Source organism: Azohydromonas caseinilytica, from assembly GCF_012927045.1.
Taxonomy (GTDB): domain Bacteria; phylum Pseudomonadota; class Gammaproteobacteria; order Burkholderiales; family Burkholderiaceae_C; genus Azohydromonas; species Azohydromonas caseinilytica.
Genome location: NZ_JABBFW010000005.1, coordinates 222,742 through 278,211 on the forward strand (window position 1 = coordinate 222,742; position 55,470 = coordinate 278,211).

The following is a 55,470-nucleotide window of genomic DNA, read 5'->3' on the forward strand; positions in this document are numbered from 1 at the left end:
CTGAAGCTGCCGGCCCTGGTGGGCTACCTGGCGGCGGGCATCCTCATCGGGCCCTTCACGCCGGGCTACGTGGCCGACGTGGCGCTGGCGGCGGAGCTGGCCGAGATCGGCGTGATGCTGCTGATGTTCGGCGTCGGGCTGCACTTCTCGCTGGACGACCTGATGGCCGTGCGCCGCATCGCCGTGCCCGGCGCGGCGCTGCAGATCGCCGTGGCCACCGTGCTGGGCGCGGCCGTGGCCCTGGCCTGGGGCTGGACGCTGGGCGCGGCGCTGGTGTTCGGGCTGGCGCTGTCGGTGGCCTCCACCGTGGTGCTGCTCAAGGCGCTGGAGGCGCGCGGGATTCTGGAGAGCGTCAATGGCCGCATCGCCGTGGGCTGGCTGGTGGTGGAAGACCTGGTGATGGTGCTGGTGCTGGTGCTGCTGCCGGCCATGGCGCCGCTGCTGGGCGGCAGCACGGACGCGGGCGCTGCTCACGGCGCCACCCACGGCGGCGAGGGGCTGGGGCTGACGCTGGTGCGCACGCTGCTGGCGGTGGGCGCCTTCGTGGGGCTGATGCTGGTGGTGGGCCGGCGCTTCTTCCCGTGGCTGATGTGGCAGGTGGCGCGCACGGGCTCGCGCGAGCTGTTCACGCTCAGCGTCATCGCCGCGGCGCTGGGCATCGCCTTCGGCGCGGCCAAGCTCTTCGGCGTGAGCTTCGCGCTGGGCGCCTTCTTCGCCGGCATGGTGCTGCGCGAGTCGGCGCTGAGCCACCGCGCCGCGCACGAGAGCCTGCCGCTGCGCGACGCCTTCTCGGTGCTGTTCTTCGTCTCGGTGGGGATGCTGTTCGACCCGATGGTGGTGCTGCAGCAGCCGCTGCAGGTGCTGGCGGTGGTAGCCATCATCGTCCTGGGCAAGTCGCTGGCGGCCGCGGCGCTGGTGCTGCTGCTGCGCTATCCGCTGGGCACGGCGCTGACGGTGTCGGCCAGCCTGGCGCAGATCGGCGAGTTCTCCTTCATCCTGGCCGGGCTGGGCGTGCAGCTCAAGCTGCTGCCCGGCGAGGGCCAGAGCCTGATCCTGGCCGGCGCGCTGATCTCCATCGCGCTCAATCCGCTGGTGTTCTCGGCCATCGAGCCGGTGCTGCGCATGCTGCGACGGCGCCCGGGCCTGATGCGCAAGCTGGAGCGCCCCGACGACCCGCTGTCGGAGCTGCCCATGGACACCGCCCACCACTACCTGGAGCAGCAGGTGGTGCTGGTGGGCCATGGCCGCACCGGGCGCCACATCGCGCGGGCGCTGCGCGAGGCCGGCGTGCCCTGCGTGGTGGCGGACCAGAACCGCGAGACCGTGGAGCGGCTGCGCGCCCAGGGGCTGCCGGCGGTGTGCGGCGACGCCGCCGAGGAGGGCACGCTGATCCAGGCCCACATCGCCCGCGCGCGCATGCTCGTCATCGCCGTGCCCGAGGCCGTGGACGTGCTGCCCATGGTGGAGATCGCGCGGCTGCTCAATCCGGACATCGAGATCGTGCTGCGCGGCCGCGGCGAGGAGGACGCGGCCCTCATGCAGCGCGAGCGGGCCGCGGCGGTGTTCACGGCCGAGGGCACGCTGGCCCAGGCCATGAGCGGCCACGTGCTGCAGCGGCTGAGCCAGGCGCATTGAGCCGCCTGCGGGCAGGCCGGGTCCGCCGCATCCCGTCCCTCGGGCCTCGATGTGCCGAAGTACCGGCGCAGGGTCAGCAAGCACACGCCGCTGGTGTCGAGAACTTTTACAGTCCGTGGCGAGACTTTCAGGCGGGCACACCTAAGTGCTTGTCAGCCAAGGTTTCGCGCCTCGTGGCATACCCCTTGCATAAGGGGGATCGCGCACCGAAGCGCTGTGAATACCTCTTTCCAGGGATTGATCATGAAGAAGATTTCCGCTCTGTTCCTCAGCGCTTTGCTGGGCGCGGGTGCCCAGGCTGCCACGGTGAGCTCCAGCGCTGCCGCCGACCTCACCGCCACTGATTTCGGCGTCAACTCCGTGCGCAACACGGGCGTGGCCCCCCTGAGCGTCAGCCTCGACCGCTTCGACCGCCACCTCGGCGAGCTGCAGAGCGTGCTGCTGACGGTGTCGGCCAACGTCCTGACCGACCTGCTGGTGAAGAACACCGGCACGAGCGGCAAGTCCGTGGGCAAGGTCTCGCTGGGCGTGGACATCTTCTTCACCAGCAGCCTGGGCGTGGTGAACACCAGGATCAACGGCACCGACACGGACCCGGTGGCGGACCTCTCGCTGGAAACGCCCAAGCGCAACTTCAGCCTGAACCCCAACCAGTCGCTCGCGTTCACGAACCAGACGGCCAGCGACTTCCTGACCTTCGAGTTCACCGACAGGGCCTCGCTGGACGCCTTCACCAGCCTGAACCCGGCGGCCTTCAACATCGCCTGCTCCACGCTGTCGATGACCAACGTGTCGTACACGGGCGGCAACGCCGAAGCCAGCCAGAGCACCAAGGCCGCCTGCGGCGCCGACGTGGTCTACACCTACGACGACACCAAGGCGCTGCCCCCGAGCCCGAACCCCACCCCCGAGCCGGCCTCGCTGGCCCTGGTGGGCCTGGGCCTGATCGGCGTGGCCGCCTCGCGCAAGAAGTCGCGCAAGGCCTGAAGGCGGCCTGACTGTGAATGCCGGCCGGCGCGCCGGCATGCCATGTGAGGAAGCCGGGCCCGCCCCGGCTTCTCGCTTTTCAGCGCGGCGTCACTGCAGCGGATAGCGCGCCAGCCGCGGCGCGTCGAGGATGCGGATGTCGCGCTTGTCCACCTCGATCAAGCGCGCGGTTTCCAGCTCGCCCAGCACGCGCGAGAAGTATTCGGGCGTGATCGACAGCCGCGAGGCGATGGTGGCCTTGCTCACCGGCAGCGACACCGTGGCCGGCGCGTCCGGCTCGCCGTCGCTGCTCTGCTCGCGCAGCAGGTAGCCGATGACGCGCTGCGTGCCGCTGTGCAGCGCGTAGGCCTCCACGTCGTTGATGAGCCCGTGCAGCCGCCGCGACATGCCCGCGAGCATGCGCAGCGCAAAGCGCGGCTCGTGCGCGATTTCGCCGAACAGCGCCTCCTTGCGCACGCCCAGCAGCAGCGAGTCCAGCAGCGCCGTGGCGTTGATGACGCAGGGCCGCTCGCCGAACACCAGCGCCTCGCCGAAGCTGTTGCCCGGCCCGACCAGCTCGACCACCTTCTCCTGCCCCGAGGGCGCGATGGCGTGCAGCTTCACCTGCCCCGTGACCACGACGTGGAAGGCCTCGCAGGGGTCGCCGCAGCGGTAGACGGCCTCGCCGCGCACGAAGCGCCGCAGCTGGCAGCCCTCGGCCAGGCGCTGCAGCTCGGCGGGCTGCAGGTCGTTGAACAGCGGCAGCACCGAGAGGTAGCGCGGGATGTCGAACTGGCGCAGGTCCATGGGCAGGTTTCCTTGCTGTTCTGCTTGTTGAGGCGGCGGATTGTGGGCGGGCGCCCAGGCCCGATGCTTGATGTCAGTCAAGACTGGATGCTCCACGCGGCGCGCGCAGGCGCCGCGCCGGCACGTCCGCACACCGGAGTTCCCTGTCGCCGCCGGTCGCACCGGCCCGCCCCCGGCCGCGCCGGGTCAGCGCGTCAGCGTCGCGTACACCTGCGCCAGCCGGCCCACCAGCTCGGTGGCGCGGTGCACCTGGGCATAGCCCCGGGTGCCGAAGAGCAGCGGCAGGTAGTCGTGGCCCTGGGCGTCGATGCTCACGCAGAAGGGCACCAGCCCGGCCGCGCGTGCGGCCTGCACCGCGTGGCGCGTGTCCTCCAGGCCGTAGCGGCCCTCGTACTGGTCCAGGTCGTTGGGCTTGCCGTCGGTGAGCAGCAGCAACAGGCGCTGGCGCTCGCCGCGCGCCTGCAGCCGCTGCGTGGCCAGCCGGATCGCCGCGCCCATGCGCGTGTAGTAGCCGGGCTTGACCAGGCCCACGCGCGCGCGCGGGAGCGGGCCCCAGGGCTCGTCGAAGCCTTTGAGGTGCTGGATGCGCACATGCTGGCGCCGCACCGAGCTGAAGCCCAGCATCTCGAACGCGTCGCCGCCGGCGGCCAGCGCCTCGCCGAACACGAACAGCGCGTCGCGGATGACGTCGATGACGCGCGCGTCGTTGCTGGCGTAGGCGTCGGTGGACAGCGACAGGTCCGCCAGCAGCAGCGTGGCCAGGCTGCGCTCGGCCTTGACGCGGCGCAGGTGCACGGCCGGCGCCTCGCTGCGCGGGCCGGCATCGGACTGCAGCCGCACCCAGGCGTCCAGGTCCAGCTCCTCGCCCGCCACCTCGCCGCGCTGCCAGCGCGGCGCCGCGCGCAGCAGCTCCAGGCGCCGGCGCACGCGCCGCGCCGTGGCTTTCAACGCCGGCGACGGCACGAAGCTCTCCCCGGGCCGGGCCACATAGGTCTGCACCGCGCAGTGGGCGGGCCGCAGCACGCCGGCCTGGTAATCCCATTCGGGCAACTTCAGGCCCGGCCCCAGCGGCAGGTCGTCGGCGCTGGCGCTGGGCAGGTCCAGGTCGAATTTCACTCGCGCCGCCAGCGTCTGGCCGTCGGGGGCGACGCTGAGCTGCTCCATGTCGTTGGCGGCGTCCAGCGCGTTGCCGTCGTCGCTGTCGTCGTCGCCGCGATTGACCTTCACGTGCTCGCTCCACGACAGCAGTGCCTCGGCGCGGAACACCATCAGCAGCGGATTGCCGTCGCGCTCGTCGGCCGTGCGCCGGGCGGCGCGGCGTTTTCCATCCTGCACGCCGGGCGGGCGCCGGGCGCCGGCCTCGGCCGGGGCGTCGGGGCGGCCGGGCACCGGGGCGGCGGCGGCAGCGTGCTCAATCCACAGCCACAGCGGCGCCACCTCGTCGGGGCGCACTTCCACGGCCGGCAGCGCCACGTCGGCATCCTCCCGCAGCGAGGCGCGCAGCGCCGCCTGCACCGCGGCCTCGGCCTCGGCGGCACGGCCCTTGAGGCGTTCCACCCTGGGCCGCTGCGCCAGGTGCGCCGCCACCAGCCGCGCATGGCGCTCGCGCAGGCCCGGGAAGCGCCGCAGCGCCAGCCGGCCCGCGGCCAGGTTGCGGGCGATCCAGCCGGTATCGGTGCCCTCGGCGGGCAGCGTGTCCATGCCGGCCGACAGCGCCGCCAGCCACAGGTACAGGGCGCGGTTGAGTTCCGCATCGGGGAACACGGCGATGCTGGGCGGCAGCGCCAGCACCTCGGCTTCCAGCCGCGGCAGCGCGGCGCGCTCCCCGCTGCCGGCGATGCGCTGCAGCCAGCCGCGCGGCCCGCCGCTGCGGCGCTCGGTGGCCGGGGCGATGCGGATCGCCGCAGCGCCGCCCGCGCCGCGGAACAGCATGCCGATGGCGCGCTGCACCTGCGGCAGCGCCACGGCGGCCTCGGGATGCGAGCGGTCGGCCGCGCGCGTCACGGCGCGGTGCCACCACTGGCCGATGAGTTCTTCCATCAGACAACTCCCACGGTGCCTGGCGCACCGTTGCATGGGCCATGCAAGCGACAGGGCGTCATGGCCGCGCCTCCGGCCCCTGCTCCTCCCGCCCTTGCCTGCGCGTCTCCCGCTCCGCCGCCACTCCCTGCTCCCAGCCCAGCAGCGGGGCCTTGTCCTGCGGCTTCTGCGAGATGTCGCACTCCGTCAGGCAGCGCCCGCACTGCACGCAGGAAAACATCATTCGCTTGATGTTGCGGGGGTGCAGGCGCATCGGGCAGGCGTTGTCGCAGGCGCTGCCCGACGGGGACTTCACGGTCTCGCAATCGCGGCAGTCGCGCGCGCGCTCGCGGCTGAAGGCCACCACCATGCCGCGCGGATTGGCCATCCACGCCAGGCTCTGGAACAGCCCCACCGCGCAGCCGAAGCGGCAGAACAGGTGCCGCGCGAAGGCGAACTCGGCCGTGAACACCGCCGTGCCGATCACCAGGAAGCGCGCCTGGTTGGCCGTGAGCTCGCCGCGCAGCAGGTTGCCCCAGATCTGCGCCGGCGGCAGCAGGTAGCTCAGCAGCGTGATGGCCCACGTGAAACCCAGGATCAGGCACGACAGCGCGAACAGCGGCCACCAGCGCTTCCGCGCCGGGCGGTCCGAGCGCGGCGTGGCATGGCGGTCCCAGAAGCTGAACCTGGCGCAGGCGCGGTGCAGCAGGTCGTTGAGCAGTTCCACCGCCGAGAAGTGCGGGCACAGCCAGCCGCAGTACAGCCGGCCCCAGCGCCAGGCCACGGCCAGGAAGCCCGCCACCAGCAGCAGCGCCGGCAAAAAGGCGCGCAGCAGGAAGTTCAGCGCCACCTGCGGCGCCGTGATCTGCCCGGCGGTGAAGGCATCGATGCCCAGCGACCAGCGCATGCCCAGCACCCAGAGCTGGGTTTCGTTCAGGTCGAAGCGCAGCAGGTTCAGCGCCGGCGCCAGCAGGAACAGCACGAAGAAGCCGGCCTGCGCCCAGTGCCGGCGCCGCTGCAGCGGCGGCATGGCTGCCGGGGCCGGGCGGCGCACCGTCATGCGCCGGCGCGGTGCCGCGGGAGCGGCAGCGGGAGCCGGCGTCGCGGCGGCGTCCGCGCAGCCGCAGCCGCCCTCCCCGCAGCTCCCGGCCGCCTGCGCCGCTTCGGCGCCGCGGTCACGGCCGGGCGATGGACCCTCGAAAGCCATGGCTGGTCCTGCCGGCGGGTCAGCCGCCGATGACGGCGCGGGTCAGCTCGCCCAGCGCGGCGGCCGTCTCGGCGTCGTCGGTGAGCGCGTCCACGATCGCGGCCTGGCAGGCGGCCTGCAGCGGCAGCCCGGCGCGCACCAGGCGCGCCGCCACCACCAGCAGCCGGGTGCTGACGGTCTCCTCCAGGTCGTGGTCGGTGAGCCGGCGCAGCGCCTGCGCCAGCCGCACCAGCGTGGCGGCCAGCGCGGCGTCCGCCCCGGCCTCGGCCTCGACGATGCGCTGCTCCACCTCGGGGGCCGGGTAGCCGAAGCTCAGCGCCACGAAGCGCTGGCGCGTGCTGGGCTTGAGGCTCTTGAGCAGGTTCTGGTAGCCGGGGTTGTAGCTGATGACCAGCATGAAGCCCGGCGCCGCCGGCAGCAGCTCGCCGGTGCGCTCGATGGGCAGCACGCGGCGGTCGTCGGCCAGCGGGTGCAGCACCACGGTGGTGTCCTTGCGCGCCTCCACCACCTCGTCGAGGTAGCAGATGGCGCCGCTGCGCACGGCGCGGGTGAGCGGGCCGTCGCACCAGACGGTGTCGCCGTCGGCGATGAGATGGCGGCCCACGAGGTCGGCGGCGCTCAAGTCGTCGTGGCAGCTCACGGTGACGAGCGGGCGGCCCAGCCGCGCGGCCATGTGCTCGACGAAGCGCGTCTTGCCGCAGCCCGTGGGGCCCTTGATCAGCAGCGGCAGCCGCTCGCGGTAGGCGTGCTCGAACAGCGCGCACTCGGCGGCCTGCGCCATGTAGAAGGGCACGGCGGCGATTTTCAGTGCGGAGGCGAATTCCATGTCACGTTCTCACTGGTCAACTTCCTGGAAGTTCCGCGACCTCAAGGAACCGTTCGCCCTGAGGTATCGAAGGGCGAATCCGTCAGGCTGCGATGGCAGCCGCACAGCAGGGGCCGTCCGTCCTTCGATACCTCAGGACGAACGGAATGCTTCACTGACAAGCCAAGCCAGGACTCAGGCGCGCTGCGCCGGCTGGGCCTTGAGGGCACCGCCGCCGTGGTGGGCGGCCAGCTCCTCGGCCGAGGCGCCGACGAAGAAGCTGCACAGGTACATCAGCAGCCCGGCGAGGAACATCACGCCGCCGGCCAGGCGCACCCAGTAGAAGGTGGCGAGCTGGTCCTGCGTGGCCATGAAGGACATGGCGCCGGTCTCGGGCAGGCGCTGCAGCCACACCTGCAGGATGCCCGCGCCGGTGAGGGCCAGCACCATCACGCCCATGCCGATGCTCATGGTCCAGAAGCTCTTCTTCTCCAGCGCCTGGGCCTTGAGCGAGTTGGCCTCGCGGCCGCGCAGGATCGGCATGGCGTAGCTGATCATGGTGATCACGACCAGCACGTAGGCGCCGTAGAAGGCCAGGTGGCCGTGCGCCGCCGTGACCTGCGTGCCGTGGGTGTAGTAGTTCACCGGCGACAGCGTGTGGATGAAGCCCCACAGGCCCGCGCCCAGGAAGCCCATCACCGAGGTGCCCAGCGCCCACAGCACCGCCGCCTGGTTGGGATGCTCGCGGCGGCGGCGCTGCACCATGTTGAAGGCGAAGACGGCCATCATGAAGAAGGGGATGGGCTCCATGGCCGAGAACACGCTGCCGATGAGCTTCCAGTAGCCGGGCAGGCCGATGAAGTAGAAGTGGTGGCCGGTGCCCAGGATGCCCGTCATCAGCGCGAAGGCGATGATCAGGTACAGCCACTTGTCGATGACCTCGCGGTCCACGCCCGTGGTCTTGACCAGCACGAAGGCCAGCAGCGCGCCCAGGATCAGCTCCCACACGCCTTCCACCCACAGGTGCACGACGAACCACCAGTACATCTTGTCGCGCACGAGGTTGTGCGGGTTGACGAAGCTGAACAGGAACAGCAGCGCCAGCCCCCACAGGCCCATCATCAGCACCAGGCCGATGCTGGTCTTGCGGCCCTTGAGCATGGTCATGCTCAGGTTGAGCAGGAAACCCAGTGCCACCACCACGATGCCCAGCTTGGTGGGCAGCGGCTGCTCCAGGAACTCGCGCCCCATGGTCTGCAGCAGCTCGTTGCCGGTGACTTCGGCGAGCTTGGCATAGGGCACGGCCAGGTAGCCCACGATGGTGAGCGCGCCGGCGACGAGGAAGATCCAGAACAGCGCCACCGCCAGCTTGGGGCTCCACAGCTCGGTCTCGGTCTCCTCGGGCACGAGGTAGTAGGCCGAGCCCATGAAGCCGAACAGCAGCCACACGATCAGCAGGTTCGTGTGGACCATGCGGGCCTGGTTGAAGGGGATGTAGGGGAAGAGGAAGTCGCCGATGAGGTACTGCAGGCCCAGCCCCAGGCCGAACAGGATCTGGCCGGTGAACAGCGCCAGCGCCGCGATGAAGTAGAGCCGGGCGACGGCCTGCGACTTGTACTTGAGTGTGGTGGGTCTCATGGTCTCATCCCTCGATGTTGGGCGGCCACTTCTCGGTGTTGATCTGGCCGGTCCACTTCAGGAACTCCACCAGGTCATCGAGCTGCTGCTCGCTCAGGTTGAACTGCGGCATCTGGCGCCGGCCCGGCGCGCCGCTGGGCTGCGCCTTGATCCAGGCCTTGATGAACTCGCCGCCGCGGCGCTGGTGCACGTTGCCCAGCTCGGGGGCAAAGTACGCGCCCTCGCCCAGCAGGGTGTGGCAGCCGATGCAGTTGCGCGTCTCCCAGACGGCCTTGCCGCGCGCCACGGCGGGCGTGATCTCGGCGGCGTTGGAGCGCTGCGGGATCTGGCGCTCGGCATCCAGGATCAGGCCGGTGAACAGCAGCGCGAAGAACACGCTGCCGCCCCAGAAAATGTTGCGGGCCTTCTGCTTGGTGAACCCGCCGCGGGTCTGGCTCATGAGGGAGCCCTCCTCGGTCAACACGATGGGGCTTAGCCTAGGGATGCACTCGGATACCTTCCTTGAACCGGTTCAAGAAACGCGGCGCCGCCTGCGCAGCGGGCGTGAACTTGACGCGACTCAAGCCGCCATCCGCGCCGAAAGCGCCGCGGGCAACAAAAAACCCGCCTCGCGGCGGGTTGTTTTCAGGGGCCGCCGAAGCGGCCCGCCGGGGAGGAGACGGCGTCAGCGCCGGCCGATGAGCATGCCCACCAGGAAGCCGACGCCGGCGGCCACGGCGATGGAGCGCCAGGGCTTGTCGTGCACGAAGTCGTCGGCGGCCTGGCCGGCGGCGCGGGTCTTGTTGACGGCGTTGGCCTGCAGGTCGCGCAGGTCATGGCGGGCTTCGCGCAGCCGCTCGCGCAACTGGGCGGCGCTGGCGCTGGCGCTGGCGGCGCTGGAGCGCATGAGCGCCTCGGCATCGGCCACGATGGCCTTCAGATCGCTCTTGAGCTGGTCCATGCCCGGGTTGTTGGCCGCGGGCGTCGTGGTGGTGGGCGTGCTCATGTCGTTCATCGTGCGGTCCTCCGTGTGTGAAAGGGCTGGGATCGGGCTCTTACCTTAGCCCCTGCCCCGCTCCAGCGGCAAGCGCCGGCGCGCGCCAGGGGTGCAAGGGAAACCCGTGGGGCGGACGGCGGGCCGTCCCTCCTTCCCAGGCAGACCCGCGCCGGGGCCCCGGAGTTCCCTGCCCGCGCGCCCCGCGCCCGGCTCAGGCCGGCACGGCGCTGGCGTCCCGTGCCGTCAGGGACGACAACGCGGCCACCGCGGGCGTGAGCAGCCGCTCCACGAGCTCGCGCACGCTGCGGATCTGCTCGCCGAAGGGCAGCGCACCGGCGCCGCGGAAGAACAGCCCCTTCTTGACCTCGCCGCGCAGCGCGGCGGCGAGCTGGTGGTCGATGCAGAACTGGCCCCAGCCCTGCAGCCCGTCGCGCAGCCCGCACTGCGCCAGGCAGTCGAAGACCTTGGTGCAGCGCGACTTGGGATGCGCCACCGCCTGCAGCTTCTCCTCGGCCTTGAGATAGGTCTTGAGCCAGGGCGTGGCCACGGCGCGCGCGGGCAGCCCCGCCACGCTGGTGAACTCGACCATGTCCTCGTTGCGCGCCTGGGCCAGCACGCGCTTGAACTCGGGGTGCGCGTCGCACTCGGCGGTGACGGCGAAGGGCGTGCCCAGCTGCACGCCGGCCGCGCCCAGCGCCTGCAGCCGCGCGATGTCCTCGAAGCTGCGGATGCCGCCGGCGGCAATGACGGGAATCTCGCGCTCGATGCCGGCCTTCTTCAGGAACTCCAGCACCGCGGGAATGACGTTCTCGAAATCGAAACGCGGGTCGCCCAGGTCGGCGATGCGCGCCGCGCCCAGGTGCCCGCCGGCTAGGCGCGGGTGCTCGATGACGATGGCATCGGGCAGCCGCTTCTTGCGCTCCCACTTCTTGATGACCAGCTGCACGCCGCGCGCGTCCGACAGGATCGGCACCAGCAGCGCATTGGGGTGGTCCTGCGCCAGGTCGGGCAGGTCCAGCGGCAGGCCCGCGCCCACCACCACGGCATCGATGCCGGCCTCCAGCGCGCGCTTGACGCTGGCGGCGTACGCGGCCACCGCGCGCATGACGTTGATGGCGATGAGCCCGCGACCCTGCGACAGCGCGCGCGCGGCCTTGATCTCGCGTTCCAGCGCCTCCAGGTTGGCCGCGTCGATGAGCGCCTTGCCCTCGGCCTCGTGGCCGGCGCGCGCGGCGGCGCCCTCGGTGCGCTCCATCAGGTCCGGATGGTGGCGGCGCAGGTCCACCGAGCTGATGGTGCCCACCCCGCCCAGCGCGGCCACGCTGCCCGCGAGCCGGTGCGCCGACACCCCCACGCCCATGCCACCCTGCACGATGGGCAGCAGCGAACGGCCGCCCAGCCGCAGCGCCCGCAGGCGGCTTTGCTCCAGGACGGGCGCGAGGACGGGGTCGATGTGCGGATTCATGGGAACAGGCGAGAACAGACAGGCTGCGCACCTTACGCAGCCCACCCGGGCGCCTCCTTGATCCTTGTCATGCCGCACCGCGATGGCGCGCGCCGTTGTTGTGACGAAGTGATGCCCCCGCTGGCAGTGGTGGATTTGGGGTGACGTGGCTTGCAGCGCCGCGCGGGCGTGGCGATGCTGCGGCCATGGCCCTCGAACACGCATCCCCGCTGCAGCCCATCCGGCTGCATCCCGACGGCACCCTGCCGCCCGACGCCGTGAGCGTCAGCCTCATCAAGAGCGCGGAGCTGCAGTTGCTGCGCGTGGTGCTGCGCGCCGGCGGCGTGCTGCCGGCGCACTGGGTGGCCGGCGAGTGCACCATCCAGTGCCTCACCGGCCGCGCGCAACTGGTGACACCGGACAAGAACATCCCGCTGGAGAGCGGCGACGTGGTGCTGGTGCCCAAGCAGCACCCGCACGAGCTGCGCTCGCCCGACGGCGACAGCGCGCTGCTGGTGACGATTCGGTTGGGGACGTGACGCGGGGGCGGAGTCGGCTCGCAGGGGCTTCAAATTCGCCACCTGAAAGGCTGACATGCCGCGCTCCCCTCGCCCGCGAAGCGGGAGAGGGGAAATGCAAGGCCGGCACGGCGGCGCGCCAGCGGGCGCGCCGTCCGGGCTGCTGCCTCAATGCAACACCAGCACCGGCAGCTTGCTGCGCGACATCACCGCCTTGGTGTGCGAACCGAACAGCAGCTCGCCGAAGGCGCCGCGGCCGTGGGTGACCATGACGATCATGTCGCAGCCCTGCTCATGCGCGGCGTCGGCGATGGCCGCGTCGATGTTGTTGTTGCGGGTGTAATGACCCTTGAATTCCACCCCGGCCTCGCGCGCCCGGGCCTCGAAGCGGCCCAGCAGCTTGCGGGCATGCTCGGCCGTCATCTCCTCGTGCGCCGTGGCGGCGCGCTGGTAGCGGTCGGGATGGGTGCCGATGGAGCTGGGCAGCGCCACGGCGGGCTCGGCGATGAAACCGGTGATCTCCGCACCCAGCTGCCTGGCCAGGCGGATGCTCTCTTCCATGGCCCGGCCCGAAAGCTCAGTGCCGTCCACGGGCACCAGCAGGCGTTGATACATGCGCTTCTCCTCTGTACTGCAACTGCCCGACCACTCTAGGCCGCGCGGCGCCTTGTCAGGTTTGAGCAAGCTCAAGCGCACGAGGGCCAGGCGGCGCCGATCTCGTTGAACAGCACATCCTCCTCGACCGGCACGTCCTTGAAGGGTCCGGTGCCGCTGTGCTCCGAGCGCGAGGCCGGCACGAAGCCGCCGCGCCGCACGTCGAAGACGTGGATCTCTCCGTCCTCGATCACGTAGTGCCAGCCGTGCAGCGTGAGCTGCCGCGCCTCGACGCGCCGGCGCACCATCGGGTACTCCATCAGCCGCTCCAGCTGCAGCACCACGGCGCGCTGCTCGGTGCGGCGCAACGCCTCGGGCGTGGGCACCACCGGCAGCGCCGCCTCGCGCGCCAGGTCCAGCCAGACCTGGAGGTTCTTCGCCTCGGACGACACCTCGCCGTACAGCGCCTTCATCGCGCCGCAATGGCTGTGGCCGCACACCACGATGCGCTGCACGTCGAGCTGCAGCACCGCGAACTCGATGGCCGCGGCCGTGCCGTGGTAACCGGCGGAGCCGTCATAGGGCGGCACCAGCGCACCCACGTTGCGCACCAGGAACAGCTCGCCAGGCTCCGCGCCCGTGAGCAGGTACGGCACCAGCCGCGAGTCCGAGCAGCCGATGAAGAGCGTGGTCGGATGCTGCCCCTGGTCCACCAGCCTCTTGAAATGCTGCTCGTACTGGGGGAAAGCGTCGTCATGGAAGCGGCGCAGCCGCTGCAGCAGGTCGTCAGGCATCGGAGTTCAGGCGCGGCTCACTGCACCAGCGGCGTGTCCACGGTTTCGAGATCAACCGCCTCCAGCGCCGCCGTGCCGGCCAGCACGCGCAGGTACTGCCGCAGCGCCGTGATCCAGGCCTGCTGCTGCAGCGACTGCACCACCGCATTGCGCACCTGCTTGTAGGGCAGCGCCTCGCCGCCCTCGCGCGCCAGCACCTCCACCACGTGCAGGCCGTGGCGGCTGTGCACCAGGCGCGGCAGCACGCCCACTTCCGGGTGGCCGAAGATTTCGCGCCCGAACTCGGGCGCCACCTCCGCCGCCGTCACCACGCCCAGCTCGCCGCCCTGGGCGCCGCTGGGGCAGTTGGACAGCTCGGCCGCGGCGCGGGCGAAGGCGCCATCGGCCACCTCCGCGCAGCGCAGCTCCAGCAGCAGCGCCTCGGCGCGCTTGCGCAGGGCATTGATGTCCACGCCCGGCGTGACGGCGAACAGCACGTGCCGCAGCGCCACCCGCTCCTGCGCGCCGAAGCGCGCCGGGTGCGCGGCGTGATGGCGCCGCAGCGCCGCCTCGTCCGCTTCGGGCAAGCGCAGCTCCAGCGCCAGCAGCTCCTCGATGGCCTGCGAGGCCGCGGCGCTCATGCTGCCGTCGAGCTGCGCCTGGTCGTTGGCATCCAGCAGCCCGGCCAGCTGCGCCGCCTGGCGCAGCAGCTCGCCGCAGGCGCGCTGGCGCAGTTCGAGCTCGTCGGGACGCCGCCCCGGCGCATGCAGCGCCACGCCGTTGACGCGCGCCACCGGCTGGTCCGGATCGGCCACCGGCGCGCTCATCACCGGAAAGTCCTCGTGTTGAAGGGCCTTCTGGCCGCCGCAACCGCAGCCGCCATGGCCGCCACCGCATCCGCTCATGGCTCAGCCCCTCCCATGCGAAGGCTTCACCGCCACCGGCGCGGCACCGCCCTGCACCTGCACTGCGGGCCGGCCCACGGTCTCTTCCAGCGTGCGCCGCGGCGCCAGGTGACCGGCGGGCAGGTTCAGGCGGCGGCTGCGCACCACCTGGTACGGGCGCAGCACATAGGCCACCGAGGCCAGGCCGCTCCACACATGCACCAGGCGCGTGAACGGGAAGACCAGGAACAGCGTCATGCCCAGGACCATGTGCAGCTTGAACACCCAGCCCACCGCGGCCAGCTCCGCGCCATCGACGCGCAAGGTCACCACGCGCTGCGCCCAGTCGGAGAGCACCAGCATCACGCTGCCGTCCAGGTGCTGGGCCGACAGCGGGATCGTGGCCAGCCCCAGCGCCAGCTGCACCCACAGCAGCGCCAGCAACAGGATGTCGCTGGGCTTGGAGGTGGCGCGAATGCGCGGGTCCGACAGGCGGCGGTTCAGCAGGATGGTCACGCCGAAGAAGGCCAGCGTGCCGGCGACGCCGCCGCTGACCATGGCCATCACCTGCTTGGAACCCGCGCCGATGAAGTGCTCGTACACCGCGTGCGGCGTGAGCATGCCCACCGTGTGGCCCACCAGCAGGAACAGCACGCCGATGTGGAACAGGTTGCTGCCCACGCGCAGGCTGCCGCCGCGCAGCAGCTGGGACGAATCGCTCTTCCAGGTGTACTGGTCGCGGTCGAAGCGGATCAGGCTGCCGACGAAGAAGACGGCCAGGCAGATGTAGGGATAGAGGCCGAAGAAGAAGTGGTCCAGGGCTTTCATGCTCGCGCTCCTTGGTTGGAAGCCGCGTGGGCGTTGGTCTTGCGCACGATGTGGATGGGCTGCGGCTGGCCGGGCGCGGCCTGGCCGCGGGTGCTGCAGCCGTCGAAGGCGGGCGGCTCGGCCCACGCTTCATCCAGGGGCTCGTCAGCCTCCACCTTCACCGCCTGCGGCTTCTCGCCGGCCAGCTCCAGCACGGCGGCGACGACGCAGGCATAAGGGCTGCCGCGCTTGAGCAGCGCGCTGAAGACGGCGTTGAGGATGTGCGCCATCTCGCCCAGGAACTCCCGCCCCACCGCCGGCGGCTGCGTGGAGACGAACTCCAGCACCACGGGCAGGTGGTCCGGCAGCTCCTGGTCGCCCAGGTGCAGGCCCGCCTGCGCATAGGTCTGGATCAGGTCGATCATGGCCGGGCCGCGCTCGCGCGAGTCGCCGTGCACATGCTCGAACAGGTGCAGCGAGGTGGCGCGGCCCCGGTCGAAGGTCTCGACGTACTGAGCCTCGACCTCGTAGGGATCGGCCGCGTGCAGCACCTTCATCAGCTGTCGCACTTCGGCGCGGCGCGGCGCGGGCAGCGCCGCCTCGTCGTCCAGCGCCTGCGCCAGCTCGGGCAGCGCCGCGCGCAGCCCGGCGCCGGGATAGCCCAGCAGCGCCGCCAGCACGCGCGCCGTGAGCCGGTGGCTCTTCACCTTGTTGAACATCGCATGCTCCTTCAGACGGTGGCCTGGATGGGAATCGTGCGGCGCTTCTTGGCGCCGAACAGGCTGGTTTCGCCCGCACCGTCCGAGCAGCCGTTGCCGAAGCTGAAACCGCAGCCGCCGCGCACGTCGAAGGCGTTCTCGGCGTACTCGCGGTGCGTGGTCGGGATGACGAAGCGGTCCTCGTAGTTGGCGATGGCCATCACCTGGTACATCGCCTCGACCTCGGCCTGGTTCAGTCCCACCTGCTCCAGCGCCCTCAGGTTCTCGCGGCCCTCCACGTGCTTGTCGCGCTGGTAGGCGCGCATGGCCAGCATGCGTTCCAGCGCGCGCACCACGGGCTTCTCATCGCCGGCGGTGAGCAGGTTGGCGAGGTACTGCACCGGAATGCGCATCTGCTGCACGTCGGGGATCTCGCCGTTGACGCCCAGGTGCCCGGCCTGCGCGGCCGAGGTGATGGGCGACAGCGGCGGCACGTACCAGACCATGGGCAGCGTGCGGTACTCCGGGTGCAGCGGCAGCGCCACCTTCCACTCCACCGCCATCTTGTAGACGGGGCTGCGGCGCGCGGCCTCCAGCCAGGCCTCGGGGATGCCGTCGGCCCGCGCCTGCTCGATCACGCGCGGATCGTGGGGGTCCAGGAAGATGTCGAGCTGCGCCTGGTACAGGTCCTTGTCGCGCTCCACGCTGGCGGCCTGCTCGATGCGGTCGGCGTCATAGAGCAGCACGCCCAGGTAGCGGATGCGGCCCACGCAGGTCTCGGAGCACACGGTGGGCTGGCCGGCCTCGATGCGCGGATAGCAGAAGATGCACTTCTCCGCCTTGCCCGTCTCCCAGTTGTAGTAGATCTTCTTGTAGGGACAGCCCGAGACGCACATGCGCCAGCCGCGGCACTTGTCCTGGTCGATGAGGACGATGCCGTCCTCCTCGCGCTTGTAGATCGAGCCCGAGGGGCAGGAGGCCACGCACGCCGGATTGAGACAGTGCTCGCACAGGCGCGGCAGGTACATCATGAAGGTGTTCTCGAACTGGCCGACGATCTCCTTCTGCGCGGCCTCGAAGGTCGCGAGGTTCGCGTCCTTGCTGCGCTTGGAGAACTCGCCGCCCAGGATCTCCTCCCAGTTCGGGCCCCACTCGATCTTCTGCATGCGCTGGCCCGTGATCAGGCTGCGCGGGCGCGCGGTGGGCGCGGCCTTGCTCTCCGGCGCGGACTGCAGGTGGTCGTAGTCGAAGGTGAAGGGCTCGTAGTAGTCGTCGATCTGCGGCAGGTTCGGGTTCGCGAAGATGCGCATCAGCAGCTTCCACTTGCCGCCCTGGCGCGGCTCGATCGAGCCGTCGGCGTTGCGAATCCAGCCGCCGTTCCACTTGTCCTGGTTCTCCCACTCCTTGGGGTAGCCGATGCCGGGCTTGGTCTCGACGTTGTTGAACCAGGCGTACTCCAGGCCCTTGCGGTTGGTCCAGACGTTCTTGCAGGTGACGGAACAGGTGTGGCAGCCGATGCACTTGTCCAGGTTGAGCACCATGCCGATCTGTGCACGTACTTTCATGTCGTACTCCGTGTCTTTTCGCGTGCGGGTCAGGCGTGTGCGGCCGCAACCGGCTCGTCATCCAGCCAATCGACCTTGGCCATCTTGCGCACCACCACGAACTCGTCGCGGTTGGTGCCGATGGTTCCGTAGTAGTTGAAGCCGTAGCTGTACTGGGCGTAGCCGCCGATCATGTGCGTGGGCTTGGTGACGATGCGCGTCACCGAGTTGTGGATGCCCCCGCGCGTGCCGGAGATCTCCGAGCCCGGCGTGTTGATGATCTTTTCCTGCGCGTGGTACATCAGGACCATGCCCTCGTTCACGCGCTGGCTCACCACCGCGCGCGCCGCGATCGCGCCATTGCTGTTGAAGAGCTCGACCCAGTCGTTGTCCACGATGCCGGCCTTCTTCGCGTCCGTCTCGCTCAGCCAGATGACGGGGCCGCCGCGATTGAGCGTCAGCATCATCAGGTTGTCGCTGTAGGTGGAGTGGATGCCCCACTTCTGGTGCGGCGTGATGAAGTTGAGCGCGATCTCCTTGTGCCCGTTGGGCATGCGGCCCATCACCGGGCTCACGGCCTTGAGGTCCACCGGCGGGCGGTAGGCCACGAAGCCCTCGCCGAAGGCGCGCATCCAGTCGTGGTCCTGGTAGAACTGCTGGCGCCCGGTCAGCGTGCGCCAGGGGATCAGCTCGTGCACGTTGGTGTAGCCGGCGTTGTAGGAAACCTTCTCGCTCTCCAGGCCCGACCACGTCGGCGAGCTGATGATCTTGCGCGGCTGCGACTGGATGTCACGGAACCGGATTTTTTCATCTTCGCGGTGCAGCGCGAGATGGGTGTGATCGAGCCCCGTCTGCTTGCCCAAGGCGTCCCAGGCCTTCACCGCCACATGGCCGTTGGTTTCCGGGGCCAGCATCAGCACGACTTCCGCCGCGTCGATGTCGGACTCGATCTTCGCCATCCCCTGGGTCACGCCCTCCTCGTGCACGCGGCCGTTGAGCTCACGCAGCGCGGCCACTTCGTCCTTGGTGTCCCAGCCGATGCCCTTGCCGCCGTTGCCCACCTTCTCCAGCAAGGGGCCCAGCGCCGTGAAGCGTTTGAAGGTGTTGGGATAGTCGCGCTCGACCACGGCGATGGACGGCGCGGTCTTGCCGGGAATGAGCTCGCACTCGCCCTTCTTCCAGTCCTTCACGCCGAAGGGCTGCGCCAGTTCGGCGGCGGTGTCGTGCATCAGCGGCGTGAGCACGACCTCCTTCTCCACGCCCAGGTGGCCGACGCAGACCTCGCTGAACTTCTTGGCGAAGCCCTTGTAGATCTCCCAGTCCGACTTCGCCTGCCACGCCGGGTCCACCGCGGTGGACAGCGGGTGGATGAAGGGGTGCATGTCGGAGGTGTTGAGGTCGTTCTTCTCGTACCAGGTGGCCGTGGGCAGCACGATGTCCGAGTAGAGACACGTGGTGCTCATGCGGAAGTCCAGCGTCACCACCAGGTCCAGCTTGCCTTCGGGCGCCTGCGCATGCCACTTCACCTCGGCAGGTTTCGCTTCATCGGCGCCCAGGTCCTTGCCCTGCACGCCGTGCGTGGTGCCCAGCAGGTGCTTGAGGAAATACTCGTGGCCCTTGCCGGAGGAGCCCAGGATGTTGGAGCGCCACACGAACATGTTGCGTGGCCAGTTGTCCGGGTGGTCCGGGTCCTCGCAGCTCATCTTGAGCGCGCCGCTCTGCAGGCCCTGCACCACGTAGTCCTTGAGCTCCATGCCGCGCCGGGCGGCCTCGGCGGCCAGCGTCAGCGGGTTGGTCTGCAGCTGCGGGGCCGAGGGCAGCCAGCCCATGCGCTCGGCACGCACGTTGTAGTCGATGAGGCTGCCGCCGAACCTGGCCTTGTCGGCCAGCGGCGAGAGGATTTCCTCCACGCCCAGGCGCTCGTAGCGCCACTGGTCGGTGTGCGCGTAGAAGAAGCTGGTGCTGTTCATCTGGCGCGGCGGGCGCAGCCAGTCCAGCGCGAAGGCCAGCGCCGTCCAGCCGGTCTGCGGACGCAGCTTCTCCTGGCCCACGTAGTGCGCCCAGCCGCCGCCGCTCTGGCCGATGCAGCCGCACAGCATGAGCATGTTGATCACGCCGCGATAGTTCATGTCGGCGTGGTACCAGTGGTTCATGGCCGCGCCGATGATGATCATCGACTTGCCCTGCGTCTTGTCCGCGGTGTCGGCGAACTGGCGCGCCACGGTGATGGCCTGCTCGCGCGGCACGCCGGTGATCTTTTCCTGCCACGCCGGGGTGTACGGGTGGTCGTCGTCGAAGCTGCGGGCCGCGTTCTCGCCCGGCAGGCCGCGCGCCACGCCGTAGTTCGCCACCAGCAGGTCGAAGACCGTGGCGACGAGGGCGCTGCGCTGCTCGCCGTCCTTGCCCAGCTTGATGCGCTGCACCGGCACCACGCGGCGGATCACGTCGCCGGACTGCGGGTTGGCGTTGAAGTGCGGCGTGTCGATGCCGCCGAAGTACGGGAAGGCGACGGTGGCGGTCTCGGCCTCCAGGCCATCGACCGCTTCACCCTCCAGCGCGCTGAGCTTCAACTTGACCGGCTGGCCGTGGCGGGCCTCCTTGGCCTCCAGGTTCCACTGGCCCTGGGCCTTGCCCCAGCGGAAGCCGATGGAGCCGTTGGGCAGCACGACCTTGCCGGACTCGTCGATGGCGACGGTCTTCCACTCCGGGTTGTCAGCCTGGCCCAGCTGGCCGTTGAAGTCGCTGGCACGCAGGTAGTGCGCGGGCACCAGCGCCGTGGAGCCGTCAGGCAGGGTCTGCGGTTCCAGTTGCACCAGCAACGGCAGGTCGGTGTAGCGGCGCGCGTAGTCGTCGAAGTACGCACTGCGCTTGTCGAAGTAGAACTCCTTGAGGATGACGTGACCCATGGCCATGGCCAGGGCGGCGTCGGTGCCCTGCTTGGGGTGCATCCACAGGTCGGCGAGCTTGGCGACCTCGGAGTAGTCGGGCGTGACCGCCACGGTCTTGGCGCCCTTGTAGCGGACCTCGGTGAAGAAGTGCGCGTCGGGGGTGCGCGTCTGGGGCACGTTGGAGCCCCAGGCGATGATGAAGTTGGCGTTGTACCAATCGGCCGACTCGGGCACGTCGGTCTGCTCGCCCCAGGTCTGCGGGCTGGCCGGCGGCAGGTCGCAGTACCAGTCGTAGAAGCTCATGCACACGCCGCCGATGAGCGAGAGGTAGCGCGAGCCCGCGGCGTAGCTGACCATGGACATGGCCGGGATCGGCGAGAAGCCGATGATGCGGTCCGGGCCGTGCTTCTTGGCGGTGTAGACGTTGGCCGCGGCGATGATCTCGTTGACCTCGTCCCAGGTGCTGCGCACCATGCCGCCCAGGCCGCGCTGCTGCTGCCATTCGCGCCGGGCGTCGGCGTTCTCGACGATGCTGGCCCAGGCGTCCACCGGGCTCTTGGCCACGGCGCGCGCCGCGCGCCAGTGCTTGAGCAGCCGGCCGCGCACCATGGGGTACTTCACGCGATTCGCGGAATACAGGTACCAGCTGTAGGAGGCGCCGCGGGCGCAGCCGCGGGGCTCGTGATTGGGCAGGTCCGGGCGCGTGCGCGGGTAGTCGGTCTGCTGGGTTTCCCAGGTGACGATGCCGCCCTTGACGTAGATCTTCCACGAGCAGGAGCCCGTGCAGTTGGTGCCGTGGGTGGAGCGCACGATCTTGTCGTGCTGCCAGCGCGCGCGGTAGGCGTCTTCCCAGGTGCGGTCCTCGCCGGTGGTGACGCCGTGGCCGTCGGAGAAGCCCTCCTTCGGCTGCGAGAAGTGGGTGAGTCGATCGAGGAAGTGGCTCATGCTCGTTGCTCGGTAATGCTGGGGGGATGCGGTGCTCGGTCAGCGCGGGGCCGCGCTCAGCAGGGCATCTCGGCGCGCTTGCGGGCGTAGAACCACCAGGTGATGGCCACGCACAGCGCGTAGAAGGCGATGAAGCAGTACAGCGCCGCCTCGGGCCCGCCGGTGAGCGAGATCGAGGTGCCGTAGCTCTTGGGGATGAAGAAACCGCCGTAGGCCCCGATGGCGCCGGTGAAGCCCAGCGTGGCGGCGCCCTCGGTGTTGCCTTCCCGGGTGGCGCGGGCCACGGCGGTGGCGTCGTTGCGGTCCACGCCGCGCAGCGCCTGGCTCAGGAAGATCACCGGGATCATGCGGAAGGTGGAACCGTTGCCGATGCCCGTGGTCATGAACAGCACCAGGAACATCGCGAAGAAGCCGGTGAAGTTGCCGCCCGCACCGTTCACGGGCAGGAAGTGCAGCACGCCCAGCACGGCCAGCGCCATCACGGCGAAGTTCCAGAAGGTCACGCGTGCGCCGCCGAGCTTGTCGGCCAGCCAGCCGCCGACGGGGCGGATCAGCGCGCCCAGCAGCGGGCCCATCCAGGCGTAGGCCAGCGGATTGACACCGGGGAACTGGCTCTTGATCAGCAGCGGGAAACCGGCGGCGTAGCCGATGAAGGAGCCGAAGCAGCCCAGGTACAGGATGCACATCAGCCAGTTGTGCTTGCGGCGGAAGATCGCGGCCTGCGCGGCGAAGGAGGCCTTGGCATCGGCGATGTCGTTCATGCCGAACCAGGCCGCCAGCGCGGCCAGCGCGATGAACGGCACCCAGATGAACGCGGCGTTCTGTGCCCACACCGCGGAGGCGGTGCCGTTCTTCATGATCTGCTGCGCCTCGCCGCCGATGGCGCCGAACAGGCCCATGACAATGACCAGCGGCGACAGGAACTGCACCACCGACACGCCCAGGTTGCCCAGGCCGGCGTTGACGCCCAGCGCCGCGCCCTTCTTTTCCTTCGGGAAGAAGAAGCTGATGTTGGCCATGCTGGAGCTGAAGTTGCCTCCGCCCAGGCCGCACAGCAGCGCCAGCGTCAGCATGGTCGGGTAGCCGGTGCTGTTGTCCTGCACCGCGAAGCCGATGCCCAGCGCCGGGATCAGCAGCGAGGCGGTGGACAGCGCCGTCCAGCGCCGCCCGCCGAAGACCGGGACCATGAAGGAGTAGAAGATGCGCAGCGTCGCGCCCGACAGCGCCGGCGCCGCGGCCAGCCAGAACAGCTGATTGGTGGAGTACTGGAAGCCCAGCGCCGGCAGGCTCACCGCCACCACGCTCCAGACCTGCCAGATGGCGAAGGCCAGGAACAGCGCGGGCACCGACAGCCACAGGTTGCGCCGTGCAACGGCCTCGCCCTCGCGGGCCCAGAAGCCCTTGTCCTCGGGCAGCCAGTGCAGCAGGGTGCGGCCTTGCCGTGCGCCTAAGGCAACGGCGGTGCTTGAGGTTGAAGTCATCGTGTTCTCCACAGGAAACGGGAGAGAAGAAAGGGGCGCCGCGCGGGATGGGTGGATTGCCGGAGGAGGCGGTGCGCGGCGCCCTGGAACTTGTGGGTGGTCAGGCCGCGGCCTCGCCCATGACGGGCTGGCGGCGGACCTCGGTGAAGTACATCCAGACCAGCGAGACCCAGACCACGCCGTAGAGCAGCATGAAGGCGCTGGAGCGGATGCCGGTGAGGTCCATCAGCGCGCCGAACAGGATGGGCAGGATGAAGCCGCCCAGGCCGCCGGCGAGGCCGACGATGCCGCTGATGGCGCCGATGTTCTTGGGGTAGTCGTTGCTGATGTACTTGAAGACGCTGGCCTTGCCGAAGGCCCAGGCCACGCCCAGGATCGCCATCAGCCCCGTGAAGGCGTAGACGTTGAGGCCGAGGTGGAAGGTCCTGACGCCATTGACGGTCTGGATGCTGAAGTCGGTCTGCGGGTAGGACAGCAGGAACAGGCAGATCCAGCTCACCCACATCACCCACCACGTCACGCTGTGGGCGCCGTACTTGTCGGAGAGCCAGCCGCCGATGGCGCGCAGCACGCCGCCGGGCAGCGAGAAGCAGGCCGCCAGCAGCGCCGCGACGCGGATGTCCAGCCCGTACTCGCCCACGTAGTACTGCACCATCCACAACGACAGCGCCACGTAGCCGCCGAACACGATGCTGTAGTACTGGCAATACTTGAGCACCTTGGGGTCCTTGAGCGCCTTGAGCTGGTCCGCGAAGGTGACGTTGCTCGGCACCACGTGCGACGGGTCGGTGTGGCTGAACATCCAGAACAGCACCACCGTGCCGAGCATCACCGCGGCGTAGACCTGCGGGACCATGGTCCAGCCGGCGGCCACGAGGATGACCGGGGCGAGGAACTTGTTGACGGCCGCGCCCGAGTTGCCGGCGCCGTAGACGCCCATGGCAAAGCCCTGGCGGTTCTTGGGAAACCAGCGCGCGACGTAGGGCGTGCCCACCGAGAAGGCGCCGCCGGCCAGCCCCACGAACAGGCCGATGACGATGAAGTGCCAGAACTGCGTCGCGAAGGCCATCAGGAAGATGGCGGGCACCGTGAGCGCCATGAGCAGGGTCATGACGATGCGGCCGCCGAAGCGGTCGGTCCAAATGCCCAGCGGCACGCGCACCAGCGAGCCGGTGAGCACGGGCGTGGCGGTGAGCAGGCCGAACTCGGTGGCGCTCAGGCCCAGCGTCTTCTTCAGCGGGATGCCGATGACGCCGAACATCATCCACACCATGAAGCACACCGTGAACGCGAGCGTGCTGACCACCAGCACCGACAGCGCCTGACGCTGGCGGGTGGCGGCGGCACGCGGCGCCGCGATGGTGGCTGTCCCGGGAATGGCCATGGAGTTCCCCTGCTGTTTGCTCTATGGCCGCGACTTTGGGGTTTACCCGGGATTCAGCCCATTCTTCTGTCGGTCAGGTGCCGGTGTCGGAAAGGACGATGTAAAAGTAGCCCGATGGAGGATGACGGCTGACAAGCGACATCGTTCTGAAGAACTAGCGACGGCAACGCTCACAGCAGACGCTCTTCAACTGCACTTCACTTCAGCTATCTCTTCACCACGATCTTCCAGATATGAAAATATTTTTGTCCTACGCGTCGGAAGATCGGGAAAAGGCTGAAGAAGTTCAACTCGCGCTCCTTGCGCATGGCCACGACGTCTTTTTTGACAAAGAAAGCCTACCTCCAGGGGGAGACTATCAAACAAGAATTGATCTCGCCGTCAAAAGCGCCGACATCTTCATTTTTCTAATAAGCCCGGAATCAACATCCCCAGGCAGCTTTGCACTCACAGAACTCAAGTACGCAAAAACAAAATGGCGACACCCAAAGGAAAGAGTTATACCAGTCCTGCTCAAGGACACGTCCTGGTCGGCGATCCCACCCTACCTCAAATCCGTTACAGTCCTTGAGCCAGAAGGGAGCGTTGCCGCCGAAGTGGCGCAGGCAGTAAACGCTCTTGATCAAACGATCACCCAAAGCAACTGGAGGAATCACACATTTAACCAAGATAAACCACAAAACAATAGCCTCTCAAGCAGGCGCAAGGTAAAGTTTTGGGGCATTGCAATATTTTTACTGACGGCAGCAGTCAGCGCCGCACTGCTCTCACAACAACTATTCGCACCACGAGATTCCAATCAAAAACAAGACCCGGCAAACAATTCCACACCACCAGCCGGCATGAAGGGCCCGGACTCGAATACATCAAATTCACCGCCGCTAAACACGCAATGCCCGGAAGTAACCTACACAGATTACTCGAAGTTTCCACCAGAGTCCAAAATTATTCGCCGCTGCGACCCTTAACCTCAACACTAGGAGCCAAAATTGAAAAGTCTGCTAAAAGCCTTTCTTTCCACTCTTCTTGCCCTGGTTGCCTTGACCGTGCATGCAGCGGATCAAGATGACGCAGCCAAAGCAGCAAAAGAAATCCTTGCACTGCTCCAACAAAGACAGTTCGAGACGCTATGGGATTCACAAACAAGCGAATTCTTCAAGAAGCGAATGACAAAAGAATCGTTCATGGCAAACATGACTGTGGGGAGGTCTCAATTGGGCTCGGCCAACGAGGCAAGGTTCGTGGACATGGCTTACAGTCAAACTGATCCAACGACCAGCATCAAGGGGGAAATATATGCTTTCAACTATGCAACCTCCTACACCGCAGGCAAATTCTATGAGCGCATCGTTGTAATCAAAGAAAAGGATGGTCGTTTCCGCCTCGCTGGCCTATGGGGCGCACCTGCAACTGCGCCCACGCCTACCTCAAAACCTCAATAACGCGCACGGACCGGGCTTAGGTATTGTCTACTGCTCCCTATCCCGCGCAATCAACACCGGCAAGAACGCATACCAGGCACAAAGATTGAAGCATGAGGCCGACTGGTGGCCCAATGAAAAAAGCAGTTCTCAAGCGCATTCTTTGCGCCGCTCTTTCCATCGCCGGCGCCTTGTTTCTGACCTACTGGTGGCACAACGACATTCGCGCCATTCCTTTTTCCGAAGCCTTGTGGTCCTTCCACAACCAGATTTTTGACGGACAGAAACCCGGCCTGGCGTCCGACCTGGAATTCATCACTGTTCTCCTTGGCGCCTTGCTCATTACCGGAATCATTGCAGAACTTCTTTTGCAAATATTTGGCAACTCAAAAGCGTCGCGCCGGAATTCGCGGGAATGAGCGAAGGCCAGGGGCTTGGCCTTTTTTCTCAAGCCCCCAGAAAATCCTTGATCACCGCCCGCGATTGCGCCGCAATGGCGGTGAATCTCAACTCCACCAGAAACCCGCCGTGCTTGCCGTCGAAGACGCTGCCACGGGTTTCGACATGGGCGATGACGGTATGCGCCCCGGCGGGCTTCACCGGCACGTTCAGGCGGATCAGGCAGTCCAGCCCCTCCGGCAGGTTCTCGGACACGACCGCCTTCAAGTCCTCGGCACTGATCTCCACCGTGTGCGCCGGCAGCAGCCGATGATTCGGCAGCATCAGGCTGGCCGAGCAGGAAAACAATTTGTGCGTGTGTCGGGCGTATTTCGTGAAGTTGTCCATCGCTCATTCCCACCTTCGCCGGGGCCAAGCCCCCGGCCACGCCCTGCCCAAACTCCCCGCGTCCGGCGCCCAGGGCCTGCGTCCCCCAGGTTGCGCCCACGGTCTTGCAGTGTGCTTGCGCCGGGCCAGGAGAACGGCGCCGTGCCCCGCCGCGCGCGTGCGCAGTTCACGCCGCCCCGCGCCACGTGCGCCATCGACTCGGCCGGCACGCGCGGGTGCGACTTTCTGCCTTGGCGCCAACGGCCGGCCCGCGCGACATAAGCGGCTTCACGCACCACCCGCCCCGCGACCGGACGCCCGCCATGCCCGTCTATTGCGTCTCCTACGACCTCACCAAGCTCGGCCAGAACTACGCCAGCCTGCACGACGAGCTCAAGAGCTCGAACGCCTGGTGGCACCACCTCGGCACCACCTGGCTGGTGCACACCGCCGAGGCGGCGGACCAGCTCTCCGCGCGGCTGCGCAAGACCCTGCACGACGACGACAGCCTGCTCGTCATCAAGGTCACGCGCGACTACGCCGGCTGGCTGCCGAAGAAGGCCTGGGAATGGATCGAGCAGCAGCTGTAGCGGCCCGACCCGCGCGCCTCACTCGCCGCGCCAGCGCGGCGCGCGCCGCTCGGTGAACGCCGCCACCCCCTCCCGGAAGTCGCCGCTGCCGTAGCAGCGCCGCACCAGGTCATCCCCGTCCGGCACGGCCGCCAGCGCCAGCCGCCGCAGCGCCTCCTTGGCCACCGCCTGCGTCACCGGCGCCAAAGCGGCCAGCGCCGTGCACAGCGCGCGCGCCTGGGCCTCGATGTCCTCGCGCGCATGCACGCCGTGCAGGAAGCCGCAGGCCCGCGCCTCCTCGGCGCCCAGCAGCTCGGCCAGCAGCAGCATGCGCTTCACGCGCTGGCTGCCGAAGGCGTCGCGCAGCCGCGCCACGTTCGCCATGGACAGGCAGTTGCCCAGCGTGCGCGCGATCGGCACGCCAAAGCGCGCATCGGGCGTGGCAAGCCTGAAATCGCAGGCCGTGGCGATGGCCAGCCCGCCGCCCACCGCAAACCCCTCCACCAGCGCCAGCGTCGGCATGGGCAGCGAGGCGACGCGGTCGATCAGCGCATCGATGCGCCGCTCGTAGGTCACGCCATCCTCGCCGGCGCTGAAATCGCGGAACTGCGCGATGTCGGTGCCGGCCACGAAGGCCTGCCCGCCCGCGCCCCGGAACAGCACCACGCGCACGGACGGGTCCAGCGCCAGCCGGGCGCAGATCGCATCCAGCGCCTCGTACATCGCCCAGGTCATGGCGTTGCGCGCGGCCGGGCGGTCGAACACCACCTCGGCCACGCCCTCGTGCAGCGCCAGGCGCACGCGCCCCTCGTCGGCCTGGTTGTTCTCACTCATCGCTGAACGCCCCCTGCCCCGCCAGCGCCGCGCGCTCGGCTTCCGACATGCCCAGCTCGGCCAGCACCTCGGCGGTGTGCTCGCCCAGCAGCGGCGGATGGCGCCGCACCTGCGGCGGCGTGCCCGAGAGCTTCACCGGGAAGCCGATGTTGGGCACTCGGCCCTCGACGGGATGGTCGATCTCCATGCGCATGCCGCGCGCCTGGGCATGGTCGCTGTCGAAAGCCTCGGCGTAGTTGAGGATGGGACCGGCCGGGATGCCGGCCTCCAGCAGCGTCTCAACCCAGTAATCCTTGGGCTGGGTCCTGAAGGTCTTCTCCAGCTCCTCGATCAGCTCGGGGCGGTTGCGCAGCCGCGCCGCGATGTCGCCGAAGCGCTCGTCAACGGCGAGGTCGGGGCGGTTGATGACCTGGCACAGCCGCAGCCACAGCTTCTGGTTGTTGGCGCCCATCACGAAGTGGCCGTCGGCGCAGGCCACGGCCTGGTAGGGCGCGCTCATCTTGTTGGCCGTGCCCACCGGGCCGGGCACGCGGCCGGTGCCCCAGTAGTCGCAGACGTCCCACACCGAGAAGGCCAGCGCGGTGTCGAACAGCGAGGCATCGACGTACTGGCCTTCCCCGTTCTTCTGCGCGCCGATGTACGCGCCCAGGATGCCGTACACCGCCAGCATCCCGCAGCCGATGTCGGCCACCGGCACGCCGGCCTTGACCGGCGGCGAGTCGGGGTGGCCGGTGACGCTCATCACGCCGGACATGGCCTGCGCCATCAGGTCGAAGCCGGGGCGGTCCGACCACGGGCCGCTCTGGCCAAAGCCGGAGATGCTGGCGTAGACCAGCCGCGGGTTGATCGCGCGGCACGCCTCGTAGCCGAAGCCCAGCTTCTTCATGACGCCGGGGCGGTAGTTCTCCACCAGCACGTCGGCCTCGGCCACCAGGCGCCGCATCACCTCCTTGCCCGCCTCGGACTTGAGGTTGAGGGCGATGCTGCGCTTGTTGCGATTCAGGTTGAGGAAGCCCAGCGAGTCGGCGCCCTTGAGCTTGAAGCCCATGGCCCCGCGCGTCTGGTCGCCGCTGCCCGGCGGCTCGATCTTGATCACGTCCGCGCCCAGGTCGCCCAGCAGCATGCAGGCGTAGGGGCCGGCCATGACCTGGCTGACATCGAGCACGCGCACGCCGGCCAGGGGCAAGGGGCGTGCGCCATTCGTTTCAAGTGGGGTACTGCTCATGGGTGACTCATTACATTTCGGGCTTGCCAGTGAGGTTTCCGTTCGTCCTGAGGTATTGAAGGATGAACGGCCCCTGCTGTGCGGCAGGCGTACGAGCCTTGCGGATTCGCCCTTCGATACCTCAGGGCGAACGGGTCATTCACGATCGAAGTGAGCTCAAGCTCACGCGTCGGCCTTGACGTTGGCGTCCTTGATGACCTTGGCCCACTTGCGGGACTCGGCCTGGATGAAGGCGGCGAATTTCTCCGGCGAGCCACCGCCGTCCTCGGCGCCGGACTGCTCCAGCTTCTCGATCACGTCGGGCATCGCCAGGGCGCGGTTCACGTCCTCGTTGATGCGCTTGACCAGCGCGGCCGACAGGCGCGCCGGGCCGACCAGGCCGTACCAGGTGGTGGCGTCGAAGCCGGGGTAGCCGGACTCGGCCATGGTGGGCACGTTGGGGTGGCCCTTGGCGCGCTGCGGCCGGGTCTGCGCGATGGCGATGGCCTTGCCGCTCTTCACGTGCGGCGTGGCGGCGGTCATGGTGTCGAAGCTGTAGTGGATCTGCCCGCCCATGAGGTCGGTGAGCATCGGGCCCGAGCCCTTGTAGGGCACGTGCAGCGCATCGACCTTGGCAGCGAGCTTGAACATCTCCAGCGCCAGGTGCTGCGCCGAGCCGGTGCCGGCCGAGCCGAAGCTGATCTTGCCGGGGTTCCTGCGGCACAGCTCCACCACGTCCTTGACCGTGCGCGCCTCCTGCTTGTCGTTGCAGATGAGCAGGTTGGGCGTGACGCCGACCAGGGCCAGCGGCGAGAAGTCCCGCACCGGGTCGTACTTGATGCTGGGCAGCAGCGCCGGCGCGATGGCATGGCTGTTGATGTGCGCCATCAGCAGCGTGAGGCCGTCCGCGGGCGCCTTGGCCACCAGGTCGGCCGCCAGCGTGCCGCTGGCGCCGGCGCGGTTGTCCACGATGACCTGGGTGTCCCACATGGCGCCCAGCTTCTGCGCCAGCACGCGCGCCAGGATGTCGGTGCCGCCGCCGGGCGCGAAGCCCACCACGATGCGCACCGGGCCGCCGAAGGCCGGTTGCGCGTGCACCCAGGGGGCGGCCAGGATGCCGGCGGCCGCGGCCGCGAAGGTTCTGCGTTGCATGTTGTGTCTCCTGTCGTTGGGTCTATCGCCGCAAGAAGGTTTATGGATGCAGGAACGCTGGGTCGGGCCTGCGCAGGGGTGGTGCTGCGCAGGACTGGTGAAAGGAAAGCCCAATCAGTGGGCGCCCTGGGACGTGGGCCGTGAGCCAAACCGGTCGTCATGCCCGCGTACGCGGGCATCCATGTTTGGCCGTCCGCCAGGACGGTGGCTTTCAGGTGGATTCACATGAGGCCGCAAACTTGGATTCCCGCTTTCGCGGGAATGACGACGTGATGACTGCGGCCGGCTCAGCGTCAGCCCACATCCGCCGGCGTCCCCGGACTCGGCGAGGCCGCGAAATGCGCCATCGCGGCCTGCACGCCGGAGCCCGCCAGCGGCACGCCGGCGAGCTTGAGGCCCATCTCCACGCCGCCCACCATGGCCAGCAGCGTGAGGTCGTTGCTGTCGCCCAGGTGGCCCATGCGGAACATGCGGCCCTTGACCTTGCCCAGGCCGGTGCCCAGCGACAGGTCGAAGCGCTGGTGGATGAGCTTGCGCACCGCGTCGGCGTCCACGCCCGGCGGCAGGATCACGCCGGTGAGCACCGGCGAATAGACCTTCGGGTCGGCGCACTGGATCGGCAGCCCCCAGGCGTTGACGGCCGCGCGCACGCCCGCGGCCCAGCGCTGGTGCCGCGCGAACACCTGCGCCAGGCCCTGGCCCAGCAGGATGTCCAGCGCCTCGGACAGGCCATAGAGCAGGTTGGTGTTGGGCGTGTAGGGCCAGTAGCCGCCGGCGCTCATCTCGACGATCTCGTCCCAGGCCCAGAAGGAGCGCGGCAGCTTCGCGCTGCGCGAGGCCTCCAGCGCCTTGGGCGAGAGCGCGTTGAAGCTGATGCCCGGCGGCAGCATCAGCCCTTTCTGCGAGCCGCTGACCGAGACGTCCACGCCCCACTCGTCGTGCCGGAAGTCGGCGCTGGCGAGACCCGAGATGGTGTCCACCATCAGCAGCGCCGGATGGCGCGCGGCGTCGATGGCGCGGCGCACGGCGGCGATGTCGGAGGTGACGCCGGTGGAGGTCTCGTTGTGCACCACGCACACGGCCTTGATGCGGTGCGCCGTGTCGCGGCTCAGCCGCTCCTCGATCAGGTCGGCGCGCACGCCCTGGCGCCAGCCCGGCGCCTCGGGCAGCACCGCGTCGCTGCCCGGCCAGGTCAGGAATTCCACCTCCAGCCCCAGCCGCTCGGCCAAGCGCCGCCACAGCGTGGCGAAGTGGCCGGTCTCGTACATCAGCACCGTGTCGCCGGGGCTGAGCGTGTTGCTCAGCGCCGCCTCCCAGGCGCCGGTGCCCGAGGCCGGGTAGATCGCCACCGGATGCTGCGTCTGGAACACCTGCTGCATGCCAGCCAGCACGCGCTTGCCCAACTGCCCGAACTCCGGACCGCGGTGATCGATGGTGGGCAGGCTCATGGCCCGCAGGATGCGATCCGGCACCGGGCTGGGCCCCGGAATCTGCAGGAAGTGGCGGCCGCTGGGATGAGCGTCGAGAGTCTGCATGGGTACGTCCTTTCAGCACCCATGTTGCATACAAAATGCCAAAAAATGCTTCGGGATATCCCCAGCACACTCGCAAAACAGGATTTGCATGTTGCATGCAAAAATGAAATCGGAGGTTTGGACCATGGCCGAAGTCATCGAGATCGCGCGCCGCAGCCTGCACGAGCAGGTGGCAGCCCGGCTGCGCGACATGCTGGTGGAGGGCCGCATCGCGCCCGGCGCCAAGCTCAACGAGCGCGAGCTGGCGGAGCGGCTGGGCGTGTCGCGCACGCCGCTGCGCGAGGCCATCCGGCAGCTTGCGGCCGAGGGGCTGGTGGACCTGCTGCCCCATCGCGGCGCGGTGGCGGTGCAGATGAACGAAGAGGACGTGCGCCACACCTTCGAGGTGCTGGCCAGCCTGGAGGGCCTGTCGGGCGAGCTGGCGGCGCAGCGCATCACCGACGCCGAGGTGGCCGAACTGCGCGCGCTGCACTACGAGATGCTGGCCTGCCACGCGCGCGGCGACCTGCCCGGCTACTACCGACTCAATGCCCAGATCCACGACGGCATCAATGCCGCGGCCAAGAACCCGGTGCTGGCCGCCACCTACCGCGGGCTCAATGCCCGGGTGCAGTCGCTGCGCTTCCGCACCAACCAGGAACGCACCAAGTGGCAGGAGGCCGTGAAGGAGCACGAACGCATGATCGAGCTGCTGGCCGCGCGCGACGCCGCCGGGCTCAAGGCGGTGCTGGTGGCGCACCTGGAGCGCAAGCGCGACACCGTGTTGAACATGATCCGCAACGGGGCGCTGCTCCCCGTCGCGGCCAACGGGAGCCAAGCATGAAGATGGACTCGCCCCAGCGGCTGGCGCCGCGCGGCACCGAGCCGGTCGCCAACGAGGTGTCGCTGGCGCTGGAGAAGCGGCTGCGCGCCGAGACCCGGGGCGAGGTGCATTTCGACCTCGGCGCGCGCGGGCGCTACGCCACCGACGCGTCGATCTACCAGGTCATGCCCGTGGGCGTGCTGGTGCCCAGGAGCGAAGAGGACGTGCGCGTCGCCATCGACATCGCGCGCGAGCTGCGCGTGCCGGTGCTGCCGCGCGGCGGCGGCACCAGCCAGTGCGGGCAGACCGTGGGCGCGGCGCTGGTGATCGACCACACCAAGCACCTGCGCCGCGTGCTGGAGGTGGACGTGCAGCACCGCACCGCCACCGTCGAGCCCGGCATCGTGCTGGACCACCTCAATGCCCAGCTCAAGCCGCACGGGCTGTGGTTCCCGGTGGACGTGTCCACCGCGGCGCAGGCCACGCTGGGCGGCATGGCGGGCAACAACTCCTGCGGCTCGCGCTCCATCGCCTACGGCAACATGGTCCACAACGTCCTGGGCGCCAGCGCCTGGCTCTCGGACGGCAGCTCGGTGAACTTCGGCCCGATGGCGCAGGCGGGCGCGCGGTCCCGCGAGATCGGCGAACTCGTGCGCGATCTGGCGCTCCAGCACCGTGCGGAGATCGAGCAGCGCTGGCCCAAGGTGCTGCGCCGCGTCGCGGGCTATAACCTGGACATCTTCCACAACCAGAACGAGCGCCCGTACACCAGCGACGGCAGCGTCAACCTGGCGCACCTGCTCATCGGCTCCGAGGGCACGCTGGCCTGCACCCGCACGCTGACGCTGGCGCTCTCGGAGCTGCCGCGCGCCAAGGTGCTGGGGGTGGTGAACTTCCCCACCTTCCACGCCGCGATGGACGCGGCCCAGCACATCGTCAAGCTCGGCCCCACGGCGGTGGAACTGGTCGATCGCACCATGATCGAGCTGAGCCTGAACAACCCGGCCTTCCGCCCGACCATCGAGACGGCGCTGATCGGCAAGCCCGCGGCCATCCTGCTGGTGGAATTCGCCGGCAGCGACAAGGCCGCATTGCTGCCCAGGCTCAAGGACTTGGTGGCGCTGATGGGCGACCTGGGCCTGCCGGGCAGCGTGGTCCAGATGCCCGACGACGCCCCGCAGAAGAACCTGTGGGAGGTGCGCAAGGCGGGGCTCAACATCATGATGAGCCTCAAGGGCGACGGCAAACCGGTGAGCTTCATCGAGGACTGCGCCGTGCCCCTGGAGCACCTGGCCGAGTACACCGATGCGCTCACCGAGGTGTTCGCGCGCCACGGATCGCGCGGCACCTGGTACGCGCATGCCTCGGTGGGCACGCTGCACGTGCGCCCGATCCTGGACATGCGCCGCGACGGCGCCCGGCGCATGCGCGCCATCGCCGAGGAAGCCGCCGCGCTGGTGCGCCGCTACAAGGGCGCCTACAGCGGCGAGCATGGCGACGGGCTGTGCCGCGGCGAGTGGATCGAATGGCAGTTCGGGCCCGCGCTCAACGAGGCTTTCAGAAGCATCAAGGAGCGGCTGGACCCGATCGGGCTGTTCAACCCCGGCAAGATCATCGACCCGCCGCGCATGGACGACGGCGCGCTGTTCCGCTTCGCGCCAGCCGAGTCGCCGCGCCCCTACCGCACCATTGAGCTGAAGCCCGTGCTGGACTGGTCGGCGTGGGACGTGCAGAACGATCCCGTCACGGAGCAGACCACCGCGCCGGGCACCGGCGGCGACAGCACCGGCGGCTTCGCCAAGGCGGTGGAGATGTGCAACAACAACGGGCACTGCCGCAAGTTCGACGCCGGCACCATGTGCCCGAGCTACCGCGTCACGCGCGACGAGACGCACCTCACGCGCGGGCGCGCCAACACGCTGCGGCTGGCGCTGTCGGGCCAGCTCGGCCCCGACGCCTTCACCGGCGAGACCGTGCGCGAGGCCATGGAGCTGTGCGTGGGCTGCAAGGGTTGCAAGCGCGACTGCCCCACCGGCGTGGACATGTCGCGCATGAAGACCGAGTGGCTGAGCCACTACAAGCGCCGCCACGGCCACACGCTCAAGGACAAGCTGATTGCCCGGCTGCCCGACTACGCGCCGCGCGCCGCGCGCTGGGCGCCGCTGCTGAACCTGCGCAACGACATGCCGGCCCTGGCGCGGCTGTCGCAGCGGGTGCTGGGCATCACGGCGAAGCGGCCGCTGCCGCGCTGGCGCAGCGACACCTTCTGGCGCGCGCCGGAGTCGCGCCGCGGCGCCACGGCCGAGGCCACGCTGGCCGCGGCCAAGCAAGGCAAGCCGGCGGCGGTGCTGTTCGTGGACACCTTCAATGCCAGCTTCGAGACCGAGAACGCCCTGGCGGCGCTGCGCGTGCTGCAGCGCGCGGGCTGCACGGTGCACGTGCTGGACAAGGGCGACCGCGGCGGCCACCACTGCTGCGGGCGCACCTTCCTGGCCGCCGGCATGGTGGACGAGGCGCGGGAGCGGCTGTCGGCGCTGGTCAACGACCTGACGCCCTTTGCCGTGCTGGGCGTGCCGGTGGTGGGGCTGGAGCCCTCGTGCCTGCTGACGCTGCGCGACGAGGCGCTGGCGCTGGGCCTGGGCGAGCGTGCCAAGGCGGTGGCGGCGCAGGCGCTGCTGTTCGAGGAGTACCTGGCGCGCGAGACGAAGGCCGGTCGCCTGAAGCTGTCGCTGCGCGGCGTGGACAAGCCCATCCTGCTGCACGGCCACTGCCACCAGAAGGCCTTCGGCGCCGTGGAGCCGGTCATGCAGGTACTCAAGCTCATTCCCGGCGCGCAGCCGCAGCTGATCGAAAGCTCGTGCTGCGGCATGGCCGGCAGCTTCGGCTACGACCAGCGGCACTACGAGGTGTCGATGGCGATGGCCGAGCAGTCGCTGCTGCCGGCGTTGCGCCGGCAACCCGAGGCCATCGTGGTCGCCGACGGCACCAGCTGCCGCCACCAGGTGGCGCACGGCGCGCAGCGCGAGGCGGTGCACGTGGCGCGGCTGCTGGAGGGGTTGATGGAGGAGGGTTAAGTTCAGGCCCGCACAGGCGAAGTGCTGTTCGGGAAAAGCACAGTCTCGTGCCAGCCCGGAGGCTCGAACGCCACGCCCCCTACCTCGTCATTCCCGCGCAGGCGGGAACCCAGGCCGTCCCACATCAGAACGTAAGAGACAGCGCAGGCATCACGACATCCAGTGCCTCAGCGCGCCGCTCAAGCAGCTTGCGGCTGCTTGGGGACCGCCTGGGCGCTCACCAAGGGTGGGCGCCTGCGCGGGGATGACGAAGTGGGGAACGCAGCGCGTCAGCTTTCGGCCAACGTCCCAACCACTTTCCCCGGACAGCAGTGCGCCTGTGCGGGCATGACGAAGCAGGCACGGACCGGCATCAGCCTGCCGGATACCGCCTCAATTGACCCCCCGCTCCGTCGCGTACACCGCCGCCTGCACGCGCGAGCTCAGGTTGAGCTTGCGCAGGATGTGCTGCACGTGGATCTTCACCGTGGTCTCGGCGATTTCCAGCGCGCGGGCGATCTCCTTGTTGCTGGCGCCGCGGGCGATGTGGCGCAGGATTTCCCGCTCGCGCGGCGACAGCGTCACGATCGGGTCGGCCGGCGCCTCGGGCGCTTGTGCCGGTGCCGCGGGCGGCGTGTTCAGCGATTGAAAAGCCGCTACCAGCTTGGCCGTCATTTCCGGGCTCACCACCGACTCGCCGCGCATGCTGCGCACGATCGAGGCGGCCAGCGCCTCGCTGTCGATGGTCTTGAGCAGGTAGCCCTGGGCGCCGTTGCGCAGCGCGGCGGCCAGGTCGCGCTCGTCCTCGCTCACGGTGAGCATGAGCACGCGCGCCTTGGGCGCCGCCTCCTTCAGGCCGCGCAGCGCGTCCACGCCGTGGACGCCGGGCAGATGGTTGTCGAGCAGGATCAGGTCGGGCTGCAGTGCCTGCGCGTGGCGCTGCGCCTCGCCGGCGTCGCCCGCCTCGGCCACCACCGCGAAGCGCGCGTCGGCGGCCAGCAGCGCGATGAGGCCGCGGCGGAACAGCGTGTGGTCGTCCACCACCAGCAGCCGGATCGGCGCCGCCGCGCCGGAAGTCAGGGAAGAAGTCATCCCGCGATCATGCCGCCGCCGCGCTGCCCGCCGGCGTGGTGGCGGCGGCCGTGGCCGAGGGCGGCAGCGTCAGCGTCACGCAGCTGCCCGCGCCGGGCACGGCGTCGATGCGCACCTGCGCGCCGATGCGCGCGGCGCGCTCGCGCATGATGCGCAGCCCCACATGCGTCTCGGCCCGGTCGGCCTCGGGCTCGAAGCCCACGCCGTCGTCGCGCACCTCGAAGCGCCAGCCCGCGCTGTCGGCCGCCACCTCCACCCACACCTCGCGCGCCTGCGCATGCTTGCGCACGTTGGACAGCGCCTCCTGCACCACGTGCAGCACCTGCACCTGCACGTCCGGGTCCAGCGGCAGGCCATGGCCGTCGATCTCCAGGTGCGTCCTCAGGCCCGTCTGGTGCTCAAACTTCTGCAGCGTGGTGCGCAGCGCGGGCTCGATGTGCTCGGCGTTGGTGCGGGTGCGGAAATGCACCAGCAGCTCGCGCACGTCGCCCATGCACTCGCGCACGCCGGTGTCGAGCTCGCCCAGCGTGCGCTCCAGCACCGCCGCGTCGCCGCGCTGGCGCGCCGCGCGCAGCAGCTGCACCTGGATCTTCAGGAAGGCCAGCGACTGCGCGATGGAGTCGTGCAGCTCGCGCGCGATGAAGCTGCGCTCCTCGGCCACCGCGCGCTCGCGCTCCAGCGCCGCGGCGCGCAGGCCCTCCATGGCGCCGGCCAGGTGGTTCGCCAGGGCATCGAGCAGGCTCTTCTCCTCCTCGCCCAGCGCCACGTCGGCGCGGTAGAACAGGTCCACCTCGCCCAGCAGCCGGTGGTGCAACTGCACCGGCACGCTCACCAGCGTCCTGAAACCCTCGCGCGCGCAATGGCCCAGCGTGCGGTCGGCCGCGACGATGGGAATGACGCGCGTGCGCGCGTCCGCCGCCGACTGCCCGCACAGGCACTCGCCCGTGGGCACGCAGTGCTCGCTCTCGCTCATGGCCTGCGGCAGCCCCTCGGCCGCGAGCAGCAGGTAGCGCTGGTTGGCCTCGTCGGACCAGCGGATCGCCGCGGCATCGGCCTGCGCGATGCGCCGCACCTGCGCGGCAAAGCCCTGCGCCATGGCCTCCAGCGTGTCGGCGCGCGCCAGCAGCGCGCTCACGTCGTACAGCGCCGCCAGCCGCCCGCGCTGCAGCTCCAGCTTGGCCGTCTTCTCGCGCACCTTGTCCTCCAGCCCGCGGTAGAGCGACTGCAGCGTCTGCGCCATGCGGTTGAAGCCCGCGGCCAGGCGGCCGAACTCGTCATGGGTGTTGACCTCCACCCGCGCGCCGAAATCCGCCTGCTCCATGCGCTCCAGGCCGCGCTGCAGCCGCGCCAGCGGCTCCAGCACGAACAGGTAGCCGGTGTAGAGCAGGGCCACCGCCGCGGCCAGCGCCAGCCCCAGCATGGCCAGCTGGTACAGGTGCAGGATGCTGGTGAAGCGCGCGAGCTGCTGCTCGATGGCGTTGACGAGCACGTCCACCGCGCGCACGAAGGCCTCAGCATCGGCGCGCACCGCCACCGGCTCGGGCAGCGGCTGCTGCGTCCAGCGCACGCGCAGCGCCTGCCACTGCTTGAGCACGTCGTGGAAGGCGGCCTGCGCCGGGTCGTTCCAGGGCACGAGCAGCGGGCGCGAGGGGTCGCCCTGGGCCAGCAGGTCCAGGCTGGCCTGGAAGCGCTCGAACTGCGCCTGCACCTGCGCCGGCGGCGCGTCGTGCAGCGAGGCCGCGAGCTGCCAGGTCTGCATGCGCATGCGCCCGGCCTCGTTGACGGCGGCGGCGCCGCCTTCGAGCTGCCAGCTCACCCACAGCGTCAGCCCGATGGAGCCCAGCGCCAGCACCAGCATGGCGCCGCCAATGGCCAACAGCTTGCGGGCCAGTGTCCAGGTGTATGTCATGCGCGCACTCTATGCGGGCGGCGCCGACCCTGGGCTGCCACAGGCCAAGAAGCCGCGCATCCCGCAAACGCACGGCGTGCCGCGCGAGACCCCGGGATGCGCCCCCCGGAACCCGCGCCTACGGTAGCCCCCCGGCATGCACCGCGAGCGCGGCGCGCGCCAACTTGCAAGACCCGGTGGTGAAAGGATCGCCTCATGCTTCGCACCTCCCTTTCCCTGAGTTCCCTGGCCGGCGCGGCCCTGCTGTGCGCGCTGACGGCCACGGCGCCGGCGCGCGCCGCCGTCGAAGACGACCAGCCCGGCGCGGGGCCCAGCGCCGCCCCGCCGGAGGCCTTGGACGAGCGCGCGCGGCGCGGCCTCAAGCTCGTGCCCGCGGGCGTGCACCTGAACATGAAAGGACGCGACCGCGCCCTGGTGGGCCTGGGCAGCTACCTCGTCAACGCCGCGGGCGCCTGCAACGACTGCCATACCCACCCCTCCTACCTGCCCGGCGGCGACCCCTTCCTGGGGCAGACGGAGGTGATCAATGCCGCGCAGTACCTGACCGGCGGGCGCCAGTTCGGCACCGTCACCTCGGCCAACCTGCGGCCCGACGCCGACGGCCACCCCGCGGGGTTGAAGCTGTGGCAGTTCATCCGCCTGATGCGCAACGGGCGCGACCCCGGTGACTCGCACATCCTGCAGGTCATGCCCTGGCCGGTGTACGGCAAGATGGTCCTGGGCGACCTGCGCGCCATCTACGAGTACCTCAGCGCCCTGCCCCCGGCGGCGGACAATCCCAACCCCGGACCTTGAAGCCCGCGCACCGGCGTGAAGAAAAAGCGCGGCCACGGCCGCGCTTTTTCCATTGAGCGGCGGCGCGGACCGCCCGGCGGCGCCGCTCAATCGGCGGCGTAGATGTCGCGGTCCTTGGTCTCGCGGATGAAGAGCGTGCCGATGACGAAGGTCGCGCCCGCGACCACGATGGGGTACCACAGCCCGTTGTAGATGTTGCCCGTCTGCGCCACGATGGCGAAGGCCGTGGTGGGCAGCAACCCGCCGAACCAGCCGTTGCCGATGTGGTAGGGCAGGCTCATCGAGGTGTAGCGGATACGCGTGGGGAAAAGCTCCACCAGCATTGCCGCGATGGGGCCGTAGACCATGGTCACGTAGATCACCAGCAGCGTCAGGATCGCCACCACCAGCGGCTTGTTGATGCGCGCGGGATCGGCGGCGGCCGGGTAGCCCGCGGTCTTGGTCGCGTCCGCAACCTCCTTCTTGAACGCGGCGATGCGCGCGCGGCTGGCCGCGTCGAAGGCGTTGCCGTCGCTGGTGAGCGTGGCGTTGGGGGACGGGATGACCTGGCTGCCGACCTGCACCGTCGCGGGCGTGCCCGCGGGCCCCTGCACCACCGTGTAGTTCACGGCCGCCTGCGCCAGCGTGCGCTTGGCCAGGTCGCAGTCGGTGCGGAAGTCCACCTCGCGCGCGATGGGGCTGCCCTGGAAGCTGCAGCGCGCCGGGTCCACCGTGACGGTGACGGGCACGGCCTGCTGCGCCTGCGCCAGCGCCGGGTTGGCCGCCGCCGTCAGCGCCTTGAACAGCGGGAAGTACGTCAGCGCCGCGACCAGGCAGCCGGCCATGATGATGGGCTTGCGCCCGATGCGGTCCGAGAGCCAGCCGAACACGATGAAGAACGGCGTGCCGATGAGCAGCGACAGCGCGATGAGGATGTTGGCCGTCTGCGCATCGACCTTGAGCGCCTGGGTGAGGAAGAACAGCGCGTAGAACTGGCCCGTGTACCACACCACCGCCTGCCCCGCGGTCAGGCCCACCAGCGCCAGGATCACGATCTTGAGGTTCTTCCAGCGGCCGAAGCTCTCCGACAGCGGCGCCTTGGAGCTGCGGCCCTCCTCCTTGATCTTCTTGAACGCGGGCGACTCGTTCATCGACAGCCGGATCCACACGCTGATGCCCAGCAGCACGATCGACAGCAGGAACGGGATGCGCCAGCCCCAGTCGGCGAACACCGCTTCGCCCATGAGCGTGCGCGTGCCCAGGATCACCACCAGGCTCAGGAACAGGCCCAGCGTGGCGGTGGTCTGTATCCAGGCGGTGTAGGCGCCGCGCTTGCCGTGCGGCGCGTGCTCGGCCACATAGGTGGCGGCGCCGCCGTACTCGCCGCCCAGCGCCAGGCCCTGGAGCATGCGCAGCGCGATCAGCATCACCGGCGCGGCCACGCCCACGCTGGCGTAGCTGGGCAGGATGCCCACGATGAAGGTGGACAAGCCCATGAGCAGGATCGTCACCAGGAAGGTGTACTTGCGCCCGATCATGTCCCCCAGGCGCCCGAACACCAGCGCGCCGAAGGGCCGCACCAGGAAGCCCGCGGCGAAGGCCAGCAGCGCGAAGATGAAGGCCGCGCCCGGGTCCAGCCCCGAGAAGAACTGCTTGGCGATGATCGGCGCCAGCGCCCCGTAGAGGTAGAAGTCGTACCACTCGAAGACGGTGCCCAGGCTGGAGGCGAAGATGACCTTGCGCTCCTCGCGCGTCATCGGCGCCGTCGAGCGCGAAGGCCCGAGCGCTCGGGCGGGGGTGGCCATGGTGCTTGTCTCCTTGGGCGGCTTTTGTCGCTGGGACGCCGCCTGCGGCGGTCGCCTTTTGGCGCATGCTGGGCACGCCGTCTGACGGATTGCTGACCTTCGCCTGACGCCTGGCTGACGCGTCAGGATGAACCCGCAGGACCCGGTTTTTGTAAGAAGTTGGTCAGACGCTGTGCCGAAACTGGCTCGGCCGAGATGCCGTGCCCGCAGTGCGGCCGGCATCCAGACCCCTTGCACCGGAGAGACAAAGCAATGAGTGCATCTGCCGTAGGACGCGCCCCGGGCCGTTCGAGGACCGAGGAGACAAGTGCCGTGGACCCCATCGTCGCCCGCATCCAGGCCAACCCCAAGTATCACGAGCTGCGCCGCAAGCGCAGCGGCTTCGGCTGGCTGCTGACGGCGCTGATGCTCATCGTGTACTACGGGTACATCTCGCTGATCGCCTTCAACAAGCCCTTCCTGGCGCAGCCGCTGGGCAACGGCGTCACGACGCTGGGCATCCCGCTGGGCATGGGCGTGATCATCTTCACCATCATCATCACCGGCATCTACGTGCGCCGGGCCAACAGCGAGTTCGACGCGCTGACGGCCGAAATCCTGAAGGACGCGGCCAAATGAGCAGCAAGCACCTCAAGACCCTGGCCGCATTGGCGGCCCTGAGTGGCGCCGGCGCCGCGCTGGCCGCCGGCGGCGACGTGGGCCAGGCCGCCAAGCAGGCGACCAACTGGACGGCCATCGCCATGTTCGGCATCTTCGTGGCCGCCACGCTGTGGATCACGAAGTGGGCCGCGGCCAAGACGCGCTCGGCCGCCGACTTCTACACCGCCGGCGGCGGCATCACCGGCTTCCAGAACGGCCTGGCCATCGCGGGCGACTACATGTCCGCCGCCTCGTTCCTGGGCATCTCCGCGGCCGTGATGGCCACGGGCTACGACGGCCTGATCTACTCGATCGGCTTCCTGGTGGGCTGGCCCATCATCACCTTCCTGATGGCCGAGCGGCTGCGCAACCTGGGCAAGTTCACCTTCGCCGACGTCGCGGGCTACCGCTTCAAGCAGACCCCCATCCGCGCCTTCGCCGCCTCCGGCACGCTGGTGGTGGTGGCCTTCTACCTGATCGCGCAGATGGTCGGCGCCGGCCAGCTCATCAAGCTGCTGTTCGGCCTGGAGTACTGGATCGCCGTGGTGATTGTGGGCGCGCTGATGATGGTGTACGTGCTCTTCGGCGGCATGACGGCCACGACCTGGGTGCAGATCATCAAGGCCGTGCTGCTGCTGTGCGGCGTGAGCTTCATGGCCTTCATGGTGCTGGCGCAGTTCAACTTCAGCCCCGAGGCGCTGTTCGCCAAGGGCGTGGACGTCAAGACCGCCATCGCCATCGCCGCGGGCAAGACGCCTGAAGAGGCCGCCAAGACCGGCCTGTCCATCATGGGCCCGGGCGGCTTCGTGAAGGACCCGATCTCCGCGATCAGCTTCGGCATGGCGCTGATGTTCGGCACCGCCGGCCTGCCCCACATCCTGATGCGCTTCTTCACGGTGCCCGACGCCAAGGAAGCTCGCAAGTCGGTGTTCTGGGCCACGACCTGGATCGGCTACTTCTACGTGCTGATCTTCATCATCGGCTTCGGCGCCATCACCCTGGTGCTGACCAACCCCGAGTTCGCCGACGTCGCCAAGGGCGTGATCAAGGGCGGCGCGGGCACGGCCAACATGGCCGCGGTGCTGGTGGCCAAGTCGGTCGGCGGCGACGTGTTCTTCGGCTTCATCTCGGCCGTGGCCTTCGCCACCATCCTGGCCGTGGTCGCAGGCCTGACGCTGTCGGGCGCCTCGGCCGTCTCGCACGACCTCTACGCCACGGTGTTCAAGAAGGGCAAGGCCGACAGCGCCGCCGAGCTGCGCGTCTCGCGCATCACCACGCTGTCGCTGGGCCTGCTGGCCGTGGTGCTGGGCATCGCCTTCGAGAAGCAGAACATCGCCTTCATGGTGAGCCTGGCCTTCGCCATCGCCGCCTCGGCCAACTTCCCCGTGCTCTTCATGAGCGTGCTGTGGAAGGACTGCACCACCAAGGGCGCCGTGATCGGCGGCTTCCTGGGCCTGATCAGCTCGGTGGCGCTGACGGTGGTGTCGCCCTCGGTGTGGGAAGTCACGCTGGGCAACCCCAAGGGCTCGGCCTGGTTCCCCTACACCTCGCCGGCGTTGTTCTCGATGGCCATCGGCTTCGTGGGCATCTGGCTGTTCTCAATCCTGGACCGCAGCGCGCAGGCCACCAAGGAGCGCGCCGACTTCGCGGTGCAGCAGGTGCGTTCCGAAACCGGCCTGGGTGCGGCCGGCGCCTCGGGCCACTGAGCCTGACGCATCTCCCGGCGGGGCCACGGTCCCGCCGGCACGACAAGGCAAAGGCCGGGTTCTACCCGGCCTTTTTTCATGGTGCGCGCGCCGCGCGTGTAACAGCGCCGATGTCACAAAGCACGGCAACGCTGACCATGGCTACAGTCATATGACAAGCAGTGCCAAGAAGCAACGAGAGGTTATGTTGCACTGCAATAGACAATCAAACGTTTCCTGTGTCTCAATATGAATCCAAGGGAACACCACGGAGTGAGAGCGGGCGCGGTACCGAGGGCTGCGCCGCTTCGGGGACAAAGAGGGAGCCATGCCGAGCGCCGAGGGGACGTCCCCATCCGCAGTCATCGAGCCGCCTGAATCGCAGCAGCGCCTGCCGCAACGCTCGCGCCAAGCGCTGCTGCGCCATGTCGCCGGCACGCGGGCACTGCTGGGACTCAGCGCCGGGCTGACGCTGTTGCCGGCGGTCCAGAACCCGCTGGCGTCGTTGCTGCTGCTGATCTATGCGGCCGGCGCGTTGCTGTTGCTGCTGTTGACGCTGCGCGGCTGGCCGCTGGCGCAATGGCGGATGTGGCTGTGGGCGGACGCCCTCATGCTGCTGCTGGCGAGCCGGCTGCTGGCGCAGCCCATGGCAGCACTGACGGTGCTGCCGGTGGTGGCTCTGGCCCTGTTGTGGGGCCTTCGCTCCGCAGCGGTGCTGGCGCTGGCTTGTGCCTCGGCGCTGTGGCTGGTGGCGTACAGCGGCGGCCATCCGGTGGCGCTGACCGCCCCGCTGCTGCTGCTGACGCTGGGCCCGGCCGTGGCCCTGCTCACCCGCCCGGGCTCGGCATTGCGCGAACGCCAGCGGCTGGTGGCGGACTTTGCCGAACAAGCCAACCCGCGGCGCGGGCTGCAGCGCCAGGTCGCGGTGCTGCTGGAACTGCTGGGGACACGCTTCGGACTGCAGCGGGCATTGCTGGACCTGCCCGGCCCCGAACCGCGCGTGTTCTGCTGGATGCCGGGAGGCGACGTGCACGTGCTGGAGCAAGAGGCACTGCAGCACTGGCGCGCGCAGCGCGCGGCGCTGCCCGACGGCATGGGCTGCGTGGTCAGCGCCGAGCCCCTGGTTTCAGTGCGCGCTTTCGATCCAGCCAGCGGTGCACCGGGCAGCGCGCTGCACCCGGGCGCCTGCCGCGTGCTGCTGAGTGCCGGGGCGCAAAGCTTGTGGATGCCGCTGCACAGCTACGGCCGCACCCAAGGACAGCTGTGCCTGCTGCGCCAGGAGCCTGCCTTCAGCGGCGCGGACCTGCGCTGGCTGCATGCGCTCATGCGCGACTTGCTCCCCCTGCTGGAGCGTGCCGACCTGCTGGAGCAACTGCAGGACGAAACCACCGCGCGCGAGCGCGAGCGCATCGGGCGCGACCTGCACGACAGCGCGGTGCAGCCCTATCTGGGCTTGAAGTACGGCCTGGAAGCGTTGGCACGCATGGCCGGACCGGACAACCCGGTGAGCCCGCAGATCGCCCAACTGGTGCAGATGACCAACGACGAATTGCAGACGCTGCGCGACGTGGTCAGCGGGCTGCGCCGTGGCCAGGCCCTTGACGCCAGCGCCAGCGCGCTGGCGGCGCTGCAGCGCCAGGCGCAGCGCTTCGAGGCGCTGTACGGGCTCAAGGTCGAAGTGCAGTTGCCGGCCCAGGACCCGCCGCTGCGCGGCAGCCTGGCCAAGGCGTTGCTGCACCTGTTCAACGAAGCGCTGACCAACGTGCGCCGCCACACGCAGGCCACCGTGGTCACGGTGCAGTTCGACGTTCAGCCCGAGCAGCTGTGCATGCGCGTCAGCAACGACCGTGGCGGCCATGCGCCGGCACGGCCCTTCACACCACGCTCCCTCAGCGAGCGCGCCCACGAGTTCGGTGGCCACGTGACGGTGACCCAGCCGCCGGGCTGCACCGAGGTGGCCATCACGCTGCCATTGATAGGAAGTCCCGCATGAGTTCCCCCGCCTCCACGGCCGCCCGGCCGATCCGCGTGCTGCTGACCGACGACCACGCCCTGGTGCTGTGGGGCCTGCGCCAGCTCATCGACAGCGCCCAGCCGCGCATGCAGGTCGTGGGCACCGCCACCAGCACGCGCGAGCTCATGGCCCATCCCGCGCTGTCCGAGACCGACCTGGTGCTGCTGGACCTGGGCTTGCCCGACGGCAATCCGATGGAATGCATCCGCCAGCTCACGAACAAGAAGCTCAAGGTGCTGGTGCTCACCGGCAACCTCAACGTCGCGCAGCACATGGAAGCGGTCAAGCAAGGCGCGCGCGGGGTGGTGCTCAAGTCGCACTCCACCGAGCTGCTGCTGCGCGCCGTCGAACGCGTGCACGCCGGCGAGGTGTGGGTGGACCGCGCGCTCATGGCGCAACTGCTGGGCCAGATCTCCGGTGCGCCTGCGCCGGCGTCGGCGCCCGCGGCCCCCACGCCGCAGAGCGAACAGGCACAGCGCATCGCCTCGCTCACGCCCAAGGAACGCCAGGTGGTGCAGGCCGTGGTGCAGCACCGCGGCGCCAAGAGCCTGATCGTGGCCGAGACGCTGTCCATGAGCGAGCACACGCTGCGCAACCACCTCACCGTCATTTACAGCAAGCTCAATGTGCACGGCCGGCTTGAGCTCTATGCCTATGCACTGGAGCATGGGCTGGCGCAACCGCCCGCCTCCAACACCGCGCCCGCCGACATGAACCTGGGCTGAGCCGCTGCCTCCTGAGCGTGCCGACGCACCGTCGCGCCGGCGTCCAAGGACATGCGCGGTGCAGGCGCGCAGCCTGCACAGCACGCCTGGGCACGGACCCAGGACAAAACTCCATCCCATTCCAGTTGCATTGACCCTGTTGCTGTCCGGCCCGCAGCCCTAGGGTTCACGTTGAGGGCATGTCAAGGGGGCATGCCCATCAACGGGAGGCCTGCATGCCCCTTCAACCGTCCACCAGCGTCTTGGTGGTGGATGACCAGCCCAGCATCCGCACTGGCCTGAGGCTGCTGATCGACTCCGAGCGTCCGCGCCTGTACAGCGCCGGCAGTGCCGGCTGCACCGCCGAGGCGCTGGCCTTGGCGCGCTGCCTGCGTCCCGAACTGGTGCTTCTGGACGCAGACCTGGGTGGCGAGGACGGCTTGGCGCTCATTCCGATGCTGCAGCGCGTGGCCACCTGCCAAGTGGTGGTGCTGACGAGCACAGCAACGCTGCCCGTGCGCCAACGCGCGCTGCAGCTCGGTGCCCGCGCCTGCCTTTCCAAAACCGTGCCCGGTGCCGAGCTGCTGGCTTGTTTGCTGGCAACCATCCCCCTGAATGGGGGGGGCGCTTTGTCCTGCCTCCCAGGGAGCCAACTCCTGGGCGACACAGGCAAGTCCTCTGATGCCGGCCACGCAGGTGTTGCATAGATTTACTTTCATGGCAACGCGATACAAAAGCTGGCCTCCGACGCGTCCCCAGGCAAGGAACGCAGCGACCGGGGACGAGGCTCGATGGCCTCACCAGCTGGCGCTTGCCACGCTGCAATGCCTGGAGCCGCCGTGTGTGCGGTTGCAGCTGCAACCCGATCTCAACCCGCTAGGGGAGAGGTAGAGCCGGCAACGGCATGTCTTGCAACAGGAAGGGAAGCACCATGGAACTGATCCGTCACATCAAGGACTTCGTGCGTGAGGAAGACGGCGTGACTGCCATCGAATACGCACTCGTGGCCTCGCTCATCGCCCTGGCCGCGGCCACGGCCATGAGTGGCCTGGGCACCAAGCTCGGCCAGATGTTCACGGCCATCGGCAACAAGCTCGTGACGACCTGAGCAGCTCCGGCTGCGGCACCGCGGCGGAGCCCATATCCGCTGCAGACCACGTCCACCGCGACGCGTTCCGCTGCCACAGCGCTCCTGCCCACCAGGGACGAGCCGTGGCGGCGCAGCAAGCGGTCTCTGCACCGTCAGGAAAGACACCATGAACCTGATCCAACACCTCAAGAACTTCGTTCGCGAAGAAGACGGCGTGACCGCCATCGAGTACGCGCTGGTGGCCTCGCTCATCGCGCTGGCCGCTGCCACGGCCATGAGCGGCCTGGGTACCAAGCTGGGCCAGATGTTCACCGCCATCGGCAACAAGCTGGTGACGACCTGAGCAAGCCACCCCGTAACGATCCCTTCAGGACAAGAGAAGACGCCATGCAGCTGCTGCAGAGCATCAAGGGCTTCGTGCGCGAAGAAGACGGCGTGACCGCCATCGAGTACGCGCTGGTGGCCTCGCTCATCGCGCTGGCCGCCACCGTGGCCATGAGCGGCCTGGGTACCAAGCTGGGCCAGTTCTTCACCGCGATCGGCAACAAGCTCGTGACTACCTGAGGCACAGGCTTGCCGCAGCGGGCCTGTCCCACGGACACGGCCCGCATCTGCGGTACGCCACATGGCAGCGCGGCATGTCAGCGCCGCCGCGTTCGCCGGCTCCACAGGCGTAGAGACAGCGCTGCAAACAGTCCCTTCACCAGGAGAAAAGACGCCATGAACCTGATTCGACACCTCAAGGCCTTGGCCCGCGAGGAAGATGGCGTGACCGCCATCGAGTACGCGCTGGTGGCCTCGCTCATCGCGCTGGCCGCAACCGTGGCCATGAGCGGCCTGGGTACCAAGCTGGGCCAGATGTTCGATGCCCTCGGCAACAAGCTCGTGACGACCTGATCCCGTCCGGCACTCCTGCGCGCGAGGCGTTCCATGACACTGCAACTGCTGTCGTTGACCATGCTGGCGGCCCTGCTTCTGCTTGCCGCCGCGAGCGACGTGCGCAGCCGGCGCATTCCCAACATGCTGGTGGTGTACGGCATGTCCCTGGCACTGTGCTTCCATGGCCTGGCTCCCAGCGGTACGGAGCTGTTCCCGAGCAGCACCTCGGGCCTCGTGCCGGCGCTCGCAGGCGGCCTCACCGGGCTGGCGCTGTTCCTGCCGCTGTACATCCTGCGCACCCTGGGTGCCGGTGACGTCAAGCTGCTGGCCATGGTGGGCACCTGGCTGGGTACGCAGGGCGTGCTCTATGCCGCGTTCTGGACCCTTCTGGCCGGAGGCGTGCTGGCCCTGGGCATGGCCATGGCCACCGGGGTGCTGCGCCAGGTGGGACGCAACATGGCGCGCCTGCTCGGCTCGATGGCCATGCGCGCGGGCTCCGCCGGACTGCTGCTGCAGCCCAAGGCGCAGACCACCGGACGGCTGCCCTATGCGGTGGCCATCGCCATCGGAACCACTGTGGAACTGATTCGGCTGTTGTCGGTTTGAAGGCCTTCACTGGAGAGCCCACATGCCTGCCGCCATCTTCTCCCTGGACGAGCTGCCCTCGGCGCTGCCCAAGAACCTGCCTGCCGCGCCCCAGCGCGTGCAGGACACGGGGCTGCCGCCCACGCTGCTGTCCGAGCTCGTGCTCAAGGCGATGCAGCAGCACGGACTGAACGCGTTGCGCGACCTCTCGCGCCATCTCAAGCTCGGCACGCTGCTGCTGGATACGGTACTGGGCCAGTTGCGCCGCGAAGCCCTGGTGGAAGTGCAGCATCGCGGCACCCTGGCCGGCGATGTGAGTTTCCAGCTCACCCAGGCCGGGCGTGCGCGGGCCGCCGAGGCATTGACACGCAACCTCTACAGCGGCCCCGCCCCCGTGCCGCTGTCGGCCTATGTGGAACGGGTGCAGGCGCAGAGCGTGGCCGACATGGGTCTCACGCGTGAGCGCTTCGAGCAGGCCATGGCGTCAGTGGTCATGCGCCCGGAGCTGCGCGAGCAACTGGGCGCGGCCATGAACTCACGCCGCGCCAAGCTGCTGTACGGCCCGCCCGGCGCCGGCAAGACCTTCCTGTGCGAACGCATGGCCTCGCTGCTGCAGGGCGCGGTGGCCGTGCCCTACGCGGTGGAGGTGCACGGCGAAATCATCCACGTGTTCGACGAACTGGTGCACCGGCCACTGGCCGAGGCCGCTGCGGACCATGGCGCTCTGTACGACACGCGCCGCGGAGACGCCCGCTGGGTGCTGTGCGAGCGTCCGGTGGTGATCACCGGCGGTGAGCTCACGCTGGAGATGCTGGACCTGGTGTTCGACCAGCGCGCGGGCTTCTACCACGCGCCGCCGCACTTCAAGGCCAACAACGGCCTGCTGCTGGTGGACGACCTCGGGCGCCAGATCGTCACGCCACGCCAGTTGCTCAACCGCTGGATCGTGCCGATGGAGCAGCAGCACGACTACCTGACGCTGCGCAACGGCATCAAGTTCCGCATTCCCTTCGACAGCCTGCTGTTCTTCTCGACCAACCTGCGTCCTGAAGAGCTGGGCGACGAGGCGTTTCTGCGTCGCATCGGCTACAAGATCTTCGTTGGCCCCGTCCCGCCCGAGGACTATCGCCACATCCTGCGCCAGAGTTGCGAGCAGTTCGGCGTGCCCTACGACGACACGGCCTTCGAGCGGCTGCTGCACGAGATGCACCAGCCCGAAGGCCGGCCGCTGATGCCCTGCTATCCGCGTGACCTGGTCAGCCAGATCGTGGATTTCGCCCGCTACAACGGGCTCAAGCCCGAGCTCAGTCCGAAGCTGATGAAGTGGGCTTGGCGCAACTACTTCGCCACCGGGGCGGCCTGGGCTTGAGCCCTGCCGCATCCAGCGCACACACCGCACACCGGAGGAAAAGACATGGGCGGAAACAAGCGAGGCCTCACGATGCTGGCCGTGGCGCTGGTGGCGGGGTTGCTGGCTGCACTGTTCGCGGCCCGATGGCTGAGCACGCAATCCGTGGGCGGAGGCCGCATCGTCGTGGCGGCGCTGGACGTGGAGGTTGGCGCCAAGATCGGGCCGGAGGCGCTCAAGACGGTCGAATGGCCGCGCGGCAGCGAGCCTCCCGGCGCCTTCGACGACCCCGCCAAGTTGCAAGGCCGTGTCGCACGCTCCTCGCTGACCCGCGGGGAGCCCGTGCTGGAGGGCAAGCTCGCGCCCGTGGGCACCAAGGGCGGGCTCTCGGCCGTGGTGCAGGAGGGCAAGCGTGCCATGACCGTGCGCGTCAACGACGTCGTCGGTGTGGCCGGCTTTGCGCTGCCGGGCAACTACGTGGACATCATGGTCAACACGCAGAACCAGCAGCAGGGCAGCGAGTCGCGTGATGCGCAGGACAAGGCCATCAGCAAGATCGTGCTGGAGCGCATCCTGGTGCTGGCCGTGGCGCAGGAAGCCAACCGCGATGACACCAAGCCCAAGGTCGTCAACGCCGTGACGCTGGAGCTCACGCCCGACCAGGCCGAGAAGCTCGACCTCGCGCGCAGCGTGGGCACGCTCTCGCTGGTACTGCGCAATCAGGTCGATCCGCAACCCGGTGGCACTGCCGGTGCAACCAAGGACTCTTTGTTGCAGACTGTATCCACCGCGGCGCCAGTGGTGGTGCCGCGTCCGGTACAGGTCGCTCCGCGTCGCACGGCGCCGACAGTGGCTGCGCCGGTGCAGGCTCCGGCCCCGGCCCAGCAGTGCGTCGAGGTCATCCGCGGCACGACCCGCACCAACGAATGCTTCTGATGTCCTCGTTTCACCGCAGTCGCAGTATGTGTTCCACCTTTCGCACGGGCTCGGTGCGCCGCGTGCCCGGCCCTGGCCGCAGCCATCCGATCGCCACAGCGGCGCTGATCCTGCTCGCCCTGGCGGTGCCGGCCATGCCGGGCGCCGCCGCAGCCCCCGCACGCGAGGCGGCCCCGCTCGCTGCGGCGGCGTCGCAGTGCACGCGCGTCGAGATCGCGCCGCCGGTGCACGTGAGCGCCGGCAAGTCCACCGTGATCCGCCCCGGCAACCCCATCCGGCGCATCCTGCTGGGCAACGCTGAAGGCTCGCGTGCCGGAGCGCCCCGCCCGGCCACGCCCGCCACGCCTGCCTCGACCGGTGCGCCGAGCGCGCCTGCCGCGTCCGAAGAGTCGCCACTGCGCCCCGGCGTGGCCGACATCGACGTGCTGCTGCTGGGCCCCTCGGAGATCTATGTGCTGGGCAAGTCGCTGGGCACGACCAACGTGGTGCTGCTGGAGCAGTCGGGACGCTGCACGGCGCTGGACGTGGTGGTGAGCATGGACACCAGTGCGCTGCAGGCCCTGCTGCAACAGTTGCTGCCCGAGGAAAAGGGCGTGCGTGTGAGCGTGGCGTACGACAACTTCGTGCTGTCGGGCACGGTCAGCGACTCGACCGCACTGTCGCACGTGATGGAGATCACCAACGCGTTCGTGCGGGGCACGGGCGTGGCTGGCGGCAGCACCGGCTCTAACGTGGCCGGGATCAATCCGCGCATCGTCAACATGCTGAGCGTGGGCGCACCGCAGCAGGTGATGCTGGAGGTCAAGGTGGCCGAGGTCGCCAAGTCGGTGATGGACCAGTTCGGCATCGACTTCGCGCGCGCCTACGCCGCCGGTGACGGCTCGATGATCCGCTTCCTCTCGGGCATCTTTGGCGGCAGCAACGCCTCAATGGGCCAGCTCTCGGGCACCGGCGCCAACGGCGCGCCCCTGAGCTCGGTCGGCGCGGTCGTGGGAGGCAGCATCCCGTCGGCCATCGGCAGCGCCGGCAACGTGACGCAGGAACTCACCACGCTCAACGGCCAGATCATTCCCAAGTACACGACGACTTACGGCACCGTGCCGGCGCGCGGCGTGAGCAACCTCAGCGTCAACGCGCAGAAAACGGACGGCCTGGTCAAGATCCTGGCCGAGCCCACCGTGATGGCCATCAGCGGCCAGAAAGGCCAGTTCCTGGCAGGCGGCAAGATCTTCATCCCCGTGTCGGTGGACAACGGCAGCTCCGGCCGCACCGTCACGCTGGAGGAAAAGGAGTTCGGCGTCTCGGTTCACTTCCTGCCCACGGTGCTGGGCAGCGGGCGCATCAACCTGGAAGTCAACACCGAGGTGTCCGAGCTCAACCGCGAAGGCGTGGGCCTGACGGTGCCCGGCGTCAGCGGCCTGGCGGTGCTGCCGGCCTTCACCTCGCGCCGCGCCAAGACCACCGTACAGCTGGCCGACGGCCAGAGCTTCGCCATCGGCGGGCTCATCAAGAACAACTTCACCACCAGCGTGCGCGCCTTCCCGGTGCTAGGCGAGCTGCCGGTGCTGGGCGCGCTGTTCCGCAGCACCGACTTCCAGAGCGACAAGTCGGAGCTGCTGTTCGTGATCACGCCGCGGCTGGTCAAGCCGCTGCCGCCGGGCTATGCGCTGCCCACCGACCGCATCACGCCGCCCGACCGCGTGCAGCTGCACCTGATGGGACGCATGGAAGGCACGGGCAGCGGCGCTGCGGACACGGCACCGGCGGCACCGTCCGGCACGCAGCCGCCGGCCACCGATGCGTCCGGCTTTCAGGTGAAGTGAGGCAGGAGAAGCAGTCATGGACATGAGGCATGTACTCGCAGCGTCGGCCCTTCTGGCGCTGGCCGGCTGTGCCACCACACCCGGCTGGGAAGCCCAGCTTGGCGACTCCGTGCGCCAAGCCCGCGTTGCACAGCTGATCGATCCCGCAGCGGGCAACCGCGCGCCGCGCCCCGAGGGGCTGGACGGCAAGGCCGTGGCCGGCAACCTGCGCGACTACGCCGACGCCTATGACTACGTGGAGCGTCCTCCAAAGCCGGAGCCCCGTCTACGCGTCAACCCGCGCTGAACCGGGAGGCAGGCATGGCACGTCGTCGCCTCGCTTCGCCGCAGCGCCGCGCGCAGCAAGGCGCGGTGGCCGTGATGTTCGCGCTGTCGCTGGTGGTGCTCATGGGTTTCGCCGGCCTGGCACTCGATGGCGGACGGCTCTACGTCAACAAGGCCGAGCTGCAGAACGCGGCCGACGCCTGCGCGCTGGCGGCGGCACAGGTGTTACCCCCAAACGGCGTCATTCCGGCGGCGACCTTCGAGCTGGCACGCAATGCCGGCCGGACCGTGGCCATGAGAAACAGCTTTGACCTGCAAAGCTCGTCCGTGTCGAGCGATGACGTGACCGTCGAGTTCGCCACCGCGCCCGTAGACGCTGCGTGGACCGGCAACGCCGCCGAGGCGTCGGCCAACGATGCCCGCATCGCGCGCTGCACGGTGGCACCGGCCAGCCTGGCGCTGTGGATCATGCCCGTGCTGCGCATCACCAGTGCCCGGGTCAGCGCCAGAGCGGCGGCCACGCTCGCCATATTCACTCCCAACTGTGCTCCGGGGCCGGCGCGATGCACCGTGATGGCGAGCCTAGTGCAATGAGGATGCTCGCCGTGACGCCCCTCCGCTCCCGTGCCCGCCCTGCTGCGCGCCGTGGCCAGCGCGGCATGGCCACCGTGGAACTGGCGCTGGTGCTGCTGCCGCTGGTGCTGCTGCTGTCGGCCACGGCCGACCTGGGGCGCGCCTTCTATACCTACGACACACTGGTCAAGGCAGCGCGCGGCGCGGCGCGCTACCTGGCGCTGTCCACCACACCCGACGACGTCACGGTCCAGGCGCAGGTGAAGAACCTGGCGCTGTACGGCGACATCGACGGCGGCGGCACGCCGCTGGTGCCGGGTCTGACGTCAACGATGGTCCAGATCTGCACGCCGAAGCTGTGCGATGCGGACCACAACAACGTCCCTGTAGTCGGCAGCGCAGGCAGCACGATGACCCTGGTGTCCGTACGCATCGTTGGCTACACCTACACCTCGGTGTTCAGCGCCGTGCTGCCGGCCACGTTCGCGTTCCGCCCCATCAACGTGACGATGTGATGAGGCCTTGACCATGAAGCACGGCCCGGTACGGCATCAACGCGGCACGATGACGGTGGAGTTCGGCCTGGGGTCGCTGCTGTTGTTCATGGCGCTGATTGGCGCCGTCGAGGTCGGGCGGCTGCTGTGGACCTGGAACGCTGCCGCCGAGGCCACGCGGCTGGGCGCGCGGCTGGCGGCGGTGTGTGCCATGGGGAACAACAGCATCAAGGCCCGCATGCGCGAGCGACTGCCCGCGCTGACGGACGACCACATCACGCTGGAGTACCTCAATCCCGGCGGAGTCGGAGTCAGCAACGCCGTCGATTCCCGCCTGGTGCGCGTCTCGCTGCATGGCTACACCCACCAGCTGCTGGTGCCGCTGCCCTCTTCGCTGGCTGCCATTCCCATTTCTCCGTTCACGACCACCATGCCGCGTGAAGTTCTGGCCAACAACCAACCGGCGTGCTCCGCATGAACCCCACCGCAGGACAGGCCATGAAAATCAAGGTCATCTCCCCCCACGTGCAGCGCGCCGAGCAGGTCGCCCGGATGCTCGGCGAGGCTGACCCCAGCCTGGAAGTGCTGTGCGCCACGGCAGCGCCGCAGGCGCTGGCCCAGGCCGTCAACGGCAGCCGGCCGTCGCTGGTGCTGGTTGACGACGTGGACGCGCCCGGGCTGCAGGCCATCGCCCGCTTCACCACGGAGCACCCTCAGGTCGAGACCCTGGTGCTTTCGGCCGAGCAGTCGCCCGCGTTCCTGCTGCAGGCCATGCAGGCCGGCGTGCGCGAAGTGCTGCCCGCCGGCGCCGATGCCGCTGCGCTGCGGGCGGCGGTGCAGCGTGCGGCACGGCGGCATGCGCCGGCCTCGTCACGCCAGGGCGAGGTGATGGCCTTCATCGGCTGCCGCGGCGGCAATGGCACCAGTGTGCTGGCGGCCAATCTGGCACATCGCCTTGCCAGCACCGGCGAAAAGCGCGTGGCGCTGATCGACCTGGACCTGCACGGCGGCAATGCGCTGCTGCTGTTGAGCAGTCAACCTGCTGCCAGCGACGTGGCGGAAGTGGCGCGCAACGTGCAGCGGCTGGACGCGGACCTGCTGCGTTCGGCCATGGTGCCGCTGTCCGAGACGCTGTACGTGCTGCCGGCGCCCGAGGACATCGCACAGGCGCTGGAGGTCAAGGCCGAGCATGTGCAGGCCATCGTGCGCCAGGCTCGTCAAATGTTTGACTACGTGGTGCTGGACCTGGGCGGACGCATCGATGCGCTGAGCCTGCCCGCGCTGGACCAGGCCGCCCATGTCTTCCCGGTGCTGCAGCTGTACCTGCCGCAATTGCGTGACGCACGGCGCATGCGCGCCATGCTGCAGTCTCTGGAAGTTCCGCAGCACAAGCTGTGCTGGCTCGTCAACCGCTACCACAAGAACAGCGAGTTGCCGCTGCAGGCGCTGGTACAGGTGCTCGGTGGCGATCCCGTACACACCGTGCCCAACCACTTCGCCAGCGTCAA

Annotated in this window: 53 protein-coding genes (2 of these 53 cut by a window edge); 28 read left to right on the top strand and 25 right to left on the bottom strand. The window is 69.1% G+C overall.

Annotation, left to right across the window (positions count from 1 at the left end):
- Both HHL10_RS09705 and HHL10_RS09710 read left to right on the top strand, forming a co-directional pair.
- A protein-coding gene (locus HHL10_RS09705; protein ID WP_169160154.1) for a cation:proton antiporter domain-containing protein crosses the window boundary here: on the top strand, positions 1-1,635 show its 3' portion. 81 nt of this gene lie to the left of the window's left edge; only the last 1,635 of its 1,716 coding nucleotides appear in the window; the start codon falls outside the window, past its left edge; its stop codon occupies positions 1,633-1,635.
- A gap of 243 nt (positions 1,636-1,878) precedes the next feature.
- Positions 1,879-2,622 carry a choice-of-anchor E domain-containing protein gene (locus HHL10_RS09710; protein WP_169160257.1) on the top strand — a complete coding sequence of 248 codons (744 nt, stop codon included), beginning with the start codon at positions 1,879-1,881 and terminating at the stop codon, positions 2,620-2,622.
- 90 nt (positions 2,623-2,712) lie between these two features.
- Here HHL10_RS09710 and HHL10_RS09715 read toward each other — a convergent pair whose 3' ends face one another.
- From HHL10_RS09715 to HHL10_RS09750, 8 genes are all read right to left on the bottom strand, one after another.
- Positions 2,713-3,408, bottom strand: coding sequence for a Crp/Fnr family transcriptional regulator (locus HHL10_RS09715; RefSeq protein ID WP_169160155.1), 696 nt, complete (start codon positions 3,406-3,408; stop codon positions 2,713-2,715).
- Between the two features lie 186 nt (positions 3,409-3,594).
- Positions 3,595-5,448 (bottom strand): nitric oxide reductase activation protein NorD, encoded by a 1,854-nt coding sequence (locus HHL10_RS09720; RefSeq protein ID WP_169160156.1) that lies wholly within the window; start codon positions 5,446-5,448, stop codon positions 3,595-3,597.
- 58 nt (positions 5,449-5,506) lie between these two features.
- A complete protein-coding gene (locus HHL10_RS09725; RefSeq protein ID WP_235971252.1) occupies positions 5,507-6,634 on the bottom strand; it encodes a 4Fe-4S binding protein in 1,128 nt (375 codons plus the stop codon).
- Between the two features lie 19 nt (positions 6,635-6,653).
- Positions 6,654-7,460, bottom strand: a complete 807-nt coding sequence (locus HHL10_RS09730) for a CbbQ/NirQ/NorQ/GpvN family protein (RefSeq protein ID WP_169160157.1) — start codon at positions 7,458-7,460, stop codon at positions 6,654-6,656.
- A gap of 174 nt (positions 7,461-7,634) precedes the next feature.
- Positions 7,635-9,077: a cbb3-type cytochrome c oxidase subunit I gene (locus HHL10_RS09735; RefSeq protein ID WP_169160158.1), complete on the bottom strand. Its 1,443-nt coding sequence runs from the start codon at positions 9,075-9,077 to the stop codon at positions 7,635-7,637.
- Between the two features lie 4 nt (positions 9,078-9,081).
- The gene (locus tag HHL10_RS09740; RefSeq protein ID WP_169160159.1) at positions 9,082-9,516 is read right to left on the bottom strand and encodes a c-type cytochrome; all 435 of its coding nucleotides are present in this window, start codon (positions 9,514-9,516) and stop codon (positions 9,082-9,084) included.
- Between the two features lie 225 nt (positions 9,517-9,741).
- Positions 9,742-10,071 (bottom strand): ElaB/YgaM/YqjD family protein, encoded by a 330-nt coding sequence (locus HHL10_RS09745; protein WP_235971253.1) that lies wholly within the window; start codon positions 10,069-10,071, stop codon positions 9,742-9,744.
- Positions 10,072-10,264: 193 nt separating this feature from the next.
- Positions 10,265-11,518: an NAD(P)H-dependent flavin oxidoreductase gene (locus HHL10_RS09750; RefSeq protein WP_169160160.1), complete on the bottom strand. Its 1,254-nt coding sequence runs from the start codon at positions 11,516-11,518 to the stop codon at positions 10,265-10,267.
- A gap of 185 nt (positions 11,519-11,703) precedes the next feature.
- Between HHL10_RS09750 and HHL10_RS09755 the strand changes: the two genes are divergently transcribed.
- Positions 11,704-12,036 (top strand): cupin domain-containing protein, encoded by a 333-nt coding sequence (locus HHL10_RS09755; protein ID WP_169160161.1) that lies wholly within the window; start codon positions 11,704-11,706, stop codon positions 12,034-12,036.
- 147 nt (positions 12,037-12,183) lie between these two features.
- Here the strand turns inward: HHL10_RS09755 and HHL10_RS09760 are convergent, their stop codons facing one another.
- The 9 genes from HHL10_RS09760 to HHL10_RS09800 form a co-directional block, all read right to left on the bottom strand.
- A complete protein-coding gene (locus HHL10_RS09760; RefSeq protein WP_169160162.1) occupies positions 12,184-12,630 on the bottom strand; it encodes a universal stress protein in 447 nt (148 codons plus the stop codon).
- Between the two features lie 71 nt (positions 12,631-12,701).
- Positions 12,702-13,403 (bottom strand): carbonic anhydrase, encoded by a 702-nt coding sequence (locus HHL10_RS09765; protein ID WP_169160163.1) that lies wholly within the window; start codon positions 13,401-13,403, stop codon positions 12,702-12,704.
- A 17-nt stretch (positions 13,404-13,420) separates the two neighbouring features.
- Positions 13,421-14,287 (bottom strand): peptidylprolyl isomerase, encoded by an 867-nt coding sequence (locus HHL10_RS09770; RefSeq protein ID WP_169160164.1) that lies wholly within the window; start codon positions 14,285-14,287, stop codon positions 13,421-13,423.
- A gap of 3 nt (positions 14,288-14,290) precedes the next feature.
- The gene (narI, locus tag HHL10_RS09775; RefSeq protein ID WP_169160165.1) at positions 14,291-15,094 is read right to left on the bottom strand and encodes a respiratory nitrate reductase subunit gamma; all 804 of its coding nucleotides are present in this window, start codon (positions 15,092-15,094) and stop codon (positions 14,291-14,293) included.
- A complete protein-coding gene (gene narJ / locus HHL10_RS09780; RefSeq protein WP_169160166.1) occupies positions 15,091-15,792 on the bottom strand; it encodes a nitrate reductase molybdenum cofactor assembly chaperone in 702 nt (233 codons plus the stop codon). Before narJ ends, narI begins: the two co-directional genes overlap by 4 nt.
- Before the next feature lie 11 nt (positions 15,793-15,803).
- Positions 15,804-17,336, bottom strand: a complete 1,533-nt coding sequence (gene narH, locus HHL10_RS09785; RefSeq protein WP_169160167.1) for a nitrate reductase subunit beta — start codon at positions 17,334-17,336, stop codon at positions 15,804-15,806.
- Positions 17,337-17,365: 29 nt separating this feature from the next.
- Entirely contained in the window at positions 17,366-21,148 is a 3,783-nt protein-coding gene (locus HHL10_RS09790) for a nitrate reductase subunit alpha (RefSeq protein WP_169160168.1), read from the bottom strand.
- Between the two features lie 56 nt (positions 21,149-21,204).
- Positions 21,205-22,629 (bottom strand): NarK family nitrate/nitrite MFS transporter, encoded by a 1,425-nt coding sequence (locus HHL10_RS09795; RefSeq protein WP_169160169.1) that lies wholly within the window; start codon positions 22,627-22,629, stop codon positions 21,205-21,207.
- Positions 22,630-22,729: 100 nt separating this feature from the next.
- A complete protein-coding gene (locus HHL10_RS09800; RefSeq protein ID WP_169160170.1) occupies positions 22,730-24,013 on the bottom strand; it encodes an MFS transporter in 1,284 nt (427 codons plus the stop codon).
- 233 nt (positions 24,014-24,246) lie between these two features.
- Here HHL10_RS09800 and HHL10_RS09805 point away from each other — a divergent pair, with 233 nt between their 5' ends.
- The 3 genes from HHL10_RS09805 (at position 24,247) to HHL10_RS09815 (ending at position 25,853) form a co-directional block, all read left to right on the top strand.
- Positions 24,247-24,981 carry a toll/interleukin-1 receptor domain-containing protein gene (locus HHL10_RS09805; RefSeq protein WP_169160171.1) on the top strand — a complete coding sequence of 245 codons (735 nt, stop codon included), beginning with the start codon at positions 24,247-24,249 and terminating at the stop codon, positions 24,979-24,981.
- 21 nt (positions 24,982-25,002) lie between these two features.
- Positions 25,003-25,455 (top strand): DUF4019 domain-containing protein, encoded by a 453-nt coding sequence (locus tag HHL10_RS09810; protein ID WP_169160172.1) that lies wholly within the window; start codon positions 25,003-25,005, stop codon positions 25,453-25,455.
- A gap of 113 nt (positions 25,456-25,568) precedes the next feature.
- Positions 25,569-25,853, top strand: a complete 285-nt coding sequence (locus HHL10_RS09815; RefSeq protein ID WP_169160173.1) for a hypothetical protein — start codon at positions 25,569-25,571, stop codon at positions 25,851-25,853.
- Positions 25,854-25,881: 28 nt separating this feature from the next.
- On the opposite strand, the gene HHL10_RS09820 is transcribed toward HHL10_RS09815, so the two are convergent.
- A complete protein-coding gene (locus tag HHL10_RS09820; RefSeq protein ID WP_169160174.1) occupies positions 25,882-26,220 on the bottom strand; it encodes a hypothetical protein in 339 nt (112 codons plus the stop codon).
- 302 nt (positions 26,221-26,522) lie between these two features.
- Between HHL10_RS09820 and HHL10_RS09825 the strand changes: the two genes are divergently transcribed.
- Entirely contained in the window at positions 26,523-26,789 is a 267-nt protein-coding gene (locus HHL10_RS09825) for a hypothetical protein (protein WP_169160175.1), read from the top strand.
- Positions 26,790-26,807: 18 nt separating this feature from the next.
- On the opposite strand, the gene HHL10_RS09830 is transcribed toward HHL10_RS09825, so the two are convergent.
- The 4 genes from HHL10_RS09830 to HHL10_RS09845 all read right to left on the bottom strand — a co-directional run bounded on the left by HHL10_RS09830 (position 26,808) and on the right by HHL10_RS09845 (position 31,493).
- Positions 26,808-27,602: an enoyl-CoA hydratase gene (locus HHL10_RS09830; protein WP_169160176.1), complete on the bottom strand. Its 795-nt coding sequence runs from the start codon at positions 27,600-27,602 to the stop codon at positions 26,808-26,810.
- Complete coding sequence (locus tag HHL10_RS09835) at positions 27,595-28,827, bottom strand: CaiB/BaiF CoA transferase family protein (protein WP_169160177.1); 1,233 nt, start codon at positions 28,825-28,827, stop codon at positions 27,595-27,597. The genes HHL10_RS09830 and HHL10_RS09835 overlap by 8 nt, the downstream gene beginning before the upstream one ends.
- Positions 28,828-28,989: 162 nt before the next feature.
- Entirely contained in the window at positions 28,990-29,958 is a 969-nt protein-coding gene (locus HHL10_RS09840; RefSeq protein ID WP_169160178.1) for a Bug family tripartite tricarboxylate transporter substrate binding protein, read from the bottom strand.
- 293 nt (positions 29,959-30,251) lie between these two features.
- Positions 30,252-31,493 (bottom strand): pyridoxal-phosphate-dependent aminotransferase family protein, encoded by a 1,242-nt coding sequence (locus tag HHL10_RS09845; RefSeq protein ID WP_169160179.1) that lies wholly within the window; start codon positions 31,491-31,493, stop codon positions 30,252-30,254.
- Between the two features lie 124 nt (positions 31,494-31,617).
- Between HHL10_RS09845 and HHL10_RS09850 the strand changes: the two genes are divergently transcribed.
- A complete protein-coding gene (locus HHL10_RS09850) occupies positions 31,618-32,316 on the top strand; it encodes a GntR family transcriptional regulator (protein WP_169160180.1) in 699 nt (232 codons plus the stop codon).
- Entirely contained in the window at positions 32,313-35,369 is a 3,057-nt protein-coding gene (locus HHL10_RS09855; RefSeq protein WP_169160181.1) for an FAD-binding and (Fe-S)-binding domain-containing protein, read from the top strand. Before HHL10_RS09850 ends, HHL10_RS09855 begins: the two co-directional genes overlap by 4 nt.
- 372 nt (positions 35,370-35,741) lie before the next feature.
- Here HHL10_RS09855 and HHL10_RS09860 read toward each other — a convergent pair whose 3' ends face one another.
- Both HHL10_RS09860 and HHL10_RS09865 read right to left on the bottom strand, forming a co-directional pair.
- The gene (locus HHL10_RS09860) at positions 35,742-36,440 is read right to left on the bottom strand and encodes a response regulator (RefSeq protein WP_169160182.1); all 699 of its coding nucleotides are present in this window, start codon (positions 36,438-36,440) and stop codon (positions 35,742-35,744) included.
- A 7-nt stretch (positions 36,441-36,447) separates the two neighbouring features.
- Entirely contained in the window at positions 36,448-38,349 is a 1,902-nt protein-coding gene (locus HHL10_RS09865; protein ID WP_169160183.1) for a type IV pili methyl-accepting chemotaxis transducer N-terminal domain-containing protein, read from the bottom strand.
- A gap of 195 nt (positions 38,350-38,544) precedes the next feature.
- Between HHL10_RS09865 and HHL10_RS09870 the strand changes: the two genes are divergently transcribed.
- On the top strand, positions 38,545-39,144 hold the full coding sequence (locus HHL10_RS09870; protein WP_169160184.1) for a cytochrome C: 600 nt from the start codon (positions 38,545-38,547) through the stop codon (positions 39,142-39,144).
- Positions 39,145-39,230: 86 nt separating this feature from the next.
- Here HHL10_RS09870 and HHL10_RS09875 read toward each other — a convergent pair whose 3' ends face one another.
- A complete protein-coding gene (locus tag HHL10_RS09875) occupies positions 39,231-40,928 on the bottom strand; it encodes an MFS transporter (RefSeq protein WP_169160185.1) in 1,698 nt (565 codons plus the stop codon).
- Positions 40,929-41,240: 312 nt separating this feature from the next.
- On the opposite strand from HHL10_RS09875, the gene HHL10_RS09880 reads away from it, so the two are divergent.
- From HHL10_RS09880 to HHL10_RS09965, 18 genes are all read left to right on the top strand, one after another.
- Entirely contained in the window at positions 41,241-41,546 is a 306-nt protein-coding gene (locus HHL10_RS09880) for a DUF485 domain-containing protein (RefSeq protein WP_310734564.1), read from the top strand.
- Entirely contained in the window at positions 41,543-43,273 is a 1,731-nt protein-coding gene (locus HHL10_RS09885; RefSeq protein ID WP_169160187.1) for a cation acetate symporter, read from the top strand. The genes HHL10_RS09880 and HHL10_RS09885 overlap by 4 nt, the downstream gene beginning before the upstream one ends.
- 307 nt (positions 43,274-43,580) lie before the next feature.
- Positions 43,581-45,245, top strand: coding sequence for a sensor histidine kinase (locus HHL10_RS09890; protein ID WP_169160188.1), 1,665 nt, complete (start codon positions 43,581-43,583; stop codon positions 45,243-45,245).
- A complete protein-coding gene (locus HHL10_RS09895) occupies positions 45,242-45,991 on the top strand; it encodes a response regulator (protein ID WP_169160189.1) in 750 nt (249 codons plus the stop codon). The genes HHL10_RS09890 and HHL10_RS09895 overlap by 4 nt, the downstream gene beginning before the upstream one ends.
- A gap of 215 nt (positions 45,992-46,206) precedes the next feature.
- Positions 46,207-46,677, top strand: coding sequence for a response regulator (locus tag HHL10_RS09900; RefSeq protein ID WP_169160190.1), 471 nt, complete (start codon positions 46,207-46,209; stop codon positions 46,675-46,677).
- 224 nt (positions 46,678-46,901) lie between these two features.
- Positions 46,902-47,078: a Flp family type IVb pilin gene (locus tag HHL10_RS09905; RefSeq protein WP_205832970.1), complete on the top strand. Its 177-nt coding sequence runs from the start codon at positions 46,902-46,904 to the stop codon at positions 47,076-47,078.
- A gap of 148 nt (positions 47,079-47,226) precedes the next feature.
- Complete coding sequence (locus tag HHL10_RS09910) at positions 47,227-47,403, top strand: Flp family type IVb pilin (RefSeq protein WP_169160192.1); 177 nt, start codon at positions 47,227-47,229, stop codon at positions 47,401-47,403.
- A 44-nt stretch (positions 47,404-47,447) separates the two neighbouring features.
- The gene (locus HHL10_RS09915) at positions 47,448-47,624 is read left to right on the top strand and encodes a Flp family type IVb pilin (protein ID WP_169160193.1); all 177 of its coding nucleotides are present in this window, start codon (positions 47,448-47,450) and stop codon (positions 47,622-47,624) included.
- Positions 47,625-47,780: 156 nt separating this feature from the next.
- The gene (locus HHL10_RS09920; RefSeq protein WP_169160194.1) at positions 47,781-47,957 is read left to right on the top strand and encodes a Flp family type IVb pilin; all 177 of its coding nucleotides are present in this window, start codon (positions 47,781-47,783) and stop codon (positions 47,955-47,957) included.
- A gap of 33 nt (positions 47,958-47,990) precedes the next feature.
- Complete coding sequence (locus tag HHL10_RS09925) at positions 47,991-48,545, top strand: A24 family peptidase (protein WP_205832971.1); 555 nt, start codon at positions 47,991-47,993, stop codon at positions 48,543-48,545.
- 22 nt (positions 48,546-48,567) lie between these two features.
- The gene (locus tag HHL10_RS09930) at positions 48,568-49,893 is read left to right on the top strand and encodes a DUF8689 domain-containing protein (protein WP_169160195.1); all 1,326 of its coding nucleotides are present in this window, start codon (positions 48,568-48,570) and stop codon (positions 49,891-49,893) included.
- 45 nt (positions 49,894-49,938) lie between these two features.
- Entirely contained in the window at positions 49,939-50,808 is an 870-nt protein-coding gene (gene cpaB / locus HHL10_RS09935) for a Flp pilus assembly protein CpaB (protein WP_235971255.1), read from the top strand.
- 26 nt (positions 50,809-50,834) lie between these two features.
- The gene (locus HHL10_RS09940) at positions 50,835-52,631 is read left to right on the top strand and encodes a type II and III secretion system protein family protein (protein WP_235971257.1); all 1,797 of its coding nucleotides are present in this window, start codon (positions 50,835-50,837) and stop codon (positions 52,629-52,631) included.
- A 16-nt stretch (positions 52,632-52,647) separates the two neighbouring features.
- A complete protein-coding gene (locus HHL10_RS09945; RefSeq protein WP_169160196.1) occupies positions 52,648-52,917 on the top strand; it encodes a hypothetical protein in 270 nt (89 codons plus the stop codon).
- Between the two features lie 14 nt (positions 52,918-52,931).
- Positions 52,932-53,489 carry a pilus assembly protein TadG-related protein gene (locus HHL10_RS09950; RefSeq protein ID WP_169160197.1) on the top strand — a complete coding sequence of 186 codons (558 nt, stop codon included), beginning with the start codon at positions 52,932-52,934 and terminating at the stop codon, positions 53,487-53,489.
- Positions 53,490-53,554: 65 nt separating this feature from the next.
- Entirely contained in the window at positions 53,555-53,983 is a 429-nt protein-coding gene (locus HHL10_RS09955) for a TadE/TadG family type IV pilus assembly protein (RefSeq protein WP_169160198.1), read from the top strand.
- Positions 53,984-53,996: 13 nt separating this feature from the next.
- On the top strand, positions 53,997-54,440 hold the full coding sequence (locus HHL10_RS09960; RefSeq protein WP_169160199.1) for a TadE/TadG family type IV pilus assembly protein: 444 nt from the start codon (positions 53,997-53,999) through the stop codon (positions 54,438-54,440).
- A gap of 20 nt (positions 54,441-54,460) precedes the next feature.
- Positions 54,461-55,470 carry the 5' portion of a CpaE/TadZ family protein gene (locus HHL10_RS09965; protein ID WP_169160200.1) on the top strand. The gene runs 145 nt beyond the window's last position, so the window shows 1,010 of its 1,155 coding nt (coding positions 1-1,010); its start codon is at positions 54,461-54,463; its stop codon lies beyond the right edge, outside the window.

Excerpts from the sequence above, each read along its gene's own strand:
- HHL10_RS09790 (WP_169160168.1), bottom strand. The coding sequence starts at position 21,148 with ATGAGCCACTTCCTCGATCGACTCACCCACTTCTCGCAGCCGAAGGAG.
- HHL10_RS09805 (WP_169160171.1), top strand. The coding sequence starts at position 24,247 with ATGAAAATATTTTTGTCCTACGCGTCGGAAGATCGGGAAAAGGCTGAA.
- HHL10_RS09715 (WP_169160155.1), bottom strand. The coding sequence starts at position 3,408 with ATGGACCTGCGCCAGTTCGACATCCCGCGCTACCTCTCGGTGCTGCCG.
- HHL10_RS09725 (WP_235971252.1), bottom strand. The coding sequence starts at position 6,634 with ATGGCTTTCGAGGGTCCATCGCCCGGCCGTGACCGCGGCGCCGAAGCG.
- HHL10_RS09830 (WP_169160176.1), bottom strand. The coding sequence starts at position 27,602 with ATGAGTGAGAACAACCAGGCCGACGAGGGGCGCGTGCGCCTGGCGCTG.
- HHL10_RS09905 (WP_205832970.1), top strand. The coding sequence starts at position 46,902 with ATGGAACTGATCCGTCACATCAAGGACTTCGTGCGTGAGGAAGACGGC.
- HHL10_RS09850 (WP_169160180.1), top strand. The coding sequence starts at position 31,618 with ATGGCCGAAGTCATCGAGATCGCGCGCCGCAGCCTGCACGAGCAGGTG.
- HHL10_RS09760 (WP_169160162.1), bottom strand. The coding sequence starts at position 12,630 with ATGTATCAACGCCTGCTGGTGCCCGTGGACGGCACTGAGCTTTCGGGC.
- HHL10_RS09920 (WP_169160194.1), top strand. The coding sequence starts at position 47,781 with ATGAACCTGATTCGACACCTCAAGGCCTTGGCCCGCGAGGAAGATGGC.
- HHL10_RS09750 (WP_169160160.1), bottom strand. The coding sequence starts at position 11,518 with ATGAATCCGCACATCGACCCCGTCCTCGCGCCCGTCCTGGAGCAAAGC.
- HHL10_RS09835 (WP_169160177.1), bottom strand. The coding sequence starts at position 28,827 with ATGAGCAGTACCCCACTTGAAACGAATGGCGCACGCCCCTTGCCCCTG.
- HHL10_RS09795 (WP_169160169.1), bottom strand. The coding sequence starts at position 22,629 with ATGACTTCAACCTCAAGCACCGCCGTTGCCTTAGGCGCACGGCAAGGC.
- HHL10_RS09720 (WP_169160156.1), bottom strand. The coding sequence starts at position 5,448 with ATGGAAGAACTCATCGGCCAGTGGTGGCACCGCGCCGTGACGCGCGCG.
- HHL10_RS09765 (WP_169160163.1), bottom strand. The coding sequence starts at position 13,403 with ATGCCTGACGACCTGCTGCAGCGGCTGCGCCGCTTCCATGACGACGCT.
- HHL10_RS09865 (WP_169160183.1), bottom strand. The coding sequence starts at position 38,349 with ATGACATACACCTGGACACTGGCCCGCAAGCTGTTGGCCATTGGCGGC.
- HHL10_RS09915 (WP_169160193.1), top strand. The coding sequence starts at position 47,448 with ATGCAGCTGCTGCAGAGCATCAAGGGCTTCGTGCGCGAAGAAGACGGC.
- HHL10_RS09770 (WP_169160164.1), bottom strand. The coding sequence starts at position 14,287 with ATGAGCGGATGCGGTGGCGGCCATGGCGGCTGCGGTTGCGGCGGCCAG.
- HHL10_RS09840 (WP_169160178.1), bottom strand. The coding sequence starts at position 29,958 with ATGCAACGCAGAACCTTCGCGGCCGCGGCCGCCGGCATCCTGGCCGCC.
- HHL10_RS09945 (WP_169160196.1), top strand. The coding sequence starts at position 52,648 with ATGGACATGAGGCATGTACTCGCAGCGTCGGCCCTTCTGGCGCTGGCC.
- HHL10_RS09845 (WP_169160179.1), bottom strand. The coding sequence starts at position 31,493 with ATGCAGACTCTCGACGCTCATCCCAGCGGCCGCCACTTCCTGCAGATT.
- HHL10_RS09940 (WP_235971257.1), top strand. The coding sequence starts at position 50,835 with ATGTGTTCCACCTTTCGCACGGGCTCGGTGCGCCGCGTGCCCGGCCCT.
- HHL10_RS09885 (WP_169160187.1), top strand. The coding sequence starts at position 41,543 with ATGAGCAGCAAGCACCTCAAGACCCTGGCCGCATTGGCGGCCCTGAGT.
- HHL10_RS09895 (WP_169160189.1), top strand. The coding sequence starts at position 45,242 with ATGAGTTCCCCCGCCTCCACGGCCGCCCGGCCGATCCGCGTGCTGCTG.
- HHL10_RS09870 (WP_169160184.1), top strand. The coding sequence starts at position 38,545 with ATGCTTCGCACCTCCCTTTCCCTGAGTTCCCTGGCCGGCGCGGCCCTG.
- HHL10_RS09875 (WP_169160185.1), bottom strand. The coding sequence starts at position 40,928 with ATGGCCACCCCCGCCCGAGCGCTCGGGCCTTCGCGCTCGACGGCGCCG.
- narI (WP_169160165.1), bottom strand. The coding sequence starts at position 15,094 with ATGAAAGCCCTGGACCACTTCTTCTTCGGCCTCTATCCCTACATCTGC.
- HHL10_RS09745 (WP_235971253.1), bottom strand. The coding sequence starts at position 10,071 with ATGAACGACATGAGCACGCCCACCACCACGACGCCCGCGGCCAACAAC.
- HHL10_RS09825 (WP_169160175.1), top strand. The coding sequence starts at position 26,523 with ATGCCCGTCTATTGCGTCTCCTACGACCTCACCAAGCTCGGCCAGAAC.
- HHL10_RS09925 (WP_205832971.1), top strand. The coding sequence starts at position 47,991 with ATGACACTGCAACTGCTGTCGTTGACCATGCTGGCGGCCCTGCTTCTG.
- narH (WP_169160167.1), bottom strand. The coding sequence starts at position 17,336 with ATGAAAGTACGTGCACAGATCGGCATGGTGCTCAACCTGGACAAGTGC.
- HHL10_RS09930 (WP_169160195.1), top strand. The coding sequence starts at position 48,568 with ATGCCTGCCGCCATCTTCTCCCTGGACGAGCTGCCCTCGGCGCTGCCC.
- HHL10_RS09740 (WP_169160159.1), bottom strand. The coding sequence starts at position 9,516 with ATGAGCCAGACCCGCGGCGGGTTCACCAAGCAGAAGGCCCGCAACATT.
- HHL10_RS09910 (WP_169160192.1), top strand. The coding sequence starts at position 47,227 with ATGAACCTGATCCAACACCTCAAGAACTTCGTTCGCGAAGAAGACGGC.
- HHL10_RS09710 (WP_169160257.1), top strand. The coding sequence starts at position 1,879 with ATGAAGAAGATTTCCGCTCTGTTCCTCAGCGCTTTGCTGGGCGCGGGT.
- cpaB (WP_235971255.1), top strand. The coding sequence starts at position 49,939 with ATGGGCGGAAACAAGCGAGGCCTCACGATGCTGGCCGTGGCGCTGGTG.
- HHL10_RS09730 (WP_169160157.1), bottom strand. The coding sequence starts at position 7,460 with ATGGAATTCGCCTCCGCACTGAAAATCGCCGCCGTGCCCTTCTACATG.
- narJ (WP_169160166.1), bottom strand. The coding sequence starts at position 15,792 with ATGTTCAACAAGGTGAAGAGCCACCGGCTCACGGCGCGCGTGCTGGCG.
- HHL10_RS09855 (WP_169160181.1), top strand. The coding sequence starts at position 32,313 with ATGAAGATGGACTCGCCCCAGCGGCTGGCGCCGCGCGGCACCGAGCCG.
- HHL10_RS09755 (WP_169160161.1), top strand. The coding sequence starts at position 11,704 with ATGGCCCTCGAACACGCATCCCCGCTGCAGCCCATCCGGCTGCATCCC.
- HHL10_RS09900 (WP_169160190.1), top strand. The coding sequence starts at position 46,207 with ATGCCCCTTCAACCGTCCACCAGCGTCTTGGTGGTGGATGACCAGCCC.
- HHL10_RS09950 (WP_169160197.1), top strand. The coding sequence starts at position 52,932 with ATGGCACGTCGTCGCCTCGCTTCGCCGCAGCGCCGCGCGCAGCAAGGC.
- HHL10_RS09955 (WP_169160198.1), top strand. The coding sequence starts at position 53,555 with ATGGCCACCGTGGAACTGGCGCTGGTGCTGCTGCCGCTGGTGCTGCTG.
- HHL10_RS09890 (WP_169160188.1), top strand. The coding sequence starts at position 43,581 with ATGCCGAGCGCCGAGGGGACGTCCCCATCCGCAGTCATCGAGCCGCCT.
- HHL10_RS09800 (WP_169160170.1), bottom strand. The coding sequence starts at position 24,013 with ATGGCCATTCCCGGGACAGCCACCATCGCGGCGCCGCGTGCCGCCGCC.
- HHL10_RS09820 (WP_169160174.1), bottom strand. The coding sequence starts at position 26,220 with ATGGACAACTTCACGAAATACGCCCGACACACGCACAAATTGTTTTCC.
- HHL10_RS09815 (WP_169160173.1), top strand. The coding sequence starts at position 25,569 with ATGAAAAAAGCAGTTCTCAAGCGCATTCTTTGCGCCGCTCTTTCCATC.
- HHL10_RS09860 (WP_169160182.1), bottom strand. The coding sequence starts at position 36,440 with ATGACTTCTTCCCTGACTTCCGGCGCGGCGGCGCCGATCCGGCTGCTG.
- HHL10_RS09735 (WP_169160158.1), bottom strand. The coding sequence starts at position 9,077 with ATGAGACCCACCACACTCAAGTACAAGTCGCAGGCCGTCGCCCGGCTC.
- HHL10_RS09960 (WP_169160199.1), top strand. The coding sequence starts at position 53,997 with ATGAAGCACGGCCCGGTACGGCATCAACGCGGCACGATGACGGTGGAG.